This is a genomic window from Aeromonas caviae (assembly GCF_000819785.1).
GTDB classification, from domain to species: Bacteria; Pseudomonadota; Gammaproteobacteria; order Enterobacterales; family Aeromonadaceae; genus Aeromonas; species Aeromonas caviae.
In genome coordinates, this window is sequence record NZ_CDBK01000104.1 from 1 (window position 1) to 55,771 (window position 55,771).

53 protein-coding genes and 1 riboswitch (1 of these 54 cut by a window edge) are annotated in these 55,771 nt (G+C 63.0%); of the genes, 18 read left to right on the top strand and 35 right to left on the bottom strand.

Annotated elements, in window-relative coordinates; translation table 11 throughout:
- A partial coding sequence (rluF, locus tag BN1120_RS18350) for a 23S rRNA pseudouridine(2604) synthase RluF (protein WP_042017436.1) occupies positions 1 to 922 on the bottom strand: 922 nt, incomplete at its 3' end.
- 570 nt (positions 923 to 1,492) lie between these two features.
- On the opposite strand from rluF, the gene gdhA reads away from it, so the two are divergent.
- Both gdhA and BN1120_RS18360 read left to right on the top strand, forming a co-directional pair.
- Complete coding sequence (gene gdhA, locus BN1120_RS18355; protein WP_010674195.1) at positions 1,493 to 2,836, top strand: NADP-specific glutamate dehydrogenase; 1,344 nt, start codon at positions 1,493 to 1,495, stop codon at positions 2,834 to 2,836.
- A 143-nt stretch (positions 2,837 to 2,979) separates the two neighbouring features.
- Positions 2,980 to 3,183, top strand: a complete 204-nt coding sequence (locus tag BN1120_RS18360; protein ID WP_042017438.1) for a DUF3955 domain-containing protein — start codon at positions 2,980 to 2,982, stop codon at positions 3,181 to 3,183.
- A gap of 24 nt (positions 3,184 to 3,207) precedes the next feature.
- Here the strand turns inward: BN1120_RS18360 and BN1120_RS18365 are convergent, their stop codons facing one another.
- Positions 3,208 to 3,576 carry a VOC family protein gene (locus BN1120_RS18365; RefSeq protein ID WP_042017439.1) on the bottom strand — a complete coding sequence of 123 codons (369 nt, stop codon included), beginning with the start codon at positions 3,574 to 3,576 and terminating at the stop codon, positions 3,208 to 3,210.
- Positions 3,577 to 3,789: 213 nt separating this feature from the next.
- Here BN1120_RS18365 and BN1120_RS18370 point away from each other — a divergent pair, with 213 nt between their 5' ends.
- Positions 3,790 to 4,494 (top strand): HNH endonuclease, encoded by a 705-nt coding sequence (locus BN1120_RS18370; RefSeq protein ID WP_042017441.1) that lies wholly within the window; start codon positions 3,790 to 3,792, stop codon positions 4,492 to 4,494.
- 48 nt (positions 4,495 to 4,542) lie between these two features.
- Here the strand turns inward: BN1120_RS18370 and BN1120_RS18375 are convergent, their stop codons facing one another.
- The gene (locus BN1120_RS18375) at positions 4,543 to 5,130 is read right to left on the bottom strand and encodes a histidine phosphatase family protein (RefSeq protein WP_042017442.1); all 588 of its coding nucleotides are present in this window, start codon (positions 5,128 to 5,130) and stop codon (positions 4,543 to 4,545) included.
- A gap of 448 nt (positions 5,131 to 5,578) precedes the next feature.
- Here BN1120_RS18375 and BN1120_RS18380 point away from each other — a divergent pair, with 448 nt between their 5' ends.
- Both BN1120_RS18380 and BN1120_RS18385 read left to right on the top strand, forming a co-directional pair.
- Positions 5,579 to 7,687, top strand: a complete 2,109-nt coding sequence (locus tag BN1120_RS18380; protein ID WP_231959388.1) for a putative bifunctional diguanylate cyclase/phosphodiesterase — start codon at positions 5,579 to 5,581, stop codon at positions 7,685 to 7,687.
- 153 nt (positions 7,688 to 7,840) lie between these two features.
- Entirely contained in the window at positions 7,841 to 8,128 is a 288-nt protein-coding gene (locus BN1120_RS18385) for a hypothetical protein (RefSeq protein ID WP_039038863.1), read from the top strand.
- Between the two features lie 45 nt (positions 8,129 to 8,173).
- Here BN1120_RS18385 and BN1120_RS18390 read toward each other — a convergent pair whose 3' ends face one another.
- A complete protein-coding gene (locus BN1120_RS18390) occupies positions 8,174 to 8,362 on the bottom strand; it encodes a hypothetical protein (protein ID WP_042017445.1) in 189 nt (62 codons plus the stop codon).
- Positions 8,363 to 8,618: 256 nt separating this feature from the next.
- A complete protein-coding gene (speA, locus tag BN1120_RS18395) occupies positions 8,619 to 10,520 on the bottom strand; it encodes a biosynthetic arginine decarboxylase (protein ID WP_029314286.1) in 1,902 nt (633 codons plus the stop codon).
- 1,025 nt (positions 10,521 to 11,545) lie between these two features.
- Here speA and pepT point away from each other — a divergent pair.
- Complete coding sequence (gene pepT / locus BN1120_RS18400) at positions 11,546 to 12,772, top strand: peptidase T (protein WP_042017446.1); 1,227 nt, start codon at positions 11,546 to 11,548, stop codon at positions 12,770 to 12,772.
- 105 nt (positions 12,773 to 12,877) lie between these two features.
- Positions 12,878 to 14,602: a bifunctional ornithine lipid synthase OlsF gene (gene olsF, locus BN1120_RS18405; protein ID WP_039038860.1), complete on the top strand. Its 1,725-nt coding sequence runs from the start codon at positions 12,878 to 12,880 to the stop codon at positions 14,600 to 14,602.
- A gap of 63 nt (positions 14,603 to 14,665) precedes the next feature.
- On the opposite strand, the gene BN1120_RS18410 is transcribed toward olsF, so the two are convergent.
- The 4 genes from BN1120_RS18410 to BN1120_RS18425 form a co-directional block, all read right to left on the bottom strand.
- A complete protein-coding gene (locus BN1120_RS18410; protein WP_010674179.1) occupies positions 14,666 to 14,977 on the bottom strand; it encodes an Rdx family protein in 312 nt (103 codons plus the stop codon).
- Complete coding sequence (locus BN1120_RS18415; protein ID WP_042017448.1) at positions 14,974 to 16,095, bottom strand: adenosylhomocysteinase; 1,122 nt, start codon at positions 16,093 to 16,095, stop codon at positions 14,974 to 14,976. The genes BN1120_RS18410 and BN1120_RS18415 overlap by 4 nt, the downstream gene beginning before the upstream one ends.
- A gap of 185 nt (positions 16,096 to 16,280) precedes the next feature.
- Positions 16,281 to 17,015, bottom strand: a complete 735-nt coding sequence (locus BN1120_RS18420) for a hypothetical protein (protein WP_042017450.1) — start codon at positions 17,013 to 17,015, stop codon at positions 16,281 to 16,283.
- Complete coding sequence (locus BN1120_RS18425; protein WP_010674176.1) at positions 17,015 to 17,575, bottom strand: YceI family protein; 561 nt, start codon at positions 17,573 to 17,575, stop codon at positions 17,015 to 17,017. The genes BN1120_RS18420 and BN1120_RS18425 overlap by 1 nt, the downstream gene beginning before the upstream one ends.
- Before the next feature lie 109 nt (positions 17,576 to 17,684).
- On the opposite strand from BN1120_RS18425, the gene BN1120_RS18430 reads away from it, so the two are divergent.
- Entirely contained in the window at positions 17,685 to 18,587 is a 903-nt protein-coding gene (locus BN1120_RS18430) for a LysR family transcriptional regulator (RefSeq protein ID WP_039038856.1), read from the top strand.
- Between the two features lie 8 nt (positions 18,588 to 18,595).
- On the opposite strand, the gene BN1120_RS18435 is transcribed toward BN1120_RS18430, so the two are convergent.
- On the bottom strand, positions 18,596 to 18,997 hold the full coding sequence (locus BN1120_RS18435; protein ID WP_042017451.1) for a hypothetical protein: 402 nt from the start codon (positions 18,995 to 18,997) through the stop codon (positions 18,596 to 18,598).
- Positions 18,998 to 19,063: 66 nt separating this feature from the next.
- Here BN1120_RS18435 and BN1120_RS18440 point away from each other — a divergent pair, with 66 nt between their 5' ends.
- Entirely contained in the window at positions 19,064 to 20,797 is a 1,734-nt protein-coding gene (locus tag BN1120_RS18440; protein WP_042017453.1) for a formate--tetrahydrofolate ligase, read from the top strand.
- Between the two features lie 158 nt (positions 20,798 to 20,955).
- Here BN1120_RS18440 and BN1120_RS18445 read toward each other — a convergent pair whose 3' ends face one another.
- Both BN1120_RS18445 and folE read right to left on the bottom strand, forming a co-directional pair.
- Positions 20,956 to 22,605 (bottom strand): methyl-accepting chemotaxis protein, encoded by a 1,650-nt coding sequence (locus BN1120_RS18445; RefSeq protein ID WP_042017454.1) that lies wholly within the window; start codon positions 22,603 to 22,605, stop codon positions 20,956 to 20,958.
- A gap of 250 nt (positions 22,606 to 22,855) precedes the next feature.
- Entirely contained in the window at positions 22,856 to 23,512 is a 657-nt protein-coding gene (gene folE / locus BN1120_RS18450) for a GTP cyclohydrolase I FolE (RefSeq protein ID WP_010674171.1), read from the bottom strand.
- 370 nt (positions 23,513 to 23,882) lie between these two features.
- Between folE and moeA the strand changes: the two genes are divergently transcribed.
- Positions 23,883 to 25,109, top strand: a complete 1,227-nt coding sequence (gene moeA, locus BN1120_RS18455; RefSeq protein WP_042017480.1) for a molybdopterin molybdotransferase MoeA — start codon at positions 23,883 to 23,885, stop codon at positions 25,107 to 25,109.
- Entirely contained in the window at positions 25,106 to 25,861 is a 756-nt protein-coding gene (moeB, locus tag BN1120_RS18460) for a molybdopterin-synthase adenylyltransferase MoeB (protein WP_042017455.1), read from the top strand. The genes moeA and moeB overlap by 4 nt, the downstream gene beginning before the upstream one ends.
- Before the next feature lie 78 nt (positions 25,862 to 25,939).
- On the opposite strand, the gene BN1120_RS18465 is transcribed toward moeB, so the two are convergent.
- The 18 genes from BN1120_RS18465 to moaA form a co-directional block, all read right to left on the bottom strand.
- On the bottom strand, positions 25,940 to 26,752 hold the full coding sequence (locus BN1120_RS18465; protein WP_231959389.1) for a hypothetical protein: 813 nt from the start codon (positions 26,750 to 26,752) through the stop codon (positions 25,940 to 25,942).
- Positions 26,745 to 27,788 (bottom strand): plasmid segregation protein ParM domain-containing protein, encoded by a 1,044-nt coding sequence (gene parM, locus BN1120_RS18470; RefSeq protein ID WP_231959390.1) that lies wholly within the window; start codon positions 27,786 to 27,788, stop codon positions 26,745 to 26,747. Before parM ends, BN1120_RS18465 begins: the two co-directional genes overlap by 8 nt.
- Positions 27,789 to 27,901: 113 nt before the next feature.
- Positions 27,902 to 28,678 (bottom strand): alpha/beta fold hydrolase, encoded by a 777-nt coding sequence (locus tag BN1120_RS18475; protein WP_042017457.1) that lies wholly within the window; start codon positions 28,676 to 28,678, stop codon positions 27,902 to 27,904.
- 67 nt (positions 28,679 to 28,745) lie between these two features.
- On the bottom strand, positions 28,746 to 29,801 hold the full coding sequence (modC, locus tag BN1120_RS18480; RefSeq protein WP_042017459.1) for a molybdenum ABC transporter ATP-binding protein: 1,056 nt from the start codon (positions 29,799 to 29,801) through the stop codon (positions 28,746 to 28,748).
- Positions 29,798 to 30,478 carry a molybdate ABC transporter permease subunit gene (modB, locus tag BN1120_RS18485; RefSeq protein WP_010674165.1) on the bottom strand — a complete coding sequence of 227 codons (681 nt, stop codon included), beginning with the start codon at positions 30,476 to 30,478 and terminating at the stop codon, positions 29,798 to 29,800. Before modB ends, modC begins: the two co-directional genes overlap by 4 nt.
- Before the next feature lie 123 nt (positions 30,479 to 30,601).
- Positions 30,602 to 31,324: a molybdate ABC transporter substrate-binding protein gene (modA, locus tag BN1120_RS18490; RefSeq protein WP_042017460.1), complete on the bottom strand. Its 723-nt coding sequence runs from the start codon at positions 31,322 to 31,324 to the stop codon at positions 30,602 to 30,604.
- A gap of 54 nt (positions 31,325 to 31,378) precedes the next feature.
- A complete protein-coding gene (gene moaE / locus BN1120_RS18495) occupies positions 31,379 to 31,858 on the bottom strand; it encodes a molybdopterin synthase catalytic subunit MoaE (protein ID WP_042017461.1) in 480 nt (159 codons plus the stop codon).
- A 2-nt stretch (positions 31,859 to 31,860) separates the two neighbouring features.
- Positions 31,861 to 32,106, bottom strand: coding sequence for a molybdopterin synthase sulfur carrier subunit (gene moaD, locus BN1120_RS18500; protein WP_010674162.1), 246 nt, complete (start codon positions 32,104 to 32,106; stop codon positions 31,861 to 31,863).
- Complete coding sequence (moaC, locus tag BN1120_RS18505; RefSeq protein WP_042017462.1) at positions 32,103 to 32,597, bottom strand: cyclic pyranopterin monophosphate synthase MoaC; 495 nt, start codon at positions 32,595 to 32,597, stop codon at positions 32,103 to 32,105. Before moaC ends, moaD begins: the two co-directional genes overlap by 4 nt.
- A gap of 50 nt (positions 32,598 to 32,647) precedes the next feature.
- Positions 32,648 to 33,154 carry a molybdenum cofactor biosynthesis protein B gene (gene moaB / locus BN1120_RS18510; RefSeq protein WP_042017463.1) on the bottom strand — a complete coding sequence of 169 codons (507 nt, stop codon included), beginning with the start codon at positions 33,152 to 33,154 and terminating at the stop codon, positions 32,648 to 32,650.
- Positions 33,155 to 33,347: 193 nt separating this feature from the next.
- The gene (locus BN1120_RS18515; protein ID WP_042017465.1) at positions 33,348 to 33,938 is read right to left on the bottom strand and encodes a cytochrome c3 family protein; all 591 of its coding nucleotides are present in this window, start codon (positions 33,936 to 33,938) and stop codon (positions 33,348 to 33,350) included.
- Positions 33,939 to 33,949: 11 nt separating this feature from the next.
- Positions 33,950 to 34,405, bottom strand: a complete 456-nt coding sequence (locus tag BN1120_RS18520) for a nitrate reductase cytochrome c-type subunit (RefSeq protein WP_029314277.1) — start codon at positions 34,403 to 34,405, stop codon at positions 33,950 to 33,952.
- On the bottom strand, positions 34,405 to 35,280 hold the full coding sequence (gene napH / locus BN1120_RS18525) for a quinol dehydrogenase ferredoxin subunit NapH (RefSeq protein WP_042017466.1): 876 nt from the start codon (positions 35,278 to 35,280) through the stop codon (positions 34,405 to 34,407). Before napH ends, BN1120_RS18520 begins: the two co-directional genes overlap by 1 nt.
- The gene (gene napG, locus BN1120_RS18530; RefSeq protein WP_042017468.1) at positions 35,277 to 36,011 is read right to left on the bottom strand and encodes a ferredoxin-type protein NapG; all 735 of its coding nucleotides are present in this window, start codon (positions 36,009 to 36,011) and stop codon (positions 35,277 to 35,279) included. Before napG ends, napH begins: the two co-directional genes overlap by 4 nt.
- 16 nt (positions 36,012 to 36,027) lie before the next feature.
- A complete protein-coding gene (gene napA / locus BN1120_RS18535; RefSeq protein ID WP_042017470.1) occupies positions 36,028 to 38,517 on the bottom strand; it encodes a nitrate reductase catalytic subunit NapA in 2,490 nt (829 codons plus the stop codon).
- Positions 38,518 to 38,706: 189 nt separating this feature from the next.
- A complete protein-coding gene (locus tag BN1120_RS18540; RefSeq protein ID WP_010674154.1) occupies positions 38,707 to 39,009 on the bottom strand; it encodes a chaperone NapD in 303 nt (100 codons plus the stop codon).
- Positions 39,006 to 39,515: a ferredoxin-type protein NapF gene (gene napF, locus BN1120_RS18545; RefSeq protein ID WP_010674153.1), complete on the bottom strand. Its 510-nt coding sequence runs from the start codon at positions 39,513 to 39,515 to the stop codon at positions 39,006 to 39,008. Before napF ends, BN1120_RS18540 begins: the two co-directional genes overlap by 4 nt.
- Positions 39,516 to 39,766: 251 nt before the next feature.
- Entirely contained in the window at positions 39,767 to 40,762 is a 996-nt protein-coding gene (gene moaA / locus BN1120_RS18550) for a GTP 3',8-cyclase MoaA (RefSeq protein ID WP_042017472.1), read from the bottom strand.
- Positions 40,750 to 40,889, bottom strand: a riboswitch (molybdenum cofactor riboswitch). (Overlaps the previous gene by 13 nt.)
- Before the next feature lie 78 nt (positions 40,890 to 40,967).
- Here moaA and narQ point away from each other — a divergent pair.
- The 4 genes from narQ to BN1120_RS18570 all read left to right on the top strand — a co-directional run bounded on the left by narQ (position 40,968) and on the right by BN1120_RS18570 (position 44,768).
- Entirely contained in the window at positions 40,968 to 42,680 is a 1,713-nt protein-coding gene (gene narQ, locus BN1120_RS18555; protein WP_041215515.1) for a nitrate/nitrite two-component system sensor histidine kinase NarQ, read from the top strand.
- Positions 42,680 to 43,318, top strand: coding sequence for a two-component system response regulator NarL (gene narL / locus BN1120_RS18560; RefSeq protein ID WP_039038841.1), 639 nt, complete (start codon positions 42,680 to 42,682; stop codon positions 43,316 to 43,318). Before narQ ends, narL begins: the two co-directional genes overlap by 1 nt.
- 146 nt (positions 43,319 to 43,464) lie before the next feature.
- On the top strand, positions 43,465 to 43,890 hold the full coding sequence (locus BN1120_RS18565) for a globin domain-containing protein (protein ID WP_039038868.1): 426 nt from the start codon (positions 43,465 to 43,467) through the stop codon (positions 43,888 to 43,890).
- 302 nt (positions 43,891 to 44,192) lie between these two features.
- Positions 44,193 to 44,768 (top strand): LON peptidase substrate-binding domain-containing protein, encoded by a 576-nt coding sequence (locus BN1120_RS18570; RefSeq protein ID WP_010674148.1) that lies wholly within the window; start codon positions 44,193 to 44,195, stop codon positions 44,766 to 44,768.
- 272 nt (positions 44,769 to 45,040) lie between these two features.
- Here BN1120_RS18570 and BN1120_RS18575 read toward each other — a convergent pair whose 3' ends face one another.
- Both BN1120_RS18575 and BN1120_RS18580 read right to left on the bottom strand, forming a co-directional pair.
- Positions 45,041 to 47,116 carry an ATP-binding protein gene (locus tag BN1120_RS18575; protein ID WP_042017475.1) on the bottom strand — a complete coding sequence of 692 codons (2,076 nt, stop codon included), beginning with the start codon at positions 47,114 to 47,116 and terminating at the stop codon, positions 45,041 to 45,043.
- A gap of 18 nt (positions 47,117 to 47,134) precedes the next feature.
- A complete protein-coding gene (locus BN1120_RS18580; protein WP_041215518.1) occupies positions 47,135 to 48,316 on the bottom strand; it encodes an FIST signal transduction protein in 1,182 nt (393 codons plus the stop codon).
- A 113-nt stretch (positions 48,317 to 48,429) separates the two neighbouring features.
- Between BN1120_RS18580 and BN1120_RS18585 the strand changes: the two genes are divergently transcribed.
- On the top strand, positions 48,430 to 49,353 hold the full coding sequence (locus BN1120_RS18585; RefSeq protein WP_029314269.1) for a gluconeogenesis factor YvcK family protein: 924 nt from the start codon (positions 48,430 to 48,432) through the stop codon (positions 49,351 to 49,353).
- Between the two features lie 12 nt (positions 49,354 to 49,365).
- On the opposite strand, the gene BN1120_RS18590 is transcribed toward BN1120_RS18585, so the two are convergent.
- The 3 genes from BN1120_RS18590 to lpcA form a co-directional block, all read right to left on the bottom strand.
- A complete protein-coding gene (locus BN1120_RS18590; protein WP_039038838.1) occupies positions 49,366 to 49,701 on the bottom strand; it encodes an Hpt domain-containing protein in 336 nt (111 codons plus the stop codon).
- 300 nt (positions 49,702 to 50,001) lie between these two features.
- A complete protein-coding gene (locus tag BN1120_RS18595) occupies positions 50,002 to 50,799 on the bottom strand; it encodes a class II glutamine amidotransferase (protein ID WP_010674143.1) in 798 nt (265 codons plus the stop codon).
- Positions 50,800 to 50,911: 112 nt separating this feature from the next.
- The gene (gene lpcA, locus BN1120_RS18600) at positions 50,912 to 51,490 is read right to left on the bottom strand and encodes a D-sedoheptulose 7-phosphate isomerase (RefSeq protein ID WP_010674142.1); all 579 of its coding nucleotides are present in this window, start codon (positions 51,488 to 51,490) and stop codon (positions 50,912 to 50,914) included.
- Positions 51,491 to 51,742: 252 nt separating this feature from the next.
- On the opposite strand from lpcA, the gene fadE reads away from it, so the two are divergent.
- Both fadE and BN1120_RS18610 read left to right on the top strand, forming a co-directional pair.
- Positions 51,743 to 54,199, top strand: a complete 2,457-nt coding sequence (gene fadE / locus BN1120_RS18605; RefSeq protein WP_042017477.1) for an acyl-CoA dehydrogenase FadE — start codon at positions 51,743 to 51,745, stop codon at positions 54,197 to 54,199.
- A 174-nt stretch (positions 54,200 to 54,373) separates the two neighbouring features.
- On the top strand, positions 54,374 to 55,771 hold the 5' portion of the coding sequence (locus BN1120_RS18610; RefSeq protein WP_039038835.1) for an HD domain-containing phosphohydrolase. 120 nt of this gene lie beyond the right edge of the window; only the first 1,398 of its 1,518 coding nucleotides appear in the window; it begins with the start codon at positions 54,374 to 54,376; the stop codon falls past the right edge of the window.

The window sequence follows — 55,771 nt, forward strand, 5'->3', positions numbered from 1 at the left end:
CCCCTTTGCTGGCAGCCCCTTTGCCCGCCCCGCCCTTGCCTGCGGGGCTCTTCTTCTCGAAGGCCTCGGGACCCGGCACATTGGGTCGCCCGCCAATCTCGTGATCGTCGCTGCGCCGCGGCTTCTTGCCCTGGGCCGGGGTGCCAGCCGCAGCCGCCTTGGGCTTGGCAACCTGACCCCCCTTGGCCGGTTTGGCCTCGGAGGAGGAGTCCTCAATGAGCTTGAACAGCTCGATCAGCTCGTCGTCGGTGAGATCGCGCCACTCCCCCACCGGCAGCCCCTTGAGGCTGACGTTCATGATGCGGATGCGCTCGAGCTTGGTCACCTCGAAGCCGAAGTGTTCGCACATGCGGCGGATCTGGCGGTTGAGCCCCTGCACTAGCGTGATGCGAAACACGAAGGGGGCCTCTCGTTTCACCTTGCACTTCTTGGTGACGGTGCCGAGGATGGGCACCCCGGCCGCCATGCCCCGGACGAACTCGTCGGTCACCGGCTTGTCCACGGTCACCAGGTACTCTTTCTCGTGATCGTTGCCCGCCCGCAGGATCTTGTTCACCAGATCCCCGTGGTTGGTGAGAAAGATGAGCCCCTGGGAGTCCTTGTCGAGGCGCCCTATGGGGAAGATGCGGGTGCTGTGGTTGACGAAGTCGACGATGTTGTCCTTCTCCCCCGCCTCCGTGGTGCTGACGATGCCCACCGGCTTGTTGAGGGCGATGAAGACCAGGCTGTCGGCTTCGCGCGGCTCGATCACCTGACCGTTGACCTTGACCAGATCCCCGGCAAACACCTGATCCCCCACCCCGGCCCGCTTGCCGTTGATGAAGACGTTGCCCTGCTCGATGAAACGATCGGCCTCACGACGGGAGCAGATGCCGCTCTCGCTGATGTATTTGTTCAGGCGCATGGATTCATCGGCCAGCATGGGTCACCTCCCGGGTCGGATGGGCCTTGAGAATGGCAGGCTGGATCAGCCGCGCTGTGGTCGGGTTCGTCTGCATACAACTCCATGAAATAAGGGCCTGCGCCCTGCATGTTCGGCAAAAAACGCCGCTACAGTAGCACATTGCACGCGCCCGCGCCCGGCCCCGTCGCACCCTGGCCGCTGGCTCACAGGGGGTGCTGCCCCTGATGCAGCAGCAGGCCCCCATTATCCAGCGTGCGGTGACGCCGCGGCCCTGATAGGGCTGCACCGCACACTCCCCGCCTCTTTTCATTTCATGGTGCTCACTTCATGGGCCTGGCCCCCACCGCCGAAGATAGGGTGCGACCTTTGGCAGATAGCCAGATGATCTAACGCTTGATATTTATCCAGCAAAAATGCATAAAAAGATTTTGGTCATCGCGAATTATCTGCTCTGACCCGCCGACGACGGGAAATGACACCCCCATCGGGGCGCAACAACGGGCCCCTTGAGCCCCGCGAACCCTGAAGACGGGCATGATCCCCTCTCTGGCAGGACGCCACTTTCATCATTCACGACAGGAGTTAAAGATGAGTCATTCCCTCTCCCAGGAGGCCTTCCTGGCCCAGGTCGCCAGCCGCAACCCTCACCAGCCCGAGTTCATCCAGGCCGTGAGCGAAGTGATCGCCTCCATCTGGCCCTATGTGGAGCGCCACCCCCGCTACCTGCAACACGGCCTGCTGGAGCGATTGGTGGAGCCCGAGCGCCTGGTGCAGTTTCGGGTGAGCTGGGTGGATGACCAGGGTCGGGTGCAGGTGAACCGCGGCTACCGGGTGCAGCACAGCTCCGCCATCGGCCCCTTCAAGGGCGGCATGCGCTTCCACCCCTCGGTGGATCTCTCGGTGCTGAAATTCCTCGCCTTCGAGCAGACCTTCAAGAACGCCCTCACCACCCTGCCCATGGGCGGCGGCAAAGGGGGCAGCGATTTCGATCCCAAGGGCAAGAGCGAAGGAGAAGTGATGCGCTTCTGCCAGGCCCTGATGCTGGAGCTCTATCGCCACCTGGGGGCCAACACCGACGTGCCGGCGGGCGACATCGGGGTGGGCGGGCGCGAGGTGAGCTACATGGCGGGCATGATGAAGAAGCTCACCAACAGCGCCGAGTGCGTCTTCACCGGCAAGGGACTCTCCTTTGGCGGCAGCCTCATTCGTCCGGAAGCCACCGGCTACGGCCTGCTCTACTTTGTCGACGCCATGCTGGCCCATCGCGGCCAGTCCCTCGATGGCCTGCGGGTCTCGGTGTCGGGCTCGGGCAACGTGGCCCAGTACGCCATCGAGAAGGCGATGGCCCTCGGCGCCCGCGTCATCACCGCCTCCGACTCCGGCGGCACCGTCTATGATCCGGACGGCTTCACCCCCGAGAAGCTGGCCCGCCTGATGGCGCTTAAAAACGAGCAGCGCAAGCGGGTCGCCGATTACGCCCATGAACTCGGGCTCGAGTTCTTCAGCGGCCGTACCCCCTGGCACCTGGCGACCGACGTCGCCCTCCCCTGCGCCACCCAGAACGAGCTGGATGCCGAAGATGCGGTGCAGCTTATTGCCAACGGCGTGCAGTTGGTGGCCGAGGGGGCCAACATGCCCTCCAGCGCCGCCGCCATCCGTCTCTTCCACGAAGCAAAGGTGCTGTTCGCCCCGGGCAAGGCGGCCAACGCCGGCGGGGTTGCCACCTCGGGCCTCGAGATGAGCCAGAATGCCCAGCGCCTCTCCTGGACCCGGGAGGAGGTGGACGCCCGCCTCAAGGGGATCATGACCAGTATCCATGCCACCTGTGTCCGTTACGGTCAGGATGATGGTCATGTGAACTACGAAAGCGGCGCCAATATTGCCGGCTTCGTCAAGGTGGCTGACGCCATGCTGGCGCAAGGGGTCTGCTGAGCGCCCTGGCCCGGGGCTTCCCCCTCAACACAACGGCAGCCCTCGGGCTGCCGTTGTGTTTGGTGCCTGGTTCGATTTCACACTCGCTTCACCCAGGCATGAAAGTCTCCCATCCGTTCCATCTCGCTGACGAGGATGACAAGATGACGATGAAAATAGGTGCCCTGCTGATCCTGGCCGGGCTCGGCTGCTTTGTGGCCTTCAACCTGCTGGGCTCCACCCTCGATGCCCAGGGCTTCCTGCACGAGCCCTTTGCCCTGCTGCCCCTGGGCTATCTGCTGCTCTTCACCGGCATGGTACCCACCGTGATCCCTCTGCTGCGCAAGGGGCGCTCCAGGGAACAATGACACAAACCGCAAGGTACCAGGAGCTCAGCAATAACGGCTGATCTCGATAAGGTTCCGATCCGGGTCCAGACAATAGACCGATTCGATGGGGCCACAGGCACCGCTTTTCATCACAGGCCCCTCCACTATCTCGACCCCCTGGCTCGCCAGCTGGGCCATCACCTGATCCAGGGGCCAGCGGGTGATGAGGCAGAGATCCCCCGACCCCACCTGCGCCCGGTTGCGCGCCTCCTCCCCCAGCAACTGCAAATTGATCTTCTGGTTGCCAAAACGCAGGGCCCGGCGGCCTGCCCCGAAGGTGATGGGCTCCATCTTGAAGGCGCCGCTGTAAAACGCCACCGCCCGCTCAATGTCGCTGACCGTCAATACCAGATGGTCGATATGGCTGATCATGGTCTCTCCCTGTGGTGGTGATTGCCGCACTATCATAGCCAGTCCCCTTGGCAGAGACTGTGCCTTGGCCCGCAAAGCCTTTTATCCTGATGGCCCAACTGAAAGAGGCCATGAAGCCCCAACTACTGCTTGGCATCATCAATGTATTGATAATATGAGGGTTTATTAACCTTCCTACTGAATTGCGGCTTCGATTGAGTTAACCTTCTTGCAATGAAATACAACTCGGACGAGTCGGCTTTGCGCAACACATGGACAGAAGAAGAGTTAAGGGCGACGGTGACCGCCTATCTGGAGATGTACAAGAAGGAGTTGGAAGGCACTACCTTTGTCAAAAAGCACTATTACGCAGAGTTAGCGGCTCGATTCCAACGGTCCGATAAGTCGTTTGAATATCGGATGCAAAATATCTCTTACGTCTGCGTCTTGATGGGCAGAGCCTGGGTCTCTGGGCTAAAACCGGCCAAGAATGTAGGGGCGCAGAATGCGTCTATTATTGAACGCCTGATCTGTGAGTTAGACGGACAACCGTTTAGCGGACAAGCAGAATTCGAACATCAGGTCATCCAATACAAGGAGAAACCCATCTCTCCTCATCCCCCAGGTATAGAAGAGCCATCCCTGCGCTACCTGACCACAACAAGTTATGTGAGGGATCCCCAGGTCAAAGCCTGGGTGCTGGTGGCCGCAGCCGCGAAATGTGAGGGTTGTGATGCACAAGCCCCCTTTACCACGGCAACCGGAGAACCTTTTCTCGAGGTGCATCACCTGCGCACCTTGGCTGACGGAGGCTCGGATACCATCAACAATACGGTGGCGCTCTGCCCTAACTGCCATCGCGAGCTTCACTATGGCGCCAATCAGGTAGAGAAACGCGATGCACTCTATCGAAAGCTACCCAGGCTGAAGAGAGAATAATCCCCAGCCCTCAAAGCGCCCCCCCCATTGCGGGCCGCCTTCGTGTGGTCAGCAGGCAATCCGCTCTATGCGACCGCCACTGAGTTTGAAGAAGGCATCCTGAGGCAGCTCCTGAAGCCAGGTGGTGGTGTAGTCCAGATCCACATAGGCGCCGCGCAGCATGGCGCCAAAGAGACCGTGAGAAACCACGATGGCCTGCTCGGCAATCTGCTCGTCCTCAAGCCATTGCCGGGCCCGGCCTTGAATGCTCTCAAAGCTCTCGCCATGGGGGGCCCGCAGATACCAGTCCGGCTCCTCCAGATCCAGCTCGGGGTGGGCCGCCAGCAGCTCGGGCACCCGGCGACTCTCCCACTCCCCCATCCCCAGCTCCACCAGCCGCTCGTCCCAGATGATGCGCTCCTGGTCCAAGCCAAGCTGCTGACACACCCGCTCCGCCGTCTGCCGTGCCCGGCCGAGGGGGCTGGCGTAGATCGTCCAGTCGGTGGGCTCGGCCAGGAGCTTGGCCAGACGGGCCCCCATGGCGAGGGCCTGGGCTTCGCCCCTGGGGGTCAGCTCGGAGTTGCACCGCCCCTGCAACCGCAATTCGGCGTTGTAACGGGTCTGGCCATGGCGCAGCAAATAGAGGGTTCGAGACATAGTTTCTCCAGCAGAGTCAACGAGATAAGAAAACAGGGGGAAGATGATAACAGATGTACCGGGTCAACCAAGACCCGGAGGATGCAGGCTTGTGCTGACTCCTTGAGCGCATGGCCTGCGGCTATACGTGAAAGGGCAACAGGGGCTGCGCGCCTTTATCGCACAGGCGCCTTGTGCGCATACCACACGCCTTCGCCACGGGCCCGCCAGCGCCGTGGCAAGCGCCCCATGCCCCCTATCTTGTTGTTCAGACGGGATAAAATGGGGATGTGCCGGTTTATCGGTCACAAGATGGCGGCCAATGCCAGAAAAGACAGAGTTTTTGCTCTGATCCGGGGGCCATTTTGGTACGTATCTCTGGCTCACGACAGGGACGCCTGGTGTACAATCTGCCACCCGATTTCCCCTGACCCGGCCCAGGCTCAGGCCCTGATGTACCCCAGAGTAAATGAACGTGACCCCAACCCACCCCATGCTCGACAGTTATTACAGCCAGGATCTGGTGTTCTTCTCCATCCTGGTGGCGGTGCTCGCCTCCTACACGGCGCTGACCATGACAAGCCGGGTGAGCCAGAGTCGGGGACGGGCCGCCGTGCTCTGGCTCGCGGGGGGAGCCTTCGCCATGGGGCTCGGCATCTGGTCCATGCATTTTATCGGCATGCTCGCCTTCAACCTGCCCATCGCGCTGGGATACGATCTGACCCTCACCGGTCTCTCCCTGGTGGCGGCCATCGGCTCCTCGGCCTTTGCGCTCTGGCTGGTGAGTCGTCCCCAGCTCCCCTGGCACCAGATCCTGTTCGGGGCCGTGCTGATGGGGGCCGGCATTGCCACCATGCACTACATCGGCATGGCGGCCATGAAAATAGCGCCCGGCATCCACTACCTCCCTGGGCTCTTCATCCTCTCCATCCTCATCGCGATATTCGCCTCGGGTGCCGCACTCTGGATAGCGTTTCGCCTGCGCAACAGCTCGCCCCGCGCCTTCTTCAGCAAGGCCTTCGCCTCCCTGGTGATGGGGGCAGCCATCATCGGCATGCACTACACCGGCATGGCGGCGGCCCAGTTCCCCGCAGAGAGCCTGTGCGGGGCCCTCTACACCGGTCTCAATACCCAGTGGCTGGCAACCGTGGTCATCATAGTGACCCTGGCGGTGTTCGCCATCGCCTTCGTGCTCTCCATGCTGGATGCCCACGCCGCCAGGCTCTCCACCTCCCTGCATCAGGCCCACGACGAGCTGCTCAAGCTGGCGCTCCATGACAGCCTGACCCGGCTGCCGAACCGGCTGCTGTTTGCCGACCGCCTGGAGCAGCGCATCCAGGAGTGCCAGCACAGCCAGCGCAGCTTCTCCCTGCTGTTTCTCGATCTCGACGGCTTCAAGATCATCAACGATGCCCACGGCCACCACACCGGGGATCTGCTGCTGGCCGAGGTGGCCCAGCGCATCACCGGCCTGCTCGGTGCCAGCGATACCGCCTCGCGCTTTGGCGGGGACGAGTTCGTGCTGGCCCTGGCGCCGGGGGATGTGAGCCAGACCACGGCCTTCGCCGAGCGGCTGCTGGCCACCCTGGCCCAGCCCTATGAGTGGGAGCACCACAGCCTGCACATCACCGCCAGCATCGGCATTGCCGTCTATCCCCAGGATGGCACCAGCCTGCACGAGCTGACCCTCAACGCCGATGCCGCCATGTATTACGCCAAGGAGCAGGGGCGCAACGACTACTACTACTTCGACAGCGCCATGAACGCCAACGCCCACCAGCAGTTCCTGCTGCACAAGGAGCTGCAACACGCCCTGGAGCGGGGGGAGCTGGCCCTGCACTACCAGCCCAAATACTGTGCCCGCAGCGGCCAGGTGGTCGGCGCCGAGGCCCTGCTGCGCTGGCAGCACCCGGAGCATGGTGCCGTCTCGCCGGCCAGCTTCCTGCCGCTGGCGGAGAAGAGCAGGCTCATCATCCCCATCGGCAACTGGGTCATCGACGAGGCGTGCCGCCAGATGAGCGCCTGGCGGGCGGCGGGTCATCACGACTGGAGCGTGGCGGTCAATCTCTCCACCATCCAGCTCGCCAGCCCCGGGCTGCTGGAGGAGGTGCAGGGCGCCCTCGCCCGCCATCGGCTCGAGGCCCGTCACCTGACCCTGGAGATCACCGAATCCACCGCCATGCAGAAGGCCGAGGAGAGCCTCGCCATCCTCAACCGTCTGGCCGAGCTTGGCCTTGGCATCTCCATCGACGACTTCGGCACCGGCTACTCCAGCCTGCTCTACCTCAAGCGCTTCCCCGCCAACGAGCTCAAGATTGACCGGGGCTTTGTCACCACCCTGGAGCGGGGGGGCGACGATGCCACCATCATCGCCGCCATCATCGCCCTGGGTCAGGCCCTGGAGATGCGCATCGTGGCAGAGGGGGTGGAAACCCCGGAGCAGCGCGACCTGCTGACCGAGCTGGGCTGCGACACCTTGCAGGGCTATCTGCTCGGGCGCCCCATGACCGGGGAGCAACTGCTCGTCCACTGCGCTCCCGAGACTCCCCAACGGGTGCTGGAAGGTGTGCTTGCCTGACAAACAGGTGAGACGCAGCGCCAGGGTCATCACCAGCCCGATTGCGTCCCTTCACGACTCAAGGTAGTCTGCTGCAAGACTCGAATGCTACTTTATCTTGCCGGGCGCATCGAGCGCCCCATGGCAGATCACCCGTTCAGAGGAGCCACATCCATGGCCAGATACCAGTTCTTCAGCGTCCCCGCCTCCCACCGTCAGCAATATACCTATGTCGACATGGCCTCCCCCACCTTCCTCACGGAGAAGGAGGCGCTGCTGACGCAAGGGTTCGAGGTGGAAGAAGATTTCATCGACGCGGCCACTCCCCGCGAGGCGGTGGAGAAGTACAGATCCGGTTTTCTCTACGTGGCGGACGAGATAGGCAAGTCAGACGAGGCCTATGCGGCGGCAACGGCCTTGCTGGAGATGGGCAAGAAGATCCTCGGCCGCAAGGCGGGCTGAGCAAGGCGGGCCGCCGGGACGATACCCCCGATGACCCGCAGGCAGTCAGCGTTGGGGGTGCTGGCGGAGCATCGCCACCAGCTCCTCTTCACTGCCGGGTTCATGGGCAAGCTGCAGGCTGGGGGCGGCGCCCCCCATCAGCATATAAACGTGAGTGCTGCAGTGATCGTAGTGATACCACTTACCGTCGATACAGACGTCGGTATAGCATCTCGGGTCCCTCTTGAGTTCCATACGCACATCCTTATGTGTCATTCACCAACATCACCCTTGACCGTAAAATAAGCGGCCCGAGTCCCCCTTGACCTGGATCAAGGGAGGTGGCGGGCAGAAGCGGGCAGTGGCCGGATCTGGCCGGGGCCGGATGCCCCCAGCCCGGGTGACCGAGCCCGCCAACCGGCCCCAGCCAGGCAACAGCGCAACAAAAACGGCGCCCGAAGGCGCCGTTTTTCATGTCCGTCATTTGACCGACGAGGAACAAGCCGCTGGCTTATTCGTCTTCCAGGTAGGCGTAGCCTTGCAGACCCAGCTCCAGCTCGTCGAGCAGGGCCTTGCGGGTCTCGTCGTCCAGCGCCGGGTGAGAGACGATGCGCTGGTAGTTCTCGCGGATGACGGACGGGTCGATGTTGACGTAACGCAGCAGCTGGTCGACGGTGTCGCCACGCACCACGTTGCGGATGTCCATCTTGCCTTCTTCATCCAGCCACACTTCCGCGCAGTGGGTGTCACCGAACAGGTTGTGCAGATCCCCCAGGATCTCCTGATAGGCACCCACCAGGAAGAAGCCTACATGGCACTCTTCGTGCTCACCGTAGACCGGCATCGGCAGGGTGCTTTCCACCCCCAGACCGTCGACGTAGTGCTCCACCTGACCGTCGGAGTCACAGGTGATGTCCATCAGGATGCCGCGGCGGGTGAGCGGACGATCAAGACCGGCCAGTGGCATCACCGGGAACACCTGACCGATACCCCAGGCATCCGGCAGGGACTGGAACAGGGAGAAGTTGGCAAAGCACTTGTCCGCCAGTTTCTCGGAGAGCTCGTCGGCCAGGGCGCGGTGGTTGCGGTTGACCGGGTTGAGCAGCTCCTTGAGCGCCAGACAGGTGTTCTGGTGCAGCATCTCGGCCCAGGCACGTTGCTCCAGGTTCAAGAGGCCCATGGTGTACTGGGCGTTGACGTCACCGAGATCCGCCACGGAGTCGTGGAAGATCTCCAGCAGGGAGGGATCTTCCCCGCGCAGGTCCAGCCAGCCTTTCCACATGTTCTGCAAGATGGTGGGCGCGTCTTCGTCCGGGGCGCTGATGTCGTTCACCTCCACCCCTTCGGCACCAATGATGTTGGTGACCAGCACGGCGTGGTGCGCAGTCAGGGCACGGCCGGACTCGCTGATGATGGTCGGGTGCGGCAGGTCGAACTCGCGGCACACATCGCCGATGCCCCAGACCACGTTGTTGGCGTACTCGGAGAGGCTGTAGTTCGCGGAGCAGTGGCTCTGGGAACGGGTGCCCTCGTAGTCCACACCCAGGCCGCCGCCCACGTCCACCACCTCGACCTTGGCGCCAAGACGGCACAGCTCGGCGTAGAAGCGGCCGCACTCGCGGATGCCGCCCTGGATGTCGCGGATGTTGGCGATCTGGGAGCCCAGGTGGAAGTGCAGCAGTTGCAGGCAGTCCAGCTTGCCGAGGCTGCGCAGACGCTCCACCAGCGCCAGGATCTGGGAGGCGGAGAGACCGAACTTGGACATGGAACCGCCGCTCGATTCCCACATGCCGGAGCCGGTGGACGCCAGACGGGCGCGCACCCCGATGTTGGGCTTGATGTTGAGACGAGCGGACTCGTCGAGCACCATTTCCAGCTCGGAGGGCTTCTCCACCACGATGTAGACCTTGTGGCCCATCAGGTTGCCCAGGAGGGCGTGGCGGATGTATTCGCGGTCCTTGTAACCGTTGCAGACGATCACGGACCCTTGCTCATGATGATGGGACAGCACGGCCAGCAACTCGGGCTTGGAGCCCGCTTCCAGCCCAAGCCTCGGCTTGTCGCTGTAGGACTGACTGATGGTCTCGATGACGCGGCGCTGCTGGTTTACCTTGATCGGGTAAACGCACAGGTAATCCCCTTCATAGCCTGACTTTTCGATGGCCTGACCGAAGGCGTTGAACAGCGCATCAACCCGGCTCTTGAGGATGTCGGGGAAACGCAGCAACACCGGCGTGGTCAGCCCGGACTGGCGCAGTTGCTCGATGGCCTCGGACAGCACGATCTGAGCCTCGGGGCGAGACTTGTCGGGAGAGACGGTCACATGACCGGCGTCATTGATATTGAAAAAACCCGCACCCCAGTAGGGAACGTTGTAGACCTTCAAGGAGTCCTTGCTGGACCAGTTAGTCATGGGCTATGCCTCGCAAATGAGCGGCCGTGGGCCGCCTTCGTTACCCTCAATCACATCCAGACCATTGATTGCAAAATGCGGCAAGCCAGAGCGGCCTGCTGACGTTGGACCCGCAACGGAGCATGCTCCGCCACATCCTGTTCATTGCACATCGCGGCAAGCCAAGGCTGCCTGGTGGATCTTGGGAAGTAACGAGTCTTGATGTGGGGCTGGTGGCTTTACATCAAGCTCAACGGTATGCGGTAACACCTTGCCGGCGTACCGCGGTACTTTGATGACAATCGGCATCAGCCACGCCGTTTGTTCATCATTCGGCAGCCATCCCGACGGACAGGAGAGGGTTTCAAGGAAGAGAAGGGAAGACGTCAGCACGCATCGTGTTGATGGACGACAACCACTACGACCCGCTCAACGCCAGTGACCGCCCATGACAAGGGAGATGATGAGCCCGAAGCCCACTCGGTCAGCTGAAAGATGAGAGTCCGTTGTTCTCCCTGATACCGGAGCCTAACCGGTATTAAAGAAACCATTCCCCAGCAGTGTCTGTCGTTTCTGCGTGCCTCGCCCTATAGGCGTCATGATCCTGCGGGTCTGGCGGACACGGCCTGCGCAGGGTTGCCCTCGGATCGGCGCGGAGTGTACACACTTACCGCAGCCAGTGACAATAAAAAATCGTGTTAAAAAACGGGTTTTCATCGGGGGGCAAAATCTCGCTGCCAGCAAGGCGGGCTCTGGGATGGCGGGGGATGAGAGTGCGTGGGCGAGGCGATGAAAATAACCAACACGTCACGCTTTTTGGGTCACCCCTTGCCAGCGCTGGGCCGAGGGGAAATTCAGCTTTTTCGCAATTGCTTAACCAGTTTTTATTTTGGAATTTTTATGCAAACTGCCGCGCTATGATCCCTGCCCCTCCCCTTCGATAGCCCTCCTCTCTCCCACAAAATCATCAAAAACTGCGCTGACGCAATAAGCGGCGCCGCCGTCTTGGCCACAATGACTCCTCTTTCGTGACCCGAGGCTTGCCCATGAACACCCTGCTTTCGCGCTTTCTCCACTACCTCACCTTTCATACCCGCTCCGATGCGACCAATCCTGCCTGCCCCAGCAGCGAGGGACAGCGCCTCTTCGCCCGGGCCCTGTGCGACGAAATGACGCAGATGGGGCTAAGCCAGGTCACCCTGGACGAGCATGGCTACCTCACCGCCTGCCTGCCGGGCAACCAGCCAGATGCCCCCGCCATCGGGCTCATCGCCCACATGGACACCGCCGATTACGAGGCCGAGTGCGTCGTTCCCCAGATAGTCGAGAACTATCAGGGGGGCGATATCTGCCTTGGCAAGGGGGACGAGGTGCTGGCCATCCGCCAGTACCGCTTCCTGAAAAACTACCTGGGGCAGGATCTCATCACCACCGACGGCACCACCCTGCTGGGGGCCGACGACAAGGCGGGCATCGCCGAGATCCTCACCGCAGTGGAATACCTGCAGGCTCACCCCGAGATCCCCCGTGGCGATGTCTGGGTCGGCTTTACCCCGGACGAGGAGATAGGGCGCGGTGCCGACCGCTTCCCGCTGGAGCGCTTCCCGGCCAAGTGGGCCTACACGGTGGATGGCGGCGAGCTCGGCGAGCTCGAATGCGAGAACTTCAACGCCGCCAGCGCCACGGTGCGCATCACAGGCAACAACGTCCACCCCGGCACCGCCAAGGGCAGCATGATCAACAGCCAGACCCTGGCCGCCCGCTTCCATACCGCCATGCCCGCCGAACAGACCCCGGAGTGCACCCAGGGGTATGAGGGCTTCTTCCACCTGGCCCGGATGGAGGGCACGGTGGAGGAGACCACCCTGCACTACCTCATCCGCGACTTCGACGATGACTGCTTCGCCGCCCGCAAGGCCCAGCTCAAGGAGCGGGTCGCCTCCCTGCAACTGGACGCACCCAAGGCGCGCATCACCCTGGAAATAGTGGACAACTACCGCAACATGCGCAGCCAGATAGCGCCCCATCCCCACATCGTCGAGCTGGCCAAAGCCGCCATGGAGGCCGCCGACGTGGTGCCCAAGATCAAACCCATTCGCGGCGGCACCGACGGCGCCCGGCTCTCCTTCATGGGGCTGCCCTGCCCGAACCTGTTCACCGGCGGCCACAACTTCCACGGCAAGCACGAGTTCATCCCCCTGCAATCCATGGAAAAAGCGGTCGCCACCCTGGTGGCGCTGGTGCGCCTCACCTCTGCCTGGCGGGCAGAGTAAGGGGGCAAGGACGGGGCTCGCCCCGTCATCAAACCGTCACCCAACCGACACACGAAAGGCACGCAGGGGCGTCAAGCTGGGGCAAAGTTCAGCGGAGCCTTGCCCATGTTCGACGTCGATACCCTGTTGGGGCAGCACCTGCCCCACCTCGCCAGCCAGCCCCTCCTCCGTCCCCTGATGAGGCAGGGGCTGCGCTGGTTGCTGCACGAAGAGGCCTTCACCCGCTTTGCCGCGCGCCATCCCCACCTGCGCGGTCTGGACTTCGTCGAGCAGGCCCTCACCGAGCTCCACTTCGACTACCGGGTGAGCGAGGCCGAGCTCGAGCACATTCCCGCCAGCGGCCGGGTCATTCTTGTCGCCAACCACCCCATCGGCTCCCTGGACGGGCTGGCCCTGCTGCGCCTCATCGGGCGCATCCGCCCCGACGTCAAGATAGTGGCCAACCAGGTGCTGGCCCAGCTCGCACCGCTGCGCCCTTTGCTATTGCCGGTGGACAACCTGGGGGGCAAGACCGACAGGCAGGCCATCCTCGCCATGAACGAACACCTCGCCGCCGACGGGGCCCTGGTTATCTTCCCCGCAGGCGAGGTCTCCCGCCTCGGCCCCAAGGGGGTGAAGGATGGCCCCTGGCAGGCCGGCTTCATCAAGCTGGCCCAGCGCAGCCGAACGCCCCTGGTGCCCATTCATCTGGGAGGGCGCAACAGCCTCTGGTTCTATCTCGCCTCCTGGCTCAACAAGCCCGCCTCCGCCCTGCTGCTGGTACGCCAGCTGTTTCGCCAGCAGGGGCAGACGCTGCCGGTGACCATAGGGGCGCGCATTCCCCTCGCCAGTTTTCAGGAGCTGCCGGCCAAGACGGCGGCCAGGCTGGTGCGCGGCCACCTCTACCGAATCGCTCGGGGCAAGGCGGGACGGTTGCAGACCGAGGCCCCCATCGCCCTGCCGGAGGATCGCCGCCTGCTGAAACAGGCCATCGACGGGTGCGAGCTGCTCGGCCAGACCCCGGACGGCCAGCGCATCCTGCTCTATCGCCGCCACGAGCAGAGCCACTCGGTGATCCTGCGTGAGCTGGGGCGCCTGCGGGAGATCGCCTTTCGGGCGGTGGGGGAAGGCTCGGGCAAGCGGCGGGATCTCGATGCCTTCGACGATGACTATCACCACCTCATCCTCTGGGATCCCGCCCGCCTCGACATCATCGGCGCCTACCGTTTCGCCCCGGTGGCCGAACGGCTGGCCAGCAAGGGGCTGGATGGCCTCTACAGCCACACCCTGTTCGGCTTCGAAGAGAAGCTGCTGCCCCGGCTGGAACAGGCCATCGAGCTTGGCCGCAGCTTCATCCAGCCCGCCTACTGGGGCAAGCGGGGGCTCGATTACCTCTGGTTCGGCATCGGGGCCTATCTGGCCCGCTATCCCCAATACCGCTACCTGTTCGGGCCCGTCACCCTCTCCGGCAGCCTGCCGCCGGCGGCCAAGGATCTGCTGGTGAGCTTCTATCGCCAGCACTTCGCCCCCGCCCTTGCCCTCGCCCCTTCCCGCCGCCCCTATCCCGCCACGCCGACGCTGTTCGAGGGGCGCGATTACGGGGACGACCTCAAGGTGCTCAAGGCCGGGCTCGACAACCTGGGCTGCGCCATTCCCACCCTCTACAAGCAGTACGCCGAGCTGTGCGAGCCGGGGGGCGTGCAGTTCATGGACTTTGGCATCGACCCGGACTTCAACCACTGCATCGACGGCCTGGTGTGGGTGGACGTGAGCCGCATCAAGCCCCACAAGCGGGCCCGCTATATCGGCCTCCCCGCCGGGGAAGCGCTGGCCACCTCTGGCGACCGTTGACCGGGCGCTGCAACGAAAGAGGGAGGCCTGCGCCTCCCTCTTTCACATCATGGGTGATGCCGCCTACTCGGCTGCGGGTTTGCGATCCGCATGGCCGAGATCCCGCTCCGGGGCGATGACATCCCGCACCCGCTGCTTGATCTCCTTGGCCTCGGGGAAGCCCTCGTCGGCCACCCTGTCCCACACCAGCACCCCGTCCACCAGGATGCGAAACTCCCCCTTGCTGGCGGGCACCAGGGCCACCTCGCCCAGTTCGCCGTCGAAGGTGGAGAGCAGCTCCTGGGCGAGCCAGGCGGCCCGCAGCATCCAGCGGCAGAGGGTGCAGTAACGGATTTCGATGCGCGGTTTCGCGAGGGGCAAATGGGTGTCTGTCATGGGGTGACTCCGTGAAAATCGGTCAACCAGTGGCGAGCGATGCGCTGCATGGTGGCCTGGGGCAATTCGTGAAGGCCCGGGGTGGATGCCTGATGGGCCAGTTGGTGCACCCCTTCGATGATCTCCGCCAGCACCAGGTAGACATATTCGCCGATGACGGCGCCGTGGACGAAGTTGACCGCCTCCCCCCGGTTGAGCAAAAAGATGGTGCTGCCGTCCGGCCGGGTCAGGGCCAGCACATGGGGACACACCTCCTCGCTCGGCCAGGGCAGCTGGGCGAGGCTGAAGGCGAATTCGTCGTCGGCGGAGGTGACCGAGGCCAGCATGGCGCCGGGGCGCAGGGCCTGCAGATCGGTGATGTCGAGGGAGCCGTTGCCGGTGGAGCAGATCACCAGCTCGGCGCGGCCCAGGGCTTCGGCCTTGTTCACCAGCTTGAAGCCGTGGGAGAGCGCCTCCACCTGGCGCAGGGCATCCGTCTCCACCAGCTCCAGATGCAGGTTGCGACAGCGCAGTTCCCGGGCGATGCTGCGCCCCACCTTGCCATAGCCGAACAGGGCGGCCTGGCAGACGTTGAAGGTACGCCTCAGGGTACGCGCGAGGGACTCCGCGGAGTAGACCACGCTCAGGCCGATCTGGATATCTTCCGCCTGCTTGAGGGGGCTGCGGGCCACCGAGATGACGGGGGCCGCCAGGGACTCCTGCTCATACCGCTGATGGCCGTTCTCGGTCATCTCCACCACCCCGATGAAGCGGGCGCCAAAGTGCTCGGCCAGTACAGCCTGGCTCTTGGCGAAGTAGCCGCCGATGTCGAGGATGATGAGCCGCTCGTGGGACATCACCAGGGGGGCAATCTGGGCGATCACCTCACCGGGATCCGAGGTCCAGTGGCGATTGAGGGGCAGCACGGGGTAGTGCTGCTGAGCCCAGGTCAGGGTCGGTCCATGCACGGACTTGGGTTTGGGCAGGATGGCACCGACCCGGCCCACCCGATCGAGCACCTGGATGAAGTCGGGTCTGTCGGGAAGCAGGTGGGTCACCAGCAGGATGCAGAGATCCCCAAGACATCCCTGTTCGGTGAAATGGCGAAAAAACAGATGCTCAGATCCCTGACTGTGCAACTGTGGCCTCCTTAGCGTGCCGCGGGAAAGCAGGCAAACAGAACCCGGCATAGCCGGGTTCTGTGTGTATCCAGATAATTGAAAATCCTTTTTATCCGAAAGCACCATGGGTCTCAATCTTTATCTGTCCAGACTTTGACAAGCCCATCAATTTCTAAGGTAATAGCCTGTTTTTCATGCAGAAATCAGTAAAGTGACGCCTCTGGCCATACCCACCACAGACTCACTCCGGCACCGACGGCCGCCACCAGGATCAAGACCCCCCAGCGAGAGAGTCCCGGGCGCCCGTGCAGGGCACGTTCCAGCAGCGGCAACAGCCAGACCGGCAGCAGCACCAGCAGGGGCACTTCCACGTACTGCCAGGCGAGCATCTGCACGAAGGCGAGTGCCAGCCCCAGGGCGGCCGGGGTCACCTTGACCCCTGCAAAGGCGCCGAGCAGGGCACGGAATCCTGCAAACGCGGCCAAGGCCCCCGTCAGCTGGGCGATGAGCAGGCTGCCATCGATGCCGATGACCAGCGCCAGCCAGATGAAGGCCAGGGTGAAGCCGAGCCCCTCCTCGCTGTCACCGCGCCAGCTCGTCCAGCCAGACCAGAGGATGGCGGGCAGCAGGGCCAGCCAGATCCCGGGCTCGCTCGCCAGCACGGAGGCCAGCCCCTGCCACCACACCAGGGCGCCCAGCACCCCGAACAGCGCGAGGGCGACCCCCTTGCTGGTACCCTGGGTCAGGGCGGGCACCAGCAGGGTCAGCGGCAGCCACTGCCACGCCTTGACCGGCAGGCCATAGGCACCGCCCAGCAGGCAGCCCACCAGCCAGATCCCCAGGGCGCCCCACAGATAGCCCAGCCGCGGCCAGCGCCACGACAGCAAAGCGGCCCCTAAAGGAGCCGCCAGGGTTTGAAGCAGGAGTGCTGCGCCCATTACTTGCGCACGCCTTCAACGAACAGGTTGATGGTCATCTCGTCAGGGATGTTCGGCACCATGTAGTTCACGCCGAACTCGCTGCGCTTGATGGTGGTGGTGGCGTTGAAGCCGCTGCGGTAGCCGCCCCAGGGATCCTTGCCTTCGCCGATGTGGACCAGGTCGAAGGCCACGTCCTTGGAGACGCCGTGCAGAGTCAGGGTGCCCTTGAGTACGCCTTTGTCCTTGGTGCCTTCATAGCCGGTGCTGACGAAGGTCATCTTGGGGTACTGCTTCACGTCCAGGAAGTCGGGGCTGCGCAGGTGCTTGTCGCGGGCCTCGTGGTTGGAGTCCACGCTGGCGGCATCGATTTCGAAGCTGGCCTTGGCCGCCGCCGGGTTGGCGTCGTCCATGCTGAAGGTGCCACTGAAGGTGTTGAACCGGCCGACCAGTTCGGAGAAGCCGAGGTGGCCCACCTTGAACTGGACTGTGGTGTGCGCTGCATCGACATCGTAATCGGCAGCCATCAGGGGAGCCGCCATAAACAGGCAGGAGGCCAGCAGGGCCTTGGTCATTTTCATTCCGATCGTTCCTTCATTGGGGGTTCACAACGGTGAACAAAATGCTAACCTCCTATCGAGAATAGATAATCATCGATTTATTAAAATAATTATCAACCGAGAGTGGAATATGGATCAGATAGCCGCCATGCGCACCTTCATCAAGGTGGTGGAGTGCCAGAGCTTCACCAAGGCCGCCCATCAGCTCGGGATCTCGGTCGCCATGACCTCCAAGCTGATGCAGCAGCTCGAGGAGTCCCTCTCCACCCGGCTGTTGTCGCGCACCACCCGCCAGGTCAATCCCACCGAGGCGGGCCAGTTCTACTACCAGCGCTCCCTGGCCCTGCTGGCGGAGCTGGAAGAGACCCACAGCCAGCTCACCCACAACAACCAGCAGCCCCAGGGCACCCTCAAGCTCTCGGTGCCCATGGATTTCGGCTACCTGCACCTCTCCCCCGCCCTGCCCCTGTTTCGCGAGCGCTACCCGGACTTGAAGCTCGAGATTGAGTACAGCGACCGGCGGGTGGCCCTGGTGGAGGAGGGGTTCGATCTGGCCCTGCGCATCGGCAACCTGCCGGACTCCTCCCTGGTGGCCAAGCCGCTCGCCATGATGAAGATGGTGGTGTGCGCCAGCCCCGACTACCTGGCCCGCCGGGGCAGGCCGAAGACCCCGGAGGATCTCAAGCAGCACGACTGCCTCATCTACACCCTGACCCAGCCGGACTGGGTCTTCAAACGGGATGGGGAGGAGCACAGCATCCGCCCCCAGGGGCCCCTTCGCGCCAACAACGGGGTGGCCCTGACCCGGGCCGCCTGCGACCACCAGGGCATCATCTTGCAGCCCACCTTCATCGTGGGGGATGCGCTGCGCTCGGGGGCGCTGGTCCCCTTGTTGCTGGAGTGGGAGAAGGGGCAGGTGGGGCTCTATGCCCTCTATCCGCACCGCCGTTTCGTGTCGGCCAAGGTGCGCTGCTTCATCGAATTCGTGCAGGAGCGCTATCTGGCGCCCCACTACTGGGACAGGGAGACCTGAGCCCGGGCTCAGGGGGTGGGCATCAGCTCGGCCACCAGCAGGTGATCCTGCTGGCTCATCTGCCAGCGTGGCAGACGCTGGCGCAAGGCGGCGAGCTCGGCCTCCCCCAGCGCATAGGGCAGGGTAACGTGCAGGCAGTGGCAATCCAGCATGGCCGCCAACTGCATCATCAGGGCGAGGTTCGCCTCGTCGCTCTTGTGCTTGTTGATGCGCTTGCCGAGCTCGTGGCGAAAGTGGGTCTCGGGATCCTGGGTCATCGCCTGCCAGCCGTAGCCAAAGAGCGGGATGAAGGCGCTGACGATGCCAAGGGCGGTGAGGGGCCGTTTGGGCGGGTGATAGAGGACGTTGAGATCCAGCAGGATGGGGCTTTGATGGGGCTCACGACTGCCGGATAAAATAGTATTGCTCATTGGATTACCCTGTTGATTCCTCTAGACTTCGCCGCATATTTGACCTGACATGCCAACGAGGTGCTGATGCTAAGCGATATCGAGATCTCCCGCCAGTCCCCCCGCCTGCCCATCGCCGAGGTGGCAGCACAGCTCGGCATAGCGGCCGCCCATCTCCACCCCCACGGCCATTACAAGGGCAAACTCGACCTCGCGCTGCTCCATCACGCCCCCACCCGCGAGCCCGGCAAGCTGGTGCTGGTGAGCGCCATCACGCCCACCCCCCTTGGGGAGGGCAAGACGGTCACCACGATCGGCCTCTCCATGGGGCTCAACCACATCGGCCAGCCCAGCATCGCCACCATTCGCCAGCCGAGCCTCGGCCCCGTCTTCGGGGTCAAGGGGGGCGCCGCCGGGGGCGGCATGGCCCAGGTGGTGCCGATGGAGGAGATGAACCTGCACCTCACCGGGGATTTTCACGCCCTCACCGCCGCCCACAACCTGGCCTCTGCCGCCCTGGATGCCCGCCTGTTCCATGAACGCAAACTCGGTGACCAGTTCAGCGCCAGAACCGGTCTGGCGCGGCTCGACATCGACCCGGCCAACATCCTCTGGCCCCGCACCCTGGACATGAACGACCGGGCGCTTCGCCACCTCACCCTCGGCCAGGGCGGCGCTGCCGATGGTGTCGAGCGCCCCGATCGCTTCGTCATCACCGCCGCCTCCGAGCTGATGGCCATTCTGGCCCTGGCCAGGGATCTCAAGGACTTGCGCGCGCGTATCGGCCGCATCCAGCTCGCCCTCGACCAGCGCGGCCAACCCGTGACCGCCGAGCAGCTGGAAGTGGCGGGGGCCATGACGGTGCTGCTCAAAGACGCCCTCAAGCCCACCCTGATGCAGACCACGGAGCAGACCCCTGTGCTGGTCCACGCCGGCCCCTTTGCCAACATCGCCCACGGCAACTCCTCCGTCATCGCCGATCGCATGGCGCTGGGTCTTGCCGACTATGTGGTGACCGAGGCGGGTTTTGGCTCCGACATGGGGCTGGAGAAGTTCTTCAACATCAAGTATCGCCAGTCCGGCCTCGCCCCCGCCTGCGTGGTGCTGGTGGCCACGGTGCGCGGCCTCAAGGCCAACAGCGGCCTGCTCGACATCCGGCCGGGCCAGCCGCTGCCGGCCAGCCTGCAAGGGGAAGATCTGCCCACCCTGACAGCGGGGTGCGCCAACCTCGCCTGGCATATTCACAACGCCCGCCGTTACGGGGTGCCCGTGGTGGTCGCCATCAACCGCTTCCCCACCGACAGCGACTCCGAGCTGGCCCTGCTGGAGGCGGCGGCGCGCCAGGCCGGTGCTTGTGGCGTCGCCCTCTCCCGGGCCTTCACTGACGGTGGCGCGGGTGCGGCGGATCTGGCTCACGCCGTGGTGGCGGCCTGCAAGCAGCCCAGTGAGGTCAGGCTGCTCTACCCCGATGAGATGAGCCTTGCCGCCAAGCTCGCCACCCTGGTGGAGTGCGGCTATGGCGGCCGGGGTGTCACCCTCTCGGACAAGGCGCGCCAGCAACTGGCCAGACTCTCGGCAGAGGGTCAGGATCACCTGCCCGTCTGCATGGCCAAGACGCCGCTCTCCATCAGCCATGACCCGGCCAGGAAGGGCGTACCGACGGACTTCGAGGTGCCCATCGAGGAGGTGAAACTCTGCGCGGGGGCAGGCTTTGTCTATGCCCTGGCAGGCCCCATCATGACCATGCCGGGCCTGGGCAGCCTGCCGGCCTATCGCCATATCGACATCAACGATGACGGCAACATTGTCGGCCTGAGCTGACGCGCAGGCTGGCAGCCTGTCCTCCCTGAACACCATATGGACATCGACGATGACGGGGAGATTGTCGGCCTGAGCTGACGGCGCCCAGGTCCAGCCAGAAACAACAAGGCCCCGCCGATTGGCGGGGCCTTCTGCGCTGTGCCGGGTGGCAGCAAGACTCAGAGGGTGAAACGCTGGGTCATATGGTGCAGGGTATTGGCCAGCTTGCTCAGCTCGACACAGGCCTGGGCGGTCTGCTGCGCCCCCTGGGCATTCTCGTCGGCGGCGGTGTGGATCTTGACGATGCTGCGATTGAGCTCCTCGGTGACCGCGTTCTGCTGCTCGGTGGCGGTGGCGATCAGGGTGTTCATGTCGGTGATCTGGGTGACGGCACCGTTGATGCTGTCGATGCTGCTCCCCGCCTCCCGCGCCAGCTCCACGCTCTCCTGCATCTGCTGACGGCTCAGTTGCATGGCGCTGCCCGCCTCGGCGGTGCGCTCCTGCAACACCTCGATCATCTTGCTGATCTCGGCGGTGGACGCCTGGGTGCGCTGGGCCAGACTGCGCACCTCGTCCGCCACCACCGCAAAGCCACGGCCCTGCTCGCCGGCCCGGGCCGCTTCGATGGCCGCATTCAGTGCCAGCAGGTTGGTCTGCTCGGCGATGCCGCGGATCACGTCCAGCACCATGCTGATGCTGGCGCTGTCGGTCTCCAGTTGCTGCACCACGCTCCCGGCCTGCTCTATCTGGCGGGAGACCTGCTCTATGCTGCCGATGGCGCTGCGCACCACCTGGTTGCCCTGGGTGGAGGTGCGGGAAGCCTGCTTGGCCGCCCCCATGGCGTCCGTGGTGTTGCGAGCCACCTCATTGACGGTGGACTGCATCTCGTTCATGGCGGTGGCGACCTGAGAGACCTCTCCCTGCTGGCTTGCCATGCCTTTGGCGGACTGCTCGGAGATGGCGCTCACCTCCTCTACCGCGCTGCTGAGCTGGCTCACCGAGCCGGAGATTTCGCTCACCAGCTCTGCCAGTGCCCCCTGCATCCGGTCGATGGCCGACCCCAGCTGACCCAGCTCGTCGCGGTTGAAGCGGTTGCCGCGGACCCACTCCTGCAGCTCGCCCCGGCCGAGATCGCCGCTCGCGATGCGCTGGGCCTGACGGGCCAGCATGATGAGCGGGTCGCGGATCTGGCGGGTCAGCACCACCGAGAGGGCGACAACCAGGGCCAGGCCTATCACCAGGGCCAGGGTCACGCTCAGTTTGGCGCTGTCAAAGGCGTCCACCACCTCGGCACGGGAGCCCACGGAGTAGCCGTGGTTGATGCGGATAAGCTCACCCACCGACTTGGTCAGATTGGTATAGAGGGTGACCCCCTCCCCCATGAAGAGGTGCTGGGCTTCGGCCATCTGTCCCGAGTCCTGCATCTGCCGGATGCGCTGGTGCAGGGCGATGTACCTGTCCCAGTCCGCCTTGACGATGTCAAAGGCGCGGCGCTCCTCCCGATCCTCCGCCCAGATGGTGCCATCGTGGGCCACTATCTGGCGCGCAGCCTCTTGCAGGCTCTTCTCGCTCTCGTTGCGATAGCGGGCCTTCTGCTGGGCATCGTCCGCCACCAGGAAGACATCCAGCTCGTAGCGGCGCAGGGCATTGATGGTCTCGCCGAGGGTGCTGGTGCGCACGACGGCGGGCAGGATACTGTCGGTAAAGCCGATGGCGGCGCGGTTCATCTTGCTGAATTCAAACAGCGAGAAGCCGCCGATAAAGGCCATCATCAGGCCGAGTACGGCAAAGCCGGCGGTAAGTTTTTTGCCTATCGTCATGGTGTTCATGGCATGTCCTGCATGGGGGAAAACAAGTGGCATTGCTGGGCGCAGGCCTGGCCTGCGCCTTCACTACCCTCCTTGGCAGCACATCTCGTCCCTGTCGGCGCGCACAAGGGCGGGCCCGGGGTGTCGGCGTCAACCAGACCGTCCGACAACACGGAGAGCCATAGCGACCGGCACGGTCACAACTTTAGGTATTTTTCAAAAAAAGTGCGGGAAAGAAGCCGGGGCCTGTCGGCGACAGGCCCCGGGAGCACTACCCTTTCAGACCACCGAGGAACTCGGCGCGGGTGTCGGGCTGGGTCTTGAAGACGCCGCCCAGGGAGGTGGTGGTGGTGTAGGAGGTGGAGTCCATCACGCCACGGGCCTTCACGCAGAAGTGGGTCGCCTTGATGCTGATGGCCACGTCCCTGGTGCCAAGCAGGGTCTGCAACGCCAGCAGGATCTGCTGGGTCAGCCGCTCCTGTACCTGGGGACGGCGGGCGAAGAACTGCACGATGCGGTTGATCTTCGACAGGCCAATCACCTTGCCGCGGGGAATGTAGGCCACGTGGGCAAAGCCGTCTATGGTGACGAAGTGGTGCTCGCAGGTGCTGGTGAGGCTGATGTCCCGCACCATGATCATCTCGTCCACCTTCATCTTGTTCTCGATCACCGTCACCTTGGGGAAGGTGGCATAGTCGAGGCCGGAGAAGATCTCGTTCACGTACATCTTGGCAATGCGGTGCGGGGTCTCGGCCAGACTGTCGTCGGCCAGATCCAGTCCCAGCGTCTCCATGATGGCGCGCATATGACCTTCGATTTTTTCCTTTTTCTGCTGGCCGCTCAATTCATTGGCCACCAGAGGTGTCTCAAGGCCCTCGGCCTCGAGCGCCGCCCTGACCAACAGGGCTTCCTGGCTTAAGCTCGTCATCGTGTTTCTCTCCCACGCTCAGGGACTGTGCTGGCCTGCGGCATGGTGCCGCGGCGCAATCTTACAGGGCGATTATTGTCATAATTCTGTCTAACTCAAGCCCGGTGCCCGACTTTATGCCAAACCACCCCGTTTTGTCCGCACCGGCCTGCCCATTCGGGGGCAAGGCGCACGGCCGTGCCGCCTCTTCCCCAGCCACCATCTCGCACAAGCCTCGCTCTGGTTACCCATCAGGAGGTAATTCAACGGGATAGCGCCCCATAATCCGATCACTCCGGGGCATCTGCCCCCCATTACCGCACCTTCGGCCTGCCCATCGGAGCGGATTTTTGGGATAATCCGCCCCCTACACACCAGAGAGGTCATGATGATGGGATTCGATACCGGTGCACTCCTCCCCTTGGACAAGGCCCTGCAAGGGATGCTGGAACAACTCACCTGCTGCTGCGAGACGGAGCAGTTGCCCCTGCCCCAGGCGCTGGATCGGATCCTGGCCGAGGAGATAAGCTCCCCCCTCTTCGTCCCCCCCTTCGACAACGCCGCCATGGACGGCTATGCCGTGCGCCTGGCGGATCTCGCCGCCGGGGTGCCGCTCCCCGTGGCGGGCAAGGCCTTTGCGGGCCAGCCCTATGAGGGGGAGTGGCCCGCCGGCCACTGCATCCGCATCATGACCGGGGCCCCTGTGCCCCCGGGTGCAGACGCTGTGGTGATGCAGGAAGAAACGCAAGCCGGCGACAACGGGATCACTTTCCTGACCGCGCCCACTCCTGGCCAGAACATCCGTCGCCGCGGCGAGGATCTGGCGCAGGGTGCCCAGGTGCTCGAAAGCGGCCTTCGCCTGAGCCCCAGGGAGCTGCCGCTGCTCGCCTCCCTTGGCATCGCGAACGTCACGGTGCGCCGTCCCCTCAAGGTCGCCATCTTCAGCACAGGGGACGAGCTCAAGCCTCTGGGCACCCCGCTCCAGCACGGAGACATTTACGACTCCAACCGCTACGGGGTCAAGGCGATGCTGAGCCGCATGGGCTGTGAGTGCCTGGACCTTGGCATCATCCCCGACGATCCGGCTGCCCTGCGCGCCGCCTTCTTGCAGGCCGACCGCGAGGCCGATGCCCTGATCACCACCGGGGGAGTCTCGGTGGGGGAAGCGGACTTCACCAAGCAACTGCTCGAAGAGCTCGGGGAAATTGGCTTCTGGAAGCTCGCCATCAAGCCGGGCAAACCCTTCGCCTTTGGCCGGTTGCCAAACGCCTGGTTCTTCGGTCTGCCGGGCAACCCGGTCTCCGCCATGGTCACCTTCGATCAGCTGGTGCAACCGGCCCTGGCCAGACTGGCCGGTCAGCAGTTTGCACGCCCGCACCCCCTCCAGGCCCTGGCGACAGAGCCGCTCAAGAAGAGCCCGGGGCGCCTGGACTTCCAACGCGGCATCCTGAGCGTGGGCCCGAATGGCCTCGAGGTACGCAGCACCGGCTCCCAGGACTCCGGGGTGTTCAGCTCCCTGTCCCGGGCCAACTGCTACATCGTGCTCGAGCAGGAGCGCGGCAAGGTGGCCGCCGGTGAGACGGTCACCGTCGAGCCCTTCTCGGGGCTGCTGCTGTGAGCGAGATCCTGAGCGACGCCGAGCTCCTTCGCTACAACCGCCAGATCGTGCTCAAATCCTTCGACTTCGAGGGGCAGGAGGCGCTCAAGCAGTCACGCGTGCTGGTCATCGGCGCCGGGGGCCTCGGCTGCGCCGCCAGCCAGTATCTGGCGGTGGCCGGGGTCGGCCACCTCACCCTGGTGGATTTCGATCGGGTGGAGCTCTCCAATTTGCAGCGCCAGGTGCTGCACAGCGACGAGCGCATCGGCCAGCTCAAGGTGGAGTCCGCGGCGACGTCCCTGCGCGCCCTCACCCCCTGGCTCGAGGTGGAGACCCACGCAGCCCTCGCCGATGAGGCACTGCTCGATGCCCTGCTGCCAGGCCATCAGCTGGTGCTCGACTGCACCGACAACGTCGCCATCCGCAACCTCCTGAACCAGCGTGCCCGCCAGCACAAGGTGCCCCTGGTCAGCGGCGCCGCCATCCGGCTGGAAGGGCAGCTCTGCAGCTTCACCTGGCAGGACGATGAACCCTGCTACGCCTGTCTCAGCGCCCTCTTTGGCGATCAGGCCCTCACCTGTGTCGAGGCGGGGGTACTGGCCCCCGTGGTGGGACTGGTGGGCAGCCTGCAGGCGCTCGAAGCCATCAAGCTGCTGGCGGGCCTGGGCAAAAGCTACAGCGGCCGCCTGCTGGTGATCGACGGTCTGGGTGGCAGCTTTCGCGAGCTGAAGCTTCCCAAACGCCCCGACTGCCCGGTCTGCTCAAGGCCCTGAGCGGCAGAGCGCGCCCACAAAAAAGCCGAACCCCGGGGTTCGGCTTTTTTCATTGGGCTGCGGGTCGTCACAAAGGGCCTAGAAGATCCCCTTCGCCTTGACCTTCTTCATGCTCGCCACCTGGTTCGAGAGATCTTCGATGAGGGGCTCGGCCAGCTCGGACGAGCCAGCCCCCCGGACGGGCTGGCTGGCCAGGCGCTGGATCAGGCGGTGCTGCTCGCGAATGAGCCGGGACTGCTCCTCCAACTGGCGGGAGAGCAGCTGGATGCTGCCCGCAAGGGGGGCCAGATCCGCCTCTCCCCCCGCCGTCGGCAGCTTGCCCGCGATGGCCTCTGCCAGCAAATCGTGATCGAGCGGGGCCGGCAACCCCTGCTTCAGCTCGTCCCAGAGCCCGGTGGGCTGCTGCTCGCCGATGCGGCTCACAATCTCGTCCACCAGGCTGTCCGGAAGTGGCGCCGCCGCCTGCTGACCCAGACGCTGAACGATTTCATCCGCCAGCCCCCGGTTGTCCCCCTGCCCCAGCTGGGGAGCCAGCCTGGCCACGATTTCATCGATCAGGGTATCGGTCGCCACGGGCGCACTCCCTTCCCCCAGCTCGAAGCCGCAACTGGCGAAGACATGGCGCAGGGTCGAGAGGTTCACCTGCTCCGGGCCGAAGGCATTGGCCATCCCCTTGCACAGGCTCGGAGCCAGCACATACAGGAACATGCCGCTCAGGTAGATGTCCTTGTGAAAACGGCTCTTGGAGAAGTCGAACTCCTCCACGTCGTCCTGGATCTTGCGCGCCCGCTGATACCAGCTTTGCAAGATCCCGGCCGCATAGCGATCAGACTCCAGCGCACCCGGATCCATGAAGATGGAGAAGGTCATGCGCTTGAGTTGACTACTCATCGCCGACCTCGGCCATCACGGGCGCCTCACGGTACACCTCTTCCTCTTCCGTGGTGTAGAGGCAGATCTCCCGCGCCAGGGCGGACTGGGCATCGTCCAGCAGCTCCACCCGCTCCCCCAGGGTCGGATAGGCAGCCTTGATGGCATCGACGATCAGGGATGCGCCGCCACCGACCAGATAGATCCGGTTCGGGTTCTTGGCGAACTTCTTCGCCTCGTGGGCCACCTGGGATCCCAGCTCGTCGATCTTGTTCTGCATCTTCTCGAGGATCTTCGGGATCTGGCTCTCGTCGTTCACCACGTCCCGCACGAAGTTCATGTCGTGGCGGCGCTTGATGAATTCGTTGGCCACCAGATAGCTCGAATCGCTGTCTGCCGCCGCCAGCGCCTTGCGGGTCGCGTCGGTTACCATGGAGACGCCGATCTCGTTGTTGCCATACACATCGGAAACGTCGTCAAACTCGCCAACGATGATCCCCATGTCCAGGGTGGTGCCACCGCAGTCGATCACCAGCGTCTTGGTGAACTCGTTGCAGCCCGAGCCAATCAGGCGGGAGAGCGCCGCCGGCAGGCTTTCCGGCATCACCTCCACGCTGACGATGTTGAACAGCTCACCCTTGTTGAGGCTGATGGCCCGCATCAGGTTGCGGCGCTTCTTTTCGATCTTCTCTTCATTGCGCTGGCAGTCATCCGGGTTGTAGAACTCGGTGATGGGCAGGGTCACGGTGATGGCCACATCGCAGGGGGTCACGCCGGTCTGCAGCAGGGCATGGTGCACGGAGAGCAGGTTGAGATCGTCGTACTGGTACTCCACGTGGGTGGTGGCCAGGGACTTGTCGGAGGTGGCGTCGTAGGTGTACTTGGTGTTGCCTATCTCGTAGTTGTAGATCTTCTTGTCCTTGCGCAAGGCGGCACTCTTCCAATCCTTGCGAAAGGAGTTGGGGGAGATGATGGTCTTGAGCACCTTGTTCTCAATCCAGCTCACCTTGACGTTGGTTGAACCATCGTCGATGGCCATTTTCATTACTTCAGACATGAGGAAATACCTGTTCAATAGGGCAAGATGGGTCCGATTGCCTTGCCATCTGCCACTGGCAAGGCGATCGGACCAATACATACACGGGGGATCAAGGTCAAAAGGCGACAAGTCTAATGGGTTTCTAAAATCCGGTGAAGCAAATGATTGAACCCGGCGGGATCTTCCGCCGGCCAGGCGTGGTGACCATCCGGGGTGTGGATGGTGGCATTGGGCAGGGAGGCGAACTGCTCCACCCGCCGCGCCAGGGGCAGATAGTCGTGACTGGTGGAGATGATGGCCACCGGCTGCCAGAGGGTGCCGAGACGAGCCCGCACCGACCAGCCGGGCAGCGCCTCCAGCAGCGCCTTGTAGGTCTTCTTTTTGTTGCGCACGAAGCGCCCCCGGAAGGTGTGGCGCACCTGGGCGAGATCGGGGCCGGGAAAGAGCTCGCGACCGAGCCACCACGCCAGCGGCCGCATGCCGAACCAGCGCAGCCACTTGAGGCGCATGGCATAGCGCTCCTGCTCCTTTGGCGTCTCCAGCAGAAATTCGCTGAAGCCGTTGACCAGCACCAGCCCCTGCACCTTGTGGGGCAGTTGCAGCGCCAGCTCCAGCGCCACCATGGCACCGAGCGACAACCCCACTACCCAGGCAGGCTCGGGCTGTTCGTCGAGCCAGCGGGCCACATCCGCCGCCAGGGTGGGCACGTCAAAGGGCCCCTCCTGCATGCTCTGGCCGTGGCCGCGCAAGTCGATGGCCACCACCCGATAACGCTCGGAAAAACGCTCGATCTGCGCCTGCCAGTCGAGGCTGGAAGAGCCCAGCCCGTGCAGCAAGAGCAGCAAGGGCCCCTCCCCCGCACTGCGCAGGGCCAAGCCATGGGATTTCATTACCTGATTGCGACGCACCCGTCCCCCCTTTCTCGACGCCATGCCGACCACTCAGGGCCAGCCAATCCGTACTCCGGTCCCCCGTCTACCCCTCTCCCACCAGGCTCACCGCCTTGATGTAGGCGTAGAGGCGCATGGCCGGCGTCAGGGCGAGCCGCTGCGCGGAGCGGCTGGTGATCCGGGCCAGCAGTATCTGCTGCCCGAGAGCCAACTGCAACAGGGTCTGCCCCGGTCGCACCTCCCGCACCTCCAGCAGCCGGGTCTCGAGGCAATTGGAGAGGCTGGAGTGCACGATGGGCTCGGTGGCGATCACCAGATCCCGCGCCGCCACCTTGATCTGCAAGGGGCCTGCTTCATCGGGGGCATGCTCCATGGTCACCATCAGGGTCTGATCCCCGAGTCGCAGGGTCGCCATCTGCTCGTGCTCGTCGTAGTGGGCCAGGGTTGCCGAGAGCATGACCCCGACGTCGTCGCGACTGGCCAGCGACAGGTCGGTGCGGGCGAAGATCTCCTCTGGGGTGCCCTGGGCCTCCACCCGTCCCTCTGCCAGCAGCACCAGTCCATCGCAGAGCAGGCTCACCTCCTCCATGGCGTGGCTGACGAAGATCATGGCGATGCCGCTCTCCTGCTGCAAGCCCTTGAGCACGTGGGCCTGATGGATGCGGCTGCGCCTGTCCAGCGCCGAGAAGGGTTCATCCAGCAGCAGCAAGTCGGGCTCGGCCAGCAAGGCCCTGGCCAATGCCACCCGCTGACGCTGACCGCCGGAGAGGCCGTGGGCCGGTTGCCCCAGCAGCTCGGCAAAACCGAGGCGCGCAGCCAGATCCTCTGGCTGCCAGCGCCCCCTCCCCTTGCGAGCCGCCAGTTGCAGGTTGCCGAGCACGCTCAGGTGGGGGAAGAGACGAGCATCCTGAAACACCAGCCCGATGCGCCGCGCCTCGGGGGGCAGGGCTGCAAGCTCGCGCCCCTGCCAGCGCAGGGCATCGCCCGGGGCCTTGTCGAGCCCGGCGATGATGCGCAGCAGGGTGCTCTTGCCACAGCCCGAAGGACCGAACAGGCCGAGGATGCGGCTGGGGGGCAGCGCCAGATCGCACGCCAGGGTGAAGGGGCCGAAATCACGTCTGGCCTTGAGGTAGAGGCTCATCCGAACAGCCTCCGTTGCCGACGTTGCAGCACGCCGTAGACCAGCACCAGCATCACCAGGGAGAAGCCCATCAGGCCGCCTGCCAGAATATGGGCATTCTGGTAATCCATCGCCTCCACGTGATCAAACAGGGCGATGGAGAGCACCTGGGTCTCCCCGGGAATGTTGCCGCCGATCATCAGCACCACCCCGAACTCCCCCAGGGTGTGGGCAAAGCCCAGCGCCGCCGCCATCACGAAGCTGGGCAGCGTCATCGGCAGGATGATGCGAAAGAAGCGCTCAAACGGACCCATCCCCAGAGTGGCAGCAGCCTCCAGCTCCTTGTTGCCCATGTTGACGAAGGCGGAGGTGAGGGGTTGTACCACGAAGGGGAGCGAATAGATGACGGAGGCGATGAGCAGGCCGAGAAAGCTGAAGGCGAGCGGGGCCCCGAAAGTCTCCCGCCACCAGCCACCGAGGCCGTACTCCGGGGAGAAGGCCAGCAGCAGATAGAAGCCGAGCACGGTGGGCGGCAGCACCAGCGGCAGGGCCACCATGGCCTCCACCAGGGGGCGCAGCCGGTGCTGGCTGCGAGACAACCACCAGGCGAGCGGCGGCGACAGCAGCAGCAGGATGGCAGTGGTGCTGGCCGCCAGTTTCAGGGTCAACCAGACCGCCAGCAGATCCCCTTCACTCATAGGGTCCCCTCTCGGGTGTCGATAAAAAACAGGGCGCCGTCATGACGGGCGCCGTCTTGAGACACGTCAGGCACCGGATCTGGCCAGCACGGGGCTGGCCGGCCCCCGGCAGACGCCGGGCGCTTACTGCGGCAGGGCGTAACCCGCCGCCTTGATCTGCGCCTGTCCCGGCCCCTTGAGCCAGGCGACCAGGGCATCCACCGCCGCCCCTTTCTTCAGCACCAGGGCCTGCTGCTCGATGGGGGGATAGAAGCTGGCCGGCACCGCCCAGGCTTCGCCGGTCTTGCCCGCCTCCACCAGATTGGCCCAGGCGACGAAGCCCAGCTTCGCATTGCCGGTGTCGACGAACTGCCAGGTCTGGCTGATGTTGGTGCCGGTCAGCACCCGATACTGCTTGGGATCGATCTTGAGATGGGCCAGGGTCGCCATGGCGGCAGCGCCATAGGGCGCTGTCTTGGGGTTGGCGATGGCCAGCTCCCCCTGCCAGTGGCGCAAGGTGGCCTCGTCGGGAGCTGGCCCCCCCTTCTGCCAGAGGCCGAGCTGACCGATGGCATAGGTGAAGCGTTCGCTCCCCTTGCCTTCCGACTCCAGCTTTTGAGGGGTCGCCACGTCGGCCGAGAGGAAGAGATCGAAGGGCGCACCGTGGGTGATCTGGGTATAGAGCACGCCGGTGGCCGCCGAACTGATGACGACGCTGTGGCCGGTCTTGGCGGTGAACTCCTTGCCAATGCGCTCTATGGTGCCCTTGAAGTTGGCCGCCACCGCCACCTTGACCTCGTCAGCCAGCACAGCACCGCTGTACATGGCGCCGGCGCCCAGCACCAACAGGGATACCCATCTCTTCATTCCGTTGCTCCTTATGTTCCGGCACGGCCGGATCGATTGACACGAGCCCGAGGCTCACTCCCCTTGTTGCCAGCGGGCCAGGGCGGCGTCATCGCTCGCCCTGGCCTCGACCCAGCGTTGCACCCCGTCGGCGGTCAGCTCTTTTTTCCAGAACGGCGCCCGGGTCTTCAAGAAATCCATGATGAAGTGGCAGGCCTCGAAAGCCGCCTCGCGGTGGGCGCTGCTCACCACCACCAGCACGATCTGATCCCCGAGCAGCAGCTCGCCGATGCGGTGAATGAGGGTGCACTCCTGCAGCGGCCAGCGCCCGCGGGCCTCGGCCACGATGCCCGCCAGCGCCTTCTCGGTCATGCCGGGGTAGTGCTCGAGGGCCAGCCCCTTCACATGCTCCCCCTGATTGAAGTCGCGCACCTTGCCGACGAAGGTGACGATGGCGCCTGTGTCCTGCCGGGCAGCGAGGCGGGCATATTCGTCGGCCAGCGAGAAATCCTCCCGCTGCACCAGGATGCGATCGGTCATGGTTGCGTTGCTCATCCTTAACCTCCAGTCACCGGCGGGAAGAAGGCGACCTCATCCCCGTCATGGAGGGGGGTATCCAGCGGCACCAGGGTCTGGTTGACCGCCACCAGGAGCTTGCCGGATTCGAGCGCCAGCGCCCACTTGTCACCCCGCTCGCTCAAGGCGGCGCGAAGGGCATCGGCACTGGCGTAGTCGCAAGGCAGGCTGAGCTCGTCGCAGCCGACCAGCTCACGCACCTGGGCAAAAAACAGAACCTTGATCATGCCTGCTCTCCTTTGGTCGCACCCAGCTGGAAATGACCGGATTTACCGCCCTTTTTCTCCACCAGACGCACCTGCTCGATCACCATGTCCTTTTGCACCGCCTTGCACATGTCGTAGATGGTCAGGGCTGCCACCGAGGCGGCGGTGAGCGCCTCCATCTCCACCCCGGTCTTGCCCGAGAGCTTGCACAGGGTGCGGATATGGACCCGATTGTGCGCCGTCTGGGGGGCTATCTCTACCTCCACCCGGGTCAGGGCCAGGGGATGGCACAGGGGAATGAGGTCGGCGGTCTTCTTGGCCGCCATGATGCCGGCGATGCGGGCGGTGGCGAACACGTCCCCCTTGTGGTGCTGACCGCTCAGGATCAACGCCAGGGTCTCGGGGGACATGGTCACGAAAGCCTCGGCGCGGGCCTCGCGTTCGGTCACCTGCTTGTCGGTGACATCCACCATGTGGGCCTCGCCGCTCTGGTTGAGATGGGTCAGGTTCATCTATGCACCTATCGAAAAATAAGATGGATGATCCGGGTTTACTCCCGGGATCACAGATGGGTCACGAAGTTGCACGGCCGGGTACGGGCGTCGAGCTGATCCCGGATAAGCTGTTCCCAACCCAGACGGCAGGCGCCGGTGGAGCCGGGCAGGCAGCAGATCAGGGTGCGGTTGGCGAGCCCTGCCAGGGCACGGCTCTGCATGGCGGAGCCTTTTATCTCGGCAAACGAGAGCTGGCGGAACATCTCGCCAAAACCCTGCACCGTGCGCTCGAACAGCACGCCGACCGCCTCGGGCACCCGGTTCTGCTCGTTGAAGCCGGTGCCGCCGTTGATGAGCACCACCTGGACTCCCTCGTCGGCAATCCAGTCGCTCACCTGGGCGCGGATGCGAAACAGGTTGTCTGGGCAGAGCGCCCGGTCGGCCAGCACGTGGCCGGTCTGGGTCAGGGCCTCGACCAGATAGTCCCCCGAGCTGTCATCGGTAGCGGTGCGACTGTCGGAAACCGTCAGGACGGCGATCTTGAGAGGGATGAATTCGCTGTGTTTGGGTGCCATTGGGGCCATTCCTGTCAATCATTGACCACGAGAGGATGAGGTGAACGCGCCGCACCGTGGTGCCAGCCATGAAAGGAGCCGGTGGGCGCCGCGTTGCCGGGAAGGGATTCTATCAAAAGATGTCTGGCTGGGGGGCGTCATTGCCCATTAATCTCGAAGGCCGCCGGATCCCGGGGATCCGGCGGCCTTCCCATCAGAAGCCTGGCACCCCTTTCATGTCAGGCAGTTGGTGCGCAATCCCCTTGTGGCAGTCGATGCAGGTGTTGGCCCCGCTTGCCAGGTTGGTGGAGTGCATCTGGGCGGCCCGACGCCCTTGCAGGGAGAAGTCCATGTACTCGAAGTTGTGGCAGTTGCGGCACTCGCGCGAATCCGTCTCCTTCATCCGCTGCCACTCCCGCTCGGCCATCTCCCGCCGGTGGGATTCAAACTTCTCGCGGGTATCCACCTTGCCGGTGATCATGCCCCACAGCTCCTTGGAGGCCTGCACCTTGCGGATGATCTTGTAGGTCCATTCGTGGGGTACGTGGCAATCCGGGCAGCTGGCCCGCACGCCGGAGCGGTTGGCGTAGTGGATGGTGTCGCGGTACTCCACGAACACGTTGTCCTTCATCTCGTGGCAACCGGTGCAGAAGGCCTCGGTGTTGGACGCTTCCATGGCGGTGTTGAACCCGCCCCAGAAGATGACGCCACCAAAGAAGCCCATCAGCAGGATGACCCAGAGGGCCGCCTTCGACGGTGACTTGAAGGTGGTCCACAGACGCTGCACAAAGCCGGGTAATTTCATCTACGGGTTCCTCAGTTCAGCGCTTCAACCGGTTTGAAGGTATTGTTCACCAGCGGCTTGGCGTCCGCTTGCGGCACGTGGCACTGCAGACAGAAGTAGCGACGCGGAGAGACTTCGCCCAGGGTCATGCCGTCGCGGGTCTCGAAGTGGGTGGGGCTTATCTTGGGGGCCTTCATGGCACTGGCGTTCTTGAAGCTGTGACAGGCCAGGCACTTGTTGACCTTGTTGTCCACTTCATAGTTGCGGGTGTCGTGGGGGATCAGCGGGGGCTGGTGCATGTACTGGCGATCGTAGAGGTCGCCATCCTTGCGAAAGTTCTTCATGGGGGCCGCGTCGGCATCCGTCACCAGATCCGTGCTTCCCCGCTCCGACTTGATGCCCCCCGTGCTGTTGGTGATCTCGGGGACGGCCGCCATCAAGGAACCCGCCATCAGGCAGGCCAGCATTGCTCCAATCAGCTTCTTCATTATGTGTTCTCCGACGTTTTCTCTGCCTTGACGGCAAAACCTACAGTGATTTCAAAAACTTGCTCCGCGCAGACATCGATGCAACGGCCGCAGTTGGTACACTCCTGAGCCGCAATCAAGGGCCCGTGACCACGCCTGGCACCGTGAACGGGGCCGCGCAGGATGGGACGCTCCGGGCAGACCGCATAACAATCCATGCAGTTGCTGCACCGCTCGCGCCCCGAGGCTGCAATCTTGATGAACCCGACCCGGTTGACCAGGGCGTAGAAGGCCCCCACCGGACAGAGGTGGCCGCACCAGCCCCGCTCCACCACAAAAAGGTCGAACAGGAACAGCGCCGCCAGCAGGCCCCAGCCCGCCCCCATGCCAAACAGCAGGCCCCGCAGGGTGAGCGACACCGGATTGACCAGCTCCCACACCAGCACGCCTGTGATGGCCGGCGCCACCAGCACCATGGCCAGCAGCCAGTAGCGGGTAGCTCGGTTGAACTGACCATTGCCCTTGAGCCCGAGCCGCCCCCTGAGCCAGGCGGCGGCATCGGTGACCAGGTTGACCGGACAGACCCAGGAGCAGAACACCCGCCCCCCGACCAGCCAGTAACCCGCGAGCACCAGCCCGGCCCCGAGCCAGAGGGTGGGGATGGGCCACTGGCCCGCCGCCACCGACTGCAACAGGGTCAGGGGATCCGTGAGGGGCACCGTCTCCAGCAGCAGGGAGCTGGAGAGGTTGCCCTTGAGGATCCAGATGCCCGCGAGCGGCCCCAGCAGGAACAGCCCCAGCACCCCGAACTGGCAGAGCCGGCGCAGCAGCAGGAAGCGGTGTGACCGCCACCAGCCCAGCCTGGCCGTGGCCTCGGCCCCCGGATACCGACTCATAGACCCTCCGGTTTGCGGGTCGGCAGGGTCAGTCGCTCACCGATGAGGGACTTGCCCGCCTTCTCCTTCTCTTCCCAGCCGAGCCGGTAGTGGTGACCCAGCTCCCCCTTGGCGAGCCCGCGAGGTACCACCTTGATGGCCGCCTCCTCCAGCACGCAGGCGTGCTCGCACTTGCCGCAGCCGGTGCAGACAGCGCTGTGCACCGTGGGCAGGAACATGGCGTGCTTGCCGGTGCGCGGGTTATGTTGCAGCTCCAAGGTAATGGCCTTGTCGATGAGGGGGCAGACCCGGTAGCAAACGTCGCAGCGCAGCCCCAGGTAGTTGAGGCAGGTCTCGTGATCGATGAGCACCGCCACCCCCATCCGCGCCTGATCGATGTCGGTCATGGCCCGATCCAGCGCCCCGCTCGGGCAGGCCGCCACGCAGGGGATGTCGTCACACATCTCGCACGGAACGGCGCGCGCCTTGAAGTAGGGGGTGCCGGTGGTCACGGGTTCAAACAGCCGGGCGAGCTTGAGGGTGTCGTAGGGGCAGGCCAGGGCGCAGAGCCCGCAGCGCACGCAGGCGCCGAGAAACTCGGCCTCGTCGAGGGCCGCCGGCGGGCGCAGCACCTGGGCAGGCAAAGCCTGCACCTGCTGGCGCGCCACGCCGCCAAGCCCGGCCCCGAGGAGTCCCACGGAGCAGGCCCCCTTGGCCATGTCGGCCAGAAACTGGCGCCGACTACGACTCATCTCGCGCTCCCCCGCCTCAGGCCTTCATGACCTTGACGGCGCACTTCTTGTAATCCGTCTCCTTGGAGAGCGGATCCGTGGCGTCCAGGGTCAGCTTGTTGACCAGCTGGCTCGCGTCGAAGAAGGGCATGAACACCAGTCCCTTGGGCGGACGGTTGCGGCCCCGGGTCTCGACCCGGGTCTTCACCTCGCCCCGGCGGGAGGAGACGATCACCTCTTCCCCACGGCGCACGCCACGGGCCTTGGCATCTTCCGGGTGCATGAACAGCACCGCATCCGGGAAGGCGCGATAGAGCTCGGGGACCCGACGGGTCATGGTGCCGGTGTGCCAATGCTCCAGCACGCGGCCGGTGGAGAGCCACATGTCGTACTCTTTGTCCGGAGCCTCGGCGGCGGGTTCATAGGGCAGCGCGAAGATGACCGCCTTGCCGTCGGGCTTGCCGTAGAAGCGCACCCCCTCCCCCGCTTTCACGTAAGGATCGAACCCTTCGCGATAGCGCCACAGGGTCTCCTTGCCATCCACCACAGGCCAGCGCAGGCCACGGGCCTCGTGATACTGATCGAACGGCGCCAGATCGTGGCCATGGCCGCGACCGAAGGAGGCGTACTCCTCAAAGAGCCCCTTCTGGACGTAGAAACCAAAGTGCTCGGCCTCGTCGTTCAGGGCCCCCTTGCTCTGCTCTTTCGGGAACTGGTTCACCTGGCCGTTGGCATAGAGCACGTCGAACAGGGTCTTGCCCTTCACTTCCGGCATCTTGGCAATCAACTCAGCCGGCCACACCTCTTCCACGGTGAAGCGCTTGGAGAACTCCATCAGCTGCCACAGGTCGGACTTGGCGCCTTCCGGTGCCTTCACCTGCTGGTGCCAGAACTGGGTGCGACGTTCGGCGTTGCCGTAGGCCCCCTCTTTCTCCACCCACATGGCGGTGGGCAGGATGAGGTCAGCCGCCTGGGCGGTCACGGTCGGATAAGGGTCGGAGACCACGATGAAGTTGGCCGAGTTGCGATAACCGGGCAGCGCCTCTTCGTTCATGTTCGGGCCGGCCTGCATGTTGTTGTTGCACATCACCCAGTAGGCGTTGAGCTTGCCGTCTTTCAGCATGCGGTTTTGCAGCACGGCGTGGTAGCCCACCTGCTCCGGGATGGTGCCTTCCGGCAGCTTCCAGATCTTCTCGGCGATGGCGCGGTGTTTGGGATCCGTGACCACCATGTCCGCCGGCAGACGGTGGGCGAAGGTACCCACTTCACGGGCGGTACCACAGGCGGAGGGCTGGCCGGTCAGGGAGAAGGGGCCGGAGCCCGGCTGGGAGATCTTGCCGGTCAGCAGGTGGATGTTGTAGCAGAGGTTGTTGGCCCAGACGCCCCGGGTGTGCTGGTTGAAGCCCATGGTCCAGTAGGAGACCACCTTCTTATCCGGATCCGCATAGGTCTGGGCCAGCTTCTCGAGCTTGTCCTTGGGCACGCCGGAGAGCTTGGAGACGGACTCCAGATCGTAATCTGCCACGAACTTGGCGAAATCGTCGAAGCTCATGGGGGTGGAGTCGCCACTGTCCGGGTTCTTGGCCTTTTGCTGCAGCGGGTTGGTGGGACGCAAGCCGTAGCCGATGTCGGTCACCCCTTTGCGGAACTGGGTGTGCTTGTTGACGAACTCCCAGTTCACCTTGTCGTTCTGGATGATGTAGTTGGCGATGTAGTTGAGGATCGCCAGATCGGTCTGGGGGGTGAACACCAGTCCGTTGTCCGCCAGCTCGAAGCTGCGGTGCTCGAAGGTGGAGAGCACGTGCACCTGCACATCCTGGTGGGACAGACGGCGATCGGAGATGCGCGACCAGAGGATGGGGTGCATCTCGGCCATGTTGGAGCCCCACAGCACGAAGGCGTCGGCCTGCTCGATGTCGTCGTAGCAGCCCATGGGTTCATCCATGCCGAAGGTACGCATGAAGCCCACCACCGCGGAGGCCATGCAGTGACGGGCATTGGGATCCAGGTTGTTGGAGCGCAGGCCTGCCTTCATCAGCTTGGCGGCGGCATAGCCTTCCCAGACGGTCCACTGGCCGGAGCCGAACATGCCGACGGCGGTCGGGCCCTTCTCTTTCAGGGTCGCTTTGAACTTCTCGGCCATGATGTCGAAGGCCTGATCCCAGCTGATGGGGGCGAAGTTGCCGTTCTTGTCGAACTTGCCGTTCGTCATGCGCAGCATGGGCTGGGTCAGGCGATCCTCCCCGTACATGATCTTGGAGAGGAAGTAGCCCTTGATGCAGTTCAGGCCACGGTTGACCGGTGCATCGGGATCCCCCTGGGTCGCCACGACGCGGCCAGCCTGGGAGCCCACCAGCACGGAGCAACCTGTCCCGCAGAAGCGGCACGGCGCCTTGTCCCAGGTGATGGCGGTCTTGTCGGTACTGGTGATCAGATTCGCCGCCAGAGTGGGGGCACTGACACCGGCCACGGCAGCGGCTGCCGCCACCGCATTGGCCTTCATAAAGTCGCGTCGACTCAGCTTCATGACATATCCTCGCATTGCTTAATCACATCAATGACAGCCATTGTGACGAGCCGCGCTGGCTCAGCTCCATGGCGCTTTATTCCTTTGCTCTGGGCTTTTCGTTCATCGAACGCAGACAACAGACCCGGCATCCCGTGTATTACCCGTGGCGGTCAGCGAACGACTCTTGCGCTTCTGCCACATGACGCCTTATTCCCCATCTTCGGCGTCCATTTCATCGAACTGGTGGTAGATCAGGGCCGCAGAGAGCACCCCGGGCAACCCCTGAATGGTGTCGATGGCAGCCATGATGGGGCGCTGGCTCGGCCCCTCCAGGGTCACCACCAGCTTGCCCTCCTCGCTGACGGCGTGGATCTCGGCCCCGTCCAGGGTCGCAATCCGCTCTGCCAGGGCGTGGCGCAGATCGGGCTGGGTCAGCACCACCAGGCTGGATACATGGAACTCTTCTCGCGTCATATCACCGTTTTCCAACTTGTTCGTCTCTTGGGTCATCGCGAAGCCTCGCCACGAGACAGACCGATGCTGATGCTGCCCACCGGGCAATCCGCCACGCAGGCCCCGCAGCCATTGCACGACTCGGCATGGATGCTGGGGGTGGGTACGCGCCCCAGCCGGGGGGAAAAGCGGATGGCCTGCTGCTCGCAGCTGTCCTGACAGCGCTGGCAGAACACCTGGGCAGTGGCCAGACAGCCCGCCTCGATATGGGCCACATACTCCCAGGGTGTCTGGGTTGTCGGCCTGAACACCGGCGCCTGGCAGGCGCTGACGCACTCGGTGCAGAAGGTGCACTCGCCGCGGTGAAAATCCACCGTGGGGAAGCCTCCGTCTCCCTTGATCAGGATCTGCTCCGGACAGGCCGCCAGACAGTCGCCGCAGCGGGTGCAGCCGGCCACGAACTCGTCCCAGGAGACGGACCAGGGCAACTGGATCCCGGCCTTGGGGGCGCTCAGGCGTCCCCGAAACAGGCCTCTGCGTGACAAGTTGACCCCATCGGTCATATCGACTCCTCTTTTCGGGGACGGATGCCCCCGCGCGGATCCCGTGACTGGCATTTTCAATACCAATTATAAGCGTGGGTGTATATTGCGGCCCTGACAAGTCAGGGGATATACCACCAGGGAGATAAACAGGGGGGATTCTTGCGCTGGATCAAACCCTTGGCGCAATTAGACACAGCAGGGGCAAGGTAAATTACCCCTATGTGAGGATTGATAATTAATCGAAGGTTATTTGAGGTGCACGGCGGCTGTCAGCCGCCGATGGAGGCCAGGTGAGGGGTCATGCCTGCATTGCCTTCATGGAGGCGATGGGTGGCGGCCTTGCCGGTCAGCGCCTGGCGAATACGCCATTGTAGCGCCTCCTGCTGGCTGTCATCGGTGAGCAGATCCCGCAGTTCCACCCCGTTGTCGCCAAAGAGACACAGGTGCAGCTTGCCCTTGGAGGAGACCCGCAGCCGGTTGCAACCGGCGCAAAAATCCTTGCTGTAGGGCATGATGAGCCCCACCCCGCCCCTCGAGTCCGAGTGCGTGAACACCTGGGCAGGGCCATCATCCACGCCGCGCAGCTGCTGCACCCAGCCGCTCTCTTGCAGACGCTGCTTGATGAGTTCACCGCTGGTATGGTGATCGCGAAACAGGGCGTCCATCTCGCCGGTCTGCATCAGTTCGATGAAACGAAGCTCGATGGGTTTGTCCCGGATCCAGGCGAGGAATGTCTCGAGCTGATGATCATTGAGCCCCTTGAGCAGCACGGCGTTGATCTTGACCGACCGAAAACCGGCACTCAGGGCGGCATCTATCCCCGCCATCACCTCCGCCAGCTTGTTCTCGCCGGTGATCTGGTGGAACTGGCGGGGATCCAGGCTGTCGACGCTGACGTTCAGGGCCGTCAGCCCCGCATCGAACCACTCGCGGGCACGCTCCTTGAGGCGATACCCGTTGGTGGTCATGGCCACCTTCTCGATGCCGGGAGTATTGGCCACCGTCTCGATGATGGCCGTGAAGTCGCGACGCAGGGAGGGCTCGCCTCCGGTCAGACGCACCTTGCGCGTCCCCATGGCGGCAAACCCGGAGACGACGCGACGGATCTCCTCCAGGGAGAGGAAGGACTGGCGCCCCTCACCGTCTCCTTTCGGCGGCTGATAGCCGTCCGGCAGACAGTAGGTACAGCGGAAATTGCAGACGTCGGTGACCGACAGACGCAAATAGTAAAAGCGACGGGAAAAACCATCTTCAAGTGGCAACATAAACACCTTTCCAAATACGGGAGGCCAGGGCATTTCTTTCCTGACCCTTTCAGCTCGAGCATCGGCTGACGGCGATCTCCCCCTATCTCAATGACTTAGGCAAAATCGCTCGGAGTTCATCTAGTTTTTCGATGCTAGCACAACTTGGAGTACACTCCCATGCTACTTTGTGGGGTCTTTGTGGGTGAAAAGGGAGCCGGTCGGCATGGGAAAATGGTTCAGAGTGCAGTCGGTCAGCAGCGCCATCGGTCGCTCCATGGTGCTGATCCTGTTCATGGCCAGCCTGATCGCCGTGGTGGCCATGGTCACCCTCTTCTATTCGGTTCCCGATGCCAAGGCCATCAATCTGTCGGGATCTCTGCGCATGCAGGCCTACCGCATGGCCTATGAAATCGAGAAGGATCAGGTCGTCCTCGGCCGGCTCGCCCAGTTTGAACAGACCCTTCATGCCCCCGAGCTGCAGGAGACCCAGCGCTGGATCACGCCCGCCTCCCTGCGCCGCACCTATGGTGAAGTCCTGCTGCAATGGCAAGTGATGCGCGAACACATCGAGAATGCCACCCCCAGCCGTTATACCGACAATACGGAACAGTTCGTCGCCGCCATCGATGACTTCGTCAACCAGATGCAGTACCACGTGGAGTTCAAGGTTCGCATGCTGGCCCTGGCAGAGGGATTGGGTCTGCTCGCCATCATCACCATCGCCTGGTGCACGGTGCGCTTCACCCGCCAGCAGGTGGTGGCGCCCCTCAATCAGCTGGTCTATTGCGCACGCCAGATCCAGCGTCAGGAGTTCGATCTCACCCTGCCCCCCCACTGTGAAAACGAGCTGGGAGAGCTGTCGGGGGCGTTCGCGACCATGGCCGACGAGCTTGGCAAACTCTACCGGGAGCTGGAGAGCAAGGTGGAGGAGAAAACGGCCAAGCTGCAACAGGCCAACGACACCCTCTCCTTCCTCTATTCCACCGCCCAGAAACTGCACGCGGCGCCACTCAGCCGCCGCACCCTGCAAAAGCTGCTGGAGCGGGCCGCCGCCCACCAGCACATCGAGTACATCCGCCTCACCCGCTTCGAGCACAATGCGATGCCGGTCTACATCACAGGTCGCAAGGGGTGGCCGGGGGATCTGGACGCCGTGGTGAGCTTCTACCTGCAGATGGATGACGAGGAGTACGGCCGGCTCGACATGATAAGCGACCACCCCATCGACGAGCGGCTGATGAAGAACTTCTCCATGTTGCTGGCCCAGGTGCTGCACAAGGATCAGACCCTGCTGCAGCACCAGCGCCTGCTGCTGATGGAAGAGCGCGCCGTCATCGCCCGTGAACTGCACGACTCCCTCGCCCAGGCCCTCTCTTACCTGAAGATCCAGGCCACTCTGCTCAAGCGCTCCTTCGCCAAGGGGGACAGGGCCAAGACCGAGGCAGCCATGGAGCAGATCGACGAGGGACTCAGCAATGCTTATACCCAGTTGCGCGAACTGCTCGGCACCTTCCGCCTCAGCATCGGCGATGCCAACCTGGGTGAAGCCATCGCGGTCATGCTCGAGCAGCTCAAACCCCAGACGCACGCCGACATCAGGCTCCAGTACGGACTGACGGACACCGACCTTGAAGCGGGGCAGCACATCCACATCCTGCAGCTGATCCGTGAGGCAGTGCTCAATGCCATCAAGCATGCCAGCGCGCGGCACATTGACGTTAGCTGTGAGACCCTGGCTGATGGTAACATCCAGGTTCAGATTGCAGACGATGGTGTTGGAATAAGGGGCGCAAGCTCGGCGGTGAATCACTACGGTCTCAGCATCATGAATGAACGCGCCAGCAAATTGCGCGGCCAGTTGACCATCAGTGAACCGCCCTCCGGGGGCACCCGCATACACCTGACCTTTCCCACCAGCCTAACAAGAGACGCCTGATGGACGAGATGAAATACAGTGTTCTGGTCGTGGATGACCACCCCCTGATGCGCAAGGGAATTGTGCAACTGCTGGAGTTGGAAGATAACATCGACGTGGTTGGCGAGGCCTCCAACGGCACCGACGCCGTGGCCATGGCCAAAGAGTCCGAACCGGACCTTATCCTGCTCGACCTCAACATGAAGGGGTTGTCAGGTCTCGATACCCTCAAGGCGCTGCGGGCCGAAGAGGTGACTTCCCGCGTGGTGATCCTGACCGTCTCTGACGCCCGCCAGGATGTGGTTGCCCTGCTCAAGGCAGGCGCGGACGGCTATCTGCTCAAGGACACCGAGCCTGACATGCTGCTGGCCCAGCTGGCTGACGTGATGACCGGCAAGCAGATCCTGAGCGAGCCGCTACGTCCCTATCTCGAGAACATCTACGAGCTGGACCACCTGCAGCAGAAGCTGGAGAGCCTGACCCGACGCGAGATGCAGATCATGCGTGAAATCGCCAAGGGGTTGTCCAACAAGCAGGTCGCCTCCGTGCTCCATATCTCCGAGGGAACCGTCAAGGTCCACGTCAAGAGCCTGCTGAAAAAGCTCGAGGCCCAAAGCCGCGTCGAAGCAGCCGTCATGTACCTGGAACAGCGCAACTGAGGTCCCGGCCTCCTGCCAGCAAGGGGTCACCATCCGTGCCTCCTTGCTGGCCCCCTCTTCTTTTCCCCAAATGGCGCGGAACCCGGTGCTCTATTGAGTAGATGGATTATTATTTTCATGACATCGCACGGGAAGGAAACATCGACATGACCTTTGAGCAGATAGAGCTGGTCCAGAAAGCCTGGGGCAGGGTGAGCGCCCTGAACAACAGCTATGTCCAGGAGGTGTATGAAGAGCTGTTCAGATTGTCCCCCGAACTCAGGGCCCTCTTTCCCCCACATCAGGAGCTGCCCGTTGCCAAGGTGTCGGACACCCTGAACACCGTCATCACCAGCCTCTCCCAACTGGATGCACTGGGTTTCATCATTCGCGATCTCGGCAGGCGTCACCAGCGATTCAACGTTCAACCCCACCAGTTTGCACTGCTCAAACAGGCGCTGACCCAGGTGCTGGCACGGCGTCTCGGCAGTGGCTTTACCCCGGCACTGGCACAGGCCTGGTCGCAGATGTATGACGAGATAGCCGCCCTGATGCTGGACGGCATGACACAGCACACCGAATTCACCACCTGATCCCCTGGCCTTTGCCCCCAATCGCTGAATGGGTCTGTAACAGGCATTTTGCATGAATCAAATTTGCAATATGCGAAAATAGACTCATTCTGCACACAGGGTATGTTCGGCGCCCTTACACCTCACCTGAATCCCTTTCGCACTGCCTTGCCTGCATTCGCGACATCAAATCACAATAGATTGATTTTAAATGGATATTAAAAATAACCACGGGAAATGACTCACCCCTTCGCCACGCCACCTCTCTCTGGCACGGTCACTGCATTGTCACATTCAGCAATGACTGATTAGGAGGATGGAACATGAAACTTCAACAACTGGCACTGTTCCCCTTGCCGTCCCACATTCTGCCCGGCGGCAAGCTCCCCCTTCGCCTGTTCGAGCCGCGCCACCTGCAGATGCTCAAGGAGTCCTTCCTCGAGGATCGGGGTTTTGGCATCGTGATGGAAGAGACTACCAGCACGGGTACCTGCGGACGGATTCTCCCGGTCGGAACCCGCGTCAAGGTGACTGATTTTTATACCCTCAACGACGGTTTGCTCGGGGTCACCGTGCTCGGCCTTGAACGCTTCTGCATCCACGAGATGGAAACGGATAGCGCAGGCCTCAGGCACGCCCAGGTCGAGCCGTTGCCCAACTGGCCGAGTGCGGATTCTGATGTCAGCGACAACCAGCTGGTCAGCCGATTGAGAGAAGTCTTTGCACAATATCCGGAACTGGATGAGCTCTATCCGGACAAGCAGTTCGACGATGCAGCCTGGCTCTGCCAACGCTGGCTCGAGATCCTGCCCATGCCGATCTATGAAAAACAGATGTTGATTGCCAAACAAAACAGTGAAGCGGCGCGCCAGTTCTTGCGCCGACTGATCGCACAGTGAGTCAAAGAGTGAGTCAACGGTTGGTTTGCAAAACGCGAATTCTCGGCACTGCATTCTTATAATGAAAAAATGAGAATTGCATTTTGCAATCACGGTAGCGATAAATAACACACAACTCAGCTACAGGCCGCAAATAACAGGTTTTGAAAAGTTGGCACGACTTTTTCATATAAAACCGTACAACCCGATTTATCCCGTGCTCTCTTCAGTATTTGCTGAAGAATTGGTCAACCACCAGGTTGACCATTTTTTTTACCCAAAATCGGCCGGCATCACCTGCAATGGCGGAGCAGGCAGCTTCGCAGCCTGGCAAGACTGATGGGTTTGGCCAGAAAATCGTTCATGCCCTGAGCAAGGCAGCGGGCCCTGTCCTCCATCATGGCATTGGCCGTCAACGCGACAATGGGCACCTCGCACCCCATGTCCCGTAGGCGCCGGGTCGCCTCCAGCCCATCCATCTGCGGCATCCGCATATCCATCAGGACAAGGTCCGGCTGCTGCTTCGCCACCTGTGCCAGGGCCTCCAGACCATTGCCTGCCAGCCTCACCCTGCACACCAGCTTCTGCAGCATCAGGGATACCACCAGCTGATTGACCGGACTGTCTTCCACCACCAGCACATCCAGCTCCAGTCTGGCGCACTCTTCACTGCCGGGGGCGGTGGCCGGAGCACAGGGAGAGGCCATCCCGGGCAGCTCGAACCAGAAGCAGCTTCCCAGCCCAGGCGTGCTCTGCACGCAAATATCTCCCCCCATCAGCTGCACCAGCCGCCTGCAGATGGCCAGTCCGAGCCCCGAGCCGGAGAAGCGGCGGGTTGCCGAACTGTCGACCTGATAGAAGGGTTCGAACAGCAACGCCTGATCCTCGGTGGAGATGCCGATCCCCGTGTCGCTGACCATGACCCCCAACTTTTCCTCCTCCCAGGTCAACGCCAGACGCACGCTGCCGGCGGAGGTGAACTTCACGGCATTGCCAAGCAGGTTGCCTATCACCTGGGAGAGGCGGACGGCATCCCCTTGAAGGCGTTCGGGGAGCGTCTCATCCAGATGCCAGTGCAGTGTGATTCCCTTGGCACTGGCTTGTGCCTGCAAGGGCTCCACCAGGGCACGGCACAGCTCGGCTGGCTGAAAGGGTTCACAGTGCAGCGTCAGGGTATGTGACTCTATTTTCGAGAAATCGAGCACGTCGTCGATGATGGTCTGCAACAGATGCGCAGAGTGGGTGGCATGGCCGATGAGGGTCTGTTGCGGAGTGTCGAGCCGGCCGTGCTGCAGCAGATCCAGCATCCCCAGCACGGCGTTCATGGGAGAGCGGATCTCGTGGGTCATCATGGCGAGGAACTGGGATTTGGCACGGTTGGCCGTCTCGGCATCGTCCCTCGCCCGCGCCAGCTCCTGCTCGCGGCGGATCTGGCTGCCTATCTCCCGCGCCGTACCCCGATAGCCGAGGAAGCGGCCACCGGCATCATGGCAAGGCTCCGCATTGATCTCCATCCAGCAAGGCCCGCCCGCCAGCATCACCTGGGCCCGCATTCCCCGCACCGGCAGATGGTGGGCGATCAGGTGCCGGTAGTGGCTCCAGGCCGGGTCCTGCTTGTCGTGGGCAAAATCATAGAGGCTTCTCCCCGTCTGGCGGGCCAGCACTTCCCCCTGATAGCCAGGTGCAGAGACATAGCTGAGCCTGTGCTGGGGATCGGTCTCCCAGAACCAGTCGGAGGCCATGGCGGCAAAACTGCGAAAACGCTGTTCGCTGGCCTGCAGGGCCAGGGTCTTGAGGTCAACCTGTTCTTGCAGGCGAGCCCGATAGGCGATGTTGACCAGGGCCTGGGAGATGAGCGGGCGACAACGCTGCATCGCCGCCTTGCTCTTGAGATCGAAGGTGCCCGCCACGCTGTGCCGGCAGATGAGCACACCGGAAAACCCCGGTCCCTGCAAGCCTGTCATCATGACGCTGGCCCAGCCCGGCGCCCCCGCCAGCGGCGCCAGCTCAGGCAGTTGGGCGGGATCATAGATGACCAGGGTCTCCCCCTCGATGGCCCTGAAGAAGAGCGGTGTCAGCGACCAGGTCCGGCCCACCTCGTCCGGCTGGGTGCTCAGATGGGTGCTGCCCCCTACGGCCTCCCAGGCGACCACGTCCGCCTGTTCGAATCCGATAAAGGGCTTGAGAGCAAGAATGAGACTCTCCAGTACCTGCTCCAGACTCTGGGCCTGTGCCAGGGTCGCCACCCCGCACAGCAGGGCTTGGGACTCCTCCCGATATCTGGCCTCCCGCTCCCGGCAACGCATCAGCTCCACCAGCGTGGTTTGCAGTTTGTCACCCAGGGTTTCGAGTTCGCTATTGCCTATCATCTTGAATCCAGCACAATGTCAGCTCTCGAGGAAGATTACGCTCGACACCATGAGGTTGCCGTGTGCCAGCTCACCATGGGGTAATCGTCCCTGTTCACCGAAGGTAAAGGGCGTGATGAAGGGGATCTCACCCAGCCTCTGACTGAATTGACTGACGATGTCCCCCAGCCTGTCCCCCAGTGCCAGCCGACAACCGGCACAAAACACCACCAGGGCGCCAAAGGGGCGCATATTGCTCGCCATGCCATATTCAGGCTCGATATTCACCGCATTCAGGCTGCGCTGCAACAACCCTTCCTGGCTGCTGTACATGAGCAGCAGCCGCTCTCCCAGTCGGGTCTCGGTAAAGAGGCGCAGCCCCTCCCGCGCCGTCACAGCCTCGGGATGGGAGAGCTTGTAGTAGGGCAGGTCATCGAGCATGCCGACCTGACGGGCCAGTGGCGAAAGCGTCGTCTCCCTGAGGATGGGGCCCACCGGCCAGGGCGTCGCACGCTCGGTCCAGCGACCATAGACCCGGGCCGCCGGCTCGTGATCGATGGTCAGCACCTCCCGCCCGTCTATCCCGGTAATGATGCCGCGACACTCGGTGGGCACATAGCCTGAGTGAAACTGGAACGCCAGTTGGCAGTCGGGGTAAAGCACCGCCAACACGCACCCTTGTGATCCCTCTCCTTCGTCCCAGCACAGCTGCCACTGCCCGGCCACGCCGTCGTCTGCCGCCGACCCGCCGACGACGGGAACGGTCGCGCCAAACTCGGCGTCGATCCCCGCGAGCACAGCCTCCTCCAGCCCCGGGCTGGTGTGCAGCAACACGAGCTGCGGCAGCTCTCCCGGTCGGCCACCATCGGCGATGGCGCGGCGCAGCAATGCCCGCACATCCGGTTGATCCCCCATCTGGCCAGCCACGCCATAAGCCCCCTTGTCATCATAAAGGGCGGCGACCGACAGGCTCCAGCCATGCCGACCATGATGGCCATCCTGGGTCAGGATACCGCCGCAGGAGCTGCAACCGATCAGCCGGGTATCGGGAAAACGTGCCTTGAGCGCACGGCGCAGTTCCGCCGCCTCGTGTGCTTGGGTAAAATAGACCAGCAACAGCGATGGAACATGGGATGACTGGGCATGCAACCGCTCTGTAACTTGTTGGGCGGCCAGCGGGGTCGTCTCGGCAAGCGAGTGAGCCGTCAGGAAGTTCAACATCGTCTCCTAGGGGTACGGAATGCTGGCATCAAGCAAAAATCATACCCTTATCAAACAATTACCTGGCCATGGAGACTAGAATGGTGCTCACTGGCCTCCCACGGGATCACTGCATGTGGCAGAAAAATATCAATGACTTCGACCGGGTTGTCGCCATCGGCGGCGGGCACGGTATGGGCCGGGTGCTCTCTTCCCTGTCGTTCTTGGGATCCCGGCTGACGGGCATCGTCACCACCACGGATGATGGCGGCTCCACCGGACGCCTGCGCAAAAGCCAGGAGTGCATCGCCTGGGGGGATCTGCGCAACTGCCTCAACCAGTTGGTGACCACCCCCAGCATCGGTAGCCAGCTGTTCGAGCACCGCTTTACCGGCCGCGGCGAGCTGGCGGGCCACAACCTCGGCAACCTGATGCTGCTGGCCCTCGACAACCTCTGCGTGCGCCCCCTGGATGCCATCCGGCTCATCAGCGACATGCTGGAAATTGAACCCAATCTGCTGCCCATGTCCGAGCATCCCACCGATCTGTGCGCCCACACCGTCTGTGGCGATCAGATCCTGGGAGAGGTCTCCATCGATCAGCTCACCACACCGCCACGGGCCCTGAGCCTGAAACCGGTCGTGCCCGCCACGCGCGAAGCGGTCGAGGCGCTGAGCCAGGCCGACATGATCATCCTGGGGCCGGGTAGCTTCCTCACCTCCATCATGCCTCCTCTGCTGCTGCGCGAGATTGCGGAGGCGATCCGCAGCAGCCGTGCCATCGTCGTGTTCATCAGCAATCTGGTGGACGAAGAGGGTCCGGCAGGCCAGTTGTCACTGTCCAGTCAGCATCGTTGGCTGGAAGAGCGGATAGGCAGCGGCCGGATCGATGCCATTCTGGCTCCCGAGGGCCCCCAGGTACCCGAGCTGCAGCACTGCCTCGTTCGGGCCGAGCTGGGTGAAGCAGCCCTCCCCCACCGCCACGACCGCCTCAAGCTGCGGCTGGCACTCGACACCGTGATCCTGAGCAGGCTTGGCGAGCGCGACATGGCGGGCTGATGCCCTTCTGGATCAGTGAAACTGGGCCAGATGGGTGAAGACCTGGGGCAGGGAGTGCTCCAGCTCCGCCAGCAGTCTGCCGGCCTCTTGCTCATCTTCCCGGCGACAGGCGGACTCCAGATCCATCACCTGCTGATAGCTGGGTTTGGCGCCATAGCTGCCACAGGACGATTTCATGCTGTGGGCAACACGCGCCAGGGCTGACCAGTCCCGCTGCTCAAAAAGCGGTCTTAATTGGGCCAACTGCTCGCCTACCTCTTCGACAAACACCGAGATGACGACCGGCATCATCTCGTGACCGATATCATCTGCCAGTTGTCGCAGCACTTTCTGATCCAGCCACTCCATCTTCTCTTCCCTATGATGGTATTCAAACAGACCACAATATAGCGGACCCACAGCCCCGCTGTCACCCGCCCTTCGGGCATGCCCGTATCGCTCCGGATGCTCTTGGGACACCAGAATGTGAGCAGCTTCAAGTTATCGGTATGTCAGCCAGAATGGAGAGAGATAAAGGTTGTCACAAAATTAACATTAAAGTAACAATGCAACCCATGAGAATGATGCGGCTCAGCAACACCTCTCTCATCCCTTTTTGCCTGTATGGCTGCTGCGAAGAACCAGGGTAGACATCTACCCTGGTATTTTTTATTTCTGGTTCAACAAGTTGGCTGCATTGCCATATTCCAGCTCGCCCAGCCTGAACAGGCAGAACTCCCCGGGCACCATCTTCACCCAATTCTCGTTGCCGGTGAGCGGCCGGGTGGCGATCAGGGTCACCACATCGTTCGGCGTGGTTTCACTCTGAAAGTCGATGGCCACATCCTCATCCAGCAGACGGGCTTCGCCAAAGGGAGCCCTGCGCGTCAACCAGTAAAGATTGTTGCTGCAATAGGTCATCACGAACTCTCCGTCCGACAGCAGCATGTTGAACACCCCGAGCCCGCGCAGCTCGTCGCACAGGGTCGCGAGGTAGCGGAACATGGCGGGGAAATTTGCCGGCCGTTTGGGGTACTTGTGCTCCAGCCTGTCGAGCAGCCAGCAGAAGGCGTGCTCGCTGTCGGTGTCGCCTACCGGGCGGTGCCGCCCCGTGGGCAGCCTCTTGTAACCGGTCAACTGGCCATTGTGGGCAAAGGTCCAGTAACGGCCCCACAGTTCGCGGGTAAAGGGGTGGGTGTTTTCCAGGGAGACACACCCCCGGTTCGCCTGCCGGATATGGCTGACCACGGCACGGCTCTTGATGGGCAGTGCCTGGACCAGCTTGGCGATGGGAGACTGGGCGCTGGGTTCGGGATCCTTGAAGGTGCGAAAACCCCGCCCCTCATAGAAGGTGATCCCCCAGCCATCCTTGTGGGGACCGGTCTTGCCGCCCCGCAGCATCAGCCCGGTAAAGCTGAAGCAGATGTCGGTCGGCACATTGGCACTCATGCCGAGCAGTTCGCACATATACCATCCACTCCCTGAATGTCTTGACTCTGGTTTCGTCAATCAACCGTCACGGCTGGATGAGAGGGCCGGTATGGTCACCCATCCCCCCCTCTCAATCCCGGATCGTTGATTACTTGGCCATCTCTTTTTCAACCAGCTGGATCAGGATGTGGATCACCTTGATGTGCACTTCCTGGATGCGGTCGGCATAACCGAAGTGCGGTACACGGATCTCCACATCGGCCAGACCAGCCATCTTGCCGCCGTCCTTGCCGGTCAGGGCAATCACCTTCATCCCTTTGGCACGGGCCGCCTCGATGGCTTTGAGGATGTTGCCGGAGTTGCCGCTGGTGGAGATGCCGAGCAGCACGTCACCACGGCGGCCGACGGCCTCCACATAGCGGGAGAAGACATAGTCATAGCCAAAGTCGTTGGAGACGCAGGAGAGGTGGCTGGGGTCGGAGATGGCGATGCCGGCATAGCCTGGGCGGTTCTCGCGATAACGACCGGTCAGCTCCTCGGCAAAGTGCATGGCATCGCAGTGGGAGCCACCGTTGCCGCAGGAGAGTACCTTGCCTTCCTGCTTGAAGGAGTCGGCGAGCAGCCTGGCCGCCGCCTCGATGTTTTTCAGATTTTGCTCATCTGCCAGGAACGCCTGAAGCACGCTGGCAGCCTCGGTCAACTCGTTGCGGATCAGTTCTTGGTACATGGTTCTTGAAATCTCGTCGTCCAACATAGGGTGGCGGCATTGTCGCACAAGCCAGTCCAATCGTCGCCCCCCGCCCGCCAAGATGGGGCGGGCAGCGCGTTATGCCGATCACAGAGCCAAGGTAACGGGCTTGTAAACAGCTTGATAAGTTTGTGCGTATGAATTACAACAGAGGCCATATCCAACAGGTCAGACCTCTGGATCAGTTAACGCCAATTTCCCAACCTCGGCAATTCATGCAAGGAGCAAACAATGACGACGACCCTCACTCTGCTCGGGGTGATCCTGGTGATCGGCGCCATGGCCTATCGCCGTGCGTCCCTGTTCACCGCCACGCTTGCCACGGCCGCCGCCCTGGTCGCCGGTACCTTCTATGGCCATGTGCCCCTGCTGGTGTGGGCGCTGTTCGCGGTGATAGCCCTGCCCCTCAATCTGGTTGAGTTTCGCCGCAACCAGCTGACCAAGCCGCTGTTCAAGATCTACAAGTCCATCATGCCGGAGATGTCCCGAACCGAGAAGGAAGCCATCGAAGCGGGGACGACCTGGTGGGAAGCGGATCTGTTTGCCGGCAACCCGGACTGGAAGAAGCTGCACGCTATTCCGGTGAGCACCCTCAGCGCCGAGGAGCAGGCCTTCATGGACGGCCCGGTTGAAGAAGTGTGCCGTATGGTCAACGACTGGGAAGTGACCCACGAACGTGCCGATCTCTCTCCCGAGGTGTGGCAATACCTGAAGGACAACAAGTTCTTCGCCATGATCATCAAGAAGAAATACGGTGGGCTGGAGTTCTCCGCCTACGCCCAGTCCTGCGTGCTGCAAAAGCTGTGCGGCGCCAGCGCCGTGCTCGCCTCCACCGTCGGCGTTCCCAACTCCTTAGGGCCGGGGGAGCTGCTGCAACACTACGGTACTGACGAGCAGAAGGATTACTACCTGCCCCGCCTGGCTGTCGGCAAGGAGATCCCCTGTTTCGCCCTGACCAGCCCGGAAGCGGGTTCCGATGCGGGCTCGATTCCCGACTTCGGCATCGTCTGCAAAGGCGAGTGGGATGGGGAAGAGGTGCTCGGCATGCGCCTGACCTGGAACAAGCGCTACATTACCCTGGCTCCCATCGCCACCGTACTCGGCCTCGCCTTCAAGCTGCGTGACCCTGACCACCTGCTGGGTGAGGAAGAAGAGCTCGGCATCACCTGCGCCCTCATTCCGACCCACATCAAGGGGGTCGACATCGGCCGTCGCCACTTCCCGCTCAACGTGCCGTTCCAGAACGGCCCGACCCGCGGCAAGGACGTGTTTGTACCGCTCGACTTCATCATCGGCGGTCCGGCCATGGCCGGTCAGGGCTGGCGCATGCTGGTGGAGTGTCTCTCCGTCGGTCGCGGCATCACCCTGCCCTCCAACAGCACGGGCGGCGTCAAGATGCTGGCCCTGGCCACCGGTGCCTACAGCCGCATCCGTCGCCAGTTCAAGCTGCCGATTGGCAAGATGGAAGGGATTGAAGAGCCGCTGGCACGCCTGGGTGGCAACGCCTACATCATGGGCGCCGCCGCCAAACTGACGGTCACCGGCATCGATCTCGGTGAAAAACCCTCGGTCATCTCCGCCATCGTCAAGTACCACCTCACCGACCGCGCCCAGAAGTGCATCATCGATGCCATGGACATCCATGGCGGCAAGGCCATCTGCATGGGGCCGAACAACTATCTGGCCCGTGGCTATCAGGGGGCGCCCATCGCCGTGACCGTCGAAGGTGCCAATATCCTGACCCGCAGCATGATCATTTACGGTCAGGGAGCCATCCGTTGCCACCCTTACGTGTTGCCGGAGATGCTGGCAGCCAGCCACCCCGACAAAGAGCAGGCGCTGAAAGATTTCGACAAGGCGATGTTCAGCCACGTGGGCTTTGCCATCAGCAACCTGGTGCGCAGCTTCTGGCTGGGGCTGACCGGTGCCCGCTTCGCCGCAGCGCCCTACAAGGATCAGACCAAGGGCTACTATCAGCAACTATCCCGCCTCTCCGCCAACCTGGCCTTCCTGTCAGACATGGCGATGGGCACCCTGGGTGGCGAGCTCAAGCGCAAAGAGCGGGTCTCTGCCCGCCTCGGCGATGTGCTGAGCCAGCTCTATCTGGCCTCCAGCGCCCTCAAGCGCTATCAGGATGAAGGACGCCAGCAGGCCGACCTGCCGCTGCTGCACTGGGCACTGCAAGACGCCCTGTTCAAGGCTCAGGAAGCGATCGACGAGTTGCTGCGCAACTTCCCGAACCGCTGGATTGGTCTGGCCCTGCGCGCCATCGTGCTGCCCCTTGGTCGCGACCTGAAGCGTCCCTCCGACAAGCTCGACAGCCAGGTGGCCCGCCTGCTCCAGGTGCCAAGTGCCACTCGCAGCCGTCTGGCCGAGGGTCAATATCTGACGCGCGAGGAGGGCAACCCCTTCGGGCTGCTGGAACAGGCGCTGGACGATGTGCTGACCGCAGAACCGCTGTTTGACAAGGTGTGCAAAGCCGAAGGGAGCAAACGCCCCTTCACCCAGCTCGACAAGGTGGCAGAGGCGGGCCTGAGCCTCGGTGTCATCAATCAGGCCGAAGCGGACCTGCTGCGGCGCGCCGAGGAGAGTCGCCTTCGCACCATCAACGTCGATGACTTCGATCCCGTCGACCTGGTGGCCAACAAGGCACTGTTTGAAGCCTCCGCATATCACAGGGCAGCTTGATGCCTCTGATGCCAGAACGCCTCCCTTGTGGAGGCGTTTTTCATGAAAGGGCTGGTGGATGGCATCCGATACGAAGAAAGAGAAACCGACTGGATCATATTTTGGATATCAATCCGTTTCCTATATTGAATGAAGCGGTTAAGGTAAGCACAGGATCACACACAGGATTGCATAATGGATGATCAAATCCTGATTATTGATGATGAAGATCTTCCCCAATCAGCACCGCGTCCCGCCGGCTGGAAGGTGATGATAGTGGACGATGAACCCGAAGTGCATCGCATCACCAAAATCACCCTGAACAAGTTTGAATTCGACGGCAAGCCGATCGATTTTCTGCACGCCTACTCTGCGGCTGAAGCCAAAGCCTTGCTCGCCCTCACCCCGGATGTCGCCCTGCTGCTGCTCGACGTCGTCATGGAGGTCGATCATGCCGGTCTTGAGGTGGTCAAGTTCGTGCGTGACGAGCTGCAAAACAAGATGGTACGCATCGTGCTGCGAACCGGTCAGCCCGGCCAGGCCCCGGAAGATGACGTGGTGACCAACTACGACATCAACGACTACAAGGACAAGACCGAACTTACCTCCCAGAAACTGCGCACCCTGTTGCGCGCCAGCCTGCGTTCTTACCGGGACATCCGAACCCTTGAGAGCAATCGACAGGGGCTGGAGAAGGTCATCGAGGCGTCCAAGGGGATCTTCGAGCAGCGTGCCCTGCGCCAGTTCGTCGAAGGAGCCCAGACCCAGCTCAGCGCCCTGCTCAATCTGGAAGAGTCCCAGATTTACGATGTGAAACACCTGGCGTATGAGGTGCGGGATCAGGTGCTCGAGCCTCTGCTCAGCGATGGTCCCATGCTGCGCCTCGTCGATGCGCCGGAAATCCTGCGCTGTGCCATGGCCAAGGGAGCCAATGTCTACGATGGCAACCAGATGGTGCTCTATTGCCAGAATGCCCGTCATCACCTGCTGTTCCACATCGAGACCACTCGCCCGCTCAGCCAGATGGATACCGGGCTGCTGAGCCTGTTCACCGAAAACATCATAGTGGCGCTGGAGAATATCCGGCTCAACGAGGTGATCGGTGACAACCAGCGAGAGATCATCTATCGCATCGGCGAACTGGTGGAGAGCCGCTCGAAAGAGTCCGGCTTGCACGTCAAGCGGGTGGCCCTCTACACCGAACTGTTCTGCAAGCTGCTCGGCATGAATGAGGACAGGTGCGAGCTCATCAAGCGGGCCTCTCCCCTGCACGACATCGGCAAAGTGGGGATCCCGGACGCCATCTTGCACAAACCGGGCAAACTCACTCCCGAGGAGTGGGAGATCATGAAAACCCACGCCCAGCTTGGGCAGGACATGCTCTCCGGCAGTGACCTGGCCCTGTTCCAGATAGGCGCGACCATCGCGGGCAACCATCACGAGAAGTGGAATGGCAGCGGCTATCCCCGCGGGTTGAAGGGAGAGGACATTCCGCTGGAAGGACGCATCGTCGCCCTGGCGGATGTGTTCGATGCCCTGGGCTCGGATCGTTGCTACAAGCAGGCCTGGCCGCTGGATCAGGTGCTGGCGCTG

What these genes read in the sequence shown, in the direction of transcription:
- gdhA (WP_010674195.1), top strand. Translation starts at nt 1,493, where the DNA reads ATGAGTCATTCCCTCTCCCAGGAGGCCTTCCTGGCCCAGGTCGCCAGC.
- BN1120_RS18360 (WP_042017438.1), top strand. Translation starts at nt 2,980, where the DNA reads ATGACGATGAAAATAGGTGCCCTGCTGATCCTGGCCGGGCTCGGCTGC.
- BN1120_RS18365 (WP_042017439.1), bottom strand. Translation starts at nt 3,576, where the DNA reads ATGATCAGCCATATCGACCATCTGGTATTGACGGTCAGCGACATTGAG.
- BN1120_RS18370 (WP_042017441.1), top strand. Translation starts at nt 3,790, where the DNA reads ATGAAATACAACTCGGACGAGTCGGCTTTGCGCAACACATGGACAGAA.
- BN1120_RS18375 (WP_042017442.1), bottom strand. Translation starts at nt 5,130, where the DNA reads ATGTCTCGAACCCTCTATTTGCTGCGCCATGGCCAGACCCGTTACAAC.
- BN1120_RS18380 (WP_231959388.1), top strand. Translation starts at nt 5,579, where the DNA reads ATGAACGTGACCCCAACCCACCCCATGCTCGACAGTTATTACAGCCAG.
- BN1120_RS18385 (WP_039038863.1), top strand. Translation starts at nt 7,841, where the DNA reads ATGGCCAGATACCAGTTCTTCAGCGTCCCCGCCTCCCACCGTCAGCAA.
- BN1120_RS18390 (WP_042017445.1), bottom strand. Translation starts at nt 8,362, where the DNA reads ATGGAACTCAAGAGGGACCCGAGATGCTATACCGACGTCTGTATCGAC.
- speA (WP_029314286.1), bottom strand. Translation starts at nt 10,520, where the DNA reads ATGACTAACTGGTCCAGCAAGGACTCCTTGAAGGTCTACAACGTTCCC.
- pepT (WP_042017446.1), top strand. Translation starts at nt 11,546, where the DNA reads ATGAACACCCTGCTTTCGCGCTTTCTCCACTACCTCACCTTTCATACC.
- olsF (WP_039038860.1), top strand. Translation starts at nt 12,878, where the DNA reads ATGTTCGACGTCGATACCCTGTTGGGGCAGCACCTGCCCCACCTCGCC.
- BN1120_RS18410 (WP_010674179.1), bottom strand. Translation starts at nt 14,977, where the DNA reads ATGACAGACACCCATTTGCCCCTCGCGAAACCGCGCATCGAAATCCGT.
- BN1120_RS18420 (WP_042017450.1), bottom strand. Translation starts at nt 17,015, where the DNA reads ATGGGCGCAGCACTCCTGCTTCAAACCCTGGCGGCTCCTTTAGGGGCC.
- BN1120_RS18425 (WP_010674176.1), bottom strand. Translation starts at nt 17,575, where the DNA reads ATGAAAATGACCAAGGCCCTGCTGGCCTCCTGCCTGTTTATGGCGGCT.
- BN1120_RS18430 (WP_039038856.1), top strand. Translation starts at nt 17,685, where the DNA reads ATGGATCAGATAGCCGCCATGCGCACCTTCATCAAGGTGGTGGAGTGC.
- BN1120_RS18435 (WP_042017451.1), bottom strand. Translation starts at nt 18,997, where the DNA reads ATGAGCAATACTATTTTATCCGGCAGTCGTGAGCCCCATCAAAGCCCC.
- BN1120_RS18440 (WP_042017453.1), top strand. Translation starts at nt 19,064, where the DNA reads ATGCTAAGCGATATCGAGATCTCCCGCCAGTCCCCCCGCCTGCCCATC.
- BN1120_RS18445 (WP_042017454.1), bottom strand. Translation starts at nt 22,605, where the DNA reads ATGAACACCATGACGATAGGCAAAAAACTTACCGCCGGCTTTGCCGTA.
- folE (WP_010674171.1), bottom strand. Translation starts at nt 23,512, where the DNA reads ATGACGAGCTTAAGCCAGGAAGCCCTGTTGGTCAGGGCGGCGCTCGAG.
- moeA (WP_042017480.1), top strand. Translation starts at nt 23,883, where the DNA reads ATGGGATTCGATACCGGTGCACTCCTCCCCTTGGACAAGGCCCTGCAA.
- BN1120_RS18465 (WP_231959389.1), bottom strand. Translation starts at nt 26,752, where the DNA reads ATGAGTAGTCAACTCAAGCGCATGACCTTCTCCATCTTCATGGATCCG.
- parM (WP_231959390.1), bottom strand. Translation starts at nt 27,788, where the DNA reads ATGTCTGAAGTAATGAAAATGGCCATCGACGATGGTTCAACCAACGTC.
- modC (WP_042017459.1), bottom strand. Translation starts at nt 29,801, where the DNA reads ATGAGCCTCTACCTCAAGGCCAGACGTGATTTCGGCCCCTTCACCCTG.
- modB (WP_010674165.1), bottom strand. Translation starts at nt 30,478, where the DNA reads ATGAGTGAAGGGGATCTGCTGGCGGTCTGGTTGACCCTGAAACTGGCG.
- modA (WP_042017460.1), bottom strand. Translation starts at nt 31,324, where the DNA reads ATGAAGAGATGGGTATCCCTGTTGGTGCTGGGCGCCGGCGCCATGTAC.
- moaE (WP_042017461.1), bottom strand. Translation starts at nt 31,858, where the DNA reads ATGAGCAACGCAACCATGACCGATCGCATCCTGGTGCAGCGGGAGGAT.
- moaD (WP_010674162.1), bottom strand. Translation starts at nt 32,106, where the DNA reads ATGATCAAGGTTCTGTTTTTTGCCCAGGTGCGTGAGCTGGTCGGCTGC.
- moaC (WP_042017462.1), bottom strand. Translation starts at nt 32,597, where the DNA reads ATGAACCTGACCCATCTCAACCAGAGCGGCGAGGCCCACATGGTGGAT.
- moaB (WP_042017463.1), bottom strand. Translation starts at nt 33,154, where the DNA reads ATGGCACCCAAACACAGCGAATTCATCCCTCTCAAGATCGCCGTCCTG.
- BN1120_RS18515 (WP_042017465.1), bottom strand. Translation starts at nt 33,938, where the DNA reads ATGAAATTACCCGGCTTTGTGCAGCGTCTGTGGACCACCTTCAAGTCA.
- BN1120_RS18520 (WP_029314277.1), bottom strand. Translation starts at nt 34,405, where the DNA reads ATGAAGAAGCTGATTGGAGCAATGCTGGCCTGCCTGATGGCGGGTTCC.
- napH (WP_042017466.1), bottom strand. Translation starts at nt 35,280, where the DNA reads ATGAGTCGGTATCCGGGGGCCGAGGCCACGGCCAGGCTGGGCTGGTGG.
- napG (WP_042017468.1), bottom strand. Translation starts at nt 36,011, where the DNA reads ATGAGTCGTAGTCGGCGCCAGTTTCTGGCCGACATGGCCAAGGGGGCC.
- napA (WP_042017470.1), bottom strand. Translation starts at nt 38,517, where the DNA reads ATGAAGCTGAGTCGACGCGACTTTATGAAGGCCAATGCGGTGGCGGCA.
- BN1120_RS18540 (WP_010674154.1), bottom strand. Translation starts at nt 39,009, where the DNA reads ATGACCCAAGAGACGAACAAGTTGGAAAACGGTGATATGACGCGAGAA.
- napF (WP_010674153.1), bottom strand. Translation starts at nt 39,515, where the DNA reads ATGACCGATGGGGTCAACTTGTCACGCAGAGGCCTGTTTCGGGGACGC.
- moaA (WP_042017472.1), bottom strand. Translation starts at nt 40,762, where the DNA reads ATGTTGCCACTTGAAGATGGTTTTTCCCGTCGCTTTTACTATTTGCGT.
- narQ (WP_041215515.1), top strand. Translation starts at nt 40,968, where the DNA reads ATGGGAAAATGGTTCAGAGTGCAGTCGGTCAGCAGCGCCATCGGTCGC.
- narL (WP_039038841.1), top strand. Translation starts at nt 42,680, where the DNA reads ATGGACGAGATGAAATACAGTGTTCTGGTCGTGGATGACCACCCCCTG.
- BN1120_RS18565 (WP_039038868.1), top strand. Translation starts at nt 43,465, where the DNA reads ATGACCTTTGAGCAGATAGAGCTGGTCCAGAAAGCCTGGGGCAGGGTG.
- BN1120_RS18570 (WP_010674148.1), top strand. Translation starts at nt 44,193, where the DNA reads ATGAAACTTCAACAACTGGCACTGTTCCCCTTGCCGTCCCACATTCTG.
- BN1120_RS18575 (WP_042017475.1), bottom strand. Translation starts at nt 47,116, where the DNA reads ATGATAGGCAATAGCGAACTCGAAACCCTGGGTGACAAACTGCAAACC.
- BN1120_RS18580 (WP_041215518.1), bottom strand. Translation starts at nt 48,316, where the DNA reads ATGTTGAACTTCCTGACGGCTCACTCGCTTGCCGAGACGACCCCGCTG.
- BN1120_RS18585 (WP_029314269.1), top strand. Translation starts at nt 48,430, where the DNA reads ATGTGGCAGAAAAATATCAATGACTTCGACCGGGTTGTCGCCATCGGC.
- BN1120_RS18590 (WP_039038838.1), bottom strand. Translation starts at nt 49,701, where the DNA reads ATGGAGTGGCTGGATCAGAAAGTGCTGCGACAACTGGCAGATGATATC.
- BN1120_RS18595 (WP_010674143.1), bottom strand. Translation starts at nt 50,799, where the DNA reads ATGTGCGAACTGCTCGGCATGAGTGCCAATGTGCCGACCGACATCTGC.
- lpcA (WP_010674142.1), bottom strand. Translation starts at nt 51,490, where the DNA reads ATGTACCAAGAACTGATCCGCAACGAGTTGACCGAGGCTGCCAGCGTG.
- fadE (WP_042017477.1), top strand. Translation starts at nt 51,743, where the DNA reads ATGACGACGACCCTCACTCTGCTCGGGGTGATCCTGGTGATCGGCGCC.